The sequence below is a fragment of the Deinococcus aquaticus genome (genome assembly GCF_028622095.1).
GTDB classification, from domain to species: domain Bacteria; phylum Deinococcota; class Deinococci; order Deinococcales; family Deinococcaceae; genus Deinococcus; species Deinococcus aquaticus.
Genome location: NZ_CP115165.1, coordinates 558,431 through 614,142 on the forward strand (window position 1 = coordinate 558,431; position 55,712 = coordinate 614,142).

Here is a 55,712-nt window from a genome sequence, read left to right on the forward strand (position 1 = left end):
ACGAAGTCCTGGTTGTACGGCGGCCACTGCGGCGCCAGGGGCACGTCGTAACGGCCCGCGTATGCCTGCCGCAGCGGGGCGTACACGTACAGCGCCAGGGGCTGCCCGGCCTTGTTGATGGCGTACAGGCGGCCGCCGAAGACGGTCAGGGTCAGGAAGTCCAGGGGTTGCTGGGCGGGTTGGGTCATGGGGCCTCCGGGTGGGTCGTGATGCCAGGGCAGTCTGGCAGGTATGAGAATCAGATGAAGATAAGTTTTACACGCGTCACGGCCCGTGCCCCCGCACGCCGGAGGGCGGGAGGGCGGGCTGACCGACCAGCATCAGCTCGAACAGGTCCGTGACCTCGCCCCCAGCAGCCAAGCCCGGCTGGTCGTGCATGAACAGGTACAGCGGCCACCCGCCGTACGTGCATTGATCCCAGGGGCGCAGGCCGTGCGGGTCGCGGGGTTGCGTGCCCAGGTGCGCAGCGTGCGGGCCGGTCACGCGCGCCAGCGTGGGCAGTGGCTGGTAGCGGTACAGGAACAGTTTCATGTGCTCGGGCCACTCGGCGGCGTAGGGCACGCGCTCGCCGCACAGCACGGCCGCCTGCAGGGGCGTGAACCGGTACAGCGGCAGCGGCCCGCGCGGGGTAGTCACCTGTAGCTGCTCGCCCCGCACGGTCAGGTCCAGCAGGTCCGTGCGCACCGGAAAGCGGGACAGTCGGCGGCTGCGCGCGGCACTCAGGGGCCGGGAGGCGAGGTACGGGGCGGTCACAGCAGCGCCCGGTGGTACCCACGGACGGCGCGGATCTGGTCGCGCGGGTCGGCGGGCACGGCGCTCTCGTTCGAGGTCCTGCCGTCTGAGGCGCGGGAGCAGTCTGCTCTGTGGGCCGCGCCGGGGCGTGGGGCGCGGCCGGCCTGCATCAGCCGCTCGAACTGGGCGGCCAGTCCGCCGCGCCGGTCGCGTTTCTGGCGGCCCAGTTGCGTGTCGGCGTGGGCCAGCAGGTCGTCCAGGGTCTCGCCGTGCTGCGGGGCGTGTGCCAGTCCGTACGAGAACGACCCGCTGGGAATGCCCAGCGCGCGCAGCGCGTCCCGGTAGCGGACCTGAAGGCCGCCCAGGTGCGTGTCGGTCAGGGGGTGCGGGGCGCAGATCACGAACTCGTCGCCGCCCAGGCGGTAGGCGTGCGCTCCCCCGGCGCTGGCCGCGCGGCCCAGCAGGTCGCCCAGGAGGCGCAGCACGCGGTCCCCGGCGGCGTGGCCCAGCAGGTCGTTCACCTGCCCCAGGCGGTCCACGTCCAGCAGGGCCAGCGTGGCGGTCGGGCAGGGGGGGCGCTGCCCGGCGTCCAGCATCATCGCGCGGCGGTCCAGCAGGCCGGTCAGGGGGTCCAGGTGGTAGGCGTGCACGTCCTCGATGATGGCCACGCGGTCCTGGCAGGGCAGGGTGCTCAGGGTCACGCGGCACACCCGGTACTCGCCGCTGCTGGCCTGCAGGTGGGTCAGGTGCACGCCGTCCGTCCAGTGGGGCAGCGGGACGCTCAGGGTGCCGGGCGCGAAGGCCCGCCCGAAGGCCGGGTTCTGACGGGCGCGCCCGCCGCACGTCGCGGCCCACTGCACGGCCGGAACAGGAAGATGCTGGAACAGGTCGTTGTCGAGGTTCATCAGGGTCAACTCCGGCAGTGGGCAGTGGGCGGCAGGCGGGGCGGGGGGAGCAGCGGGCGCAGGTGGCTCTTGCAGGTGGCTCTTATGGCCGTAGCTTGCCGGACGGGGCGTTAACGGGGCGTTATGCCGGGCCGGGGCAGCTGTCAGGGCGCGGGGGGCGGCCGGTGGGGCAGACTGGGCGCATGAGTTCGTTACCGTTCCGCATAGGCTTTGGAGAGGACGCGCACCGGCTGGAGGCCGGGCTGCCGCTGGTGCTGGGGGGCGTGCCCATCCCGCACGCGGAACTGGGAGCCGTGGCGCACAGCGACGGTGACGCCGTGCTGCACGCCGTGGCCGACGCGCTGCTGTCAGGGCTGGCGCTGGGGGACATCGGGCAGTACTTCCCGGACACGGCCGCCGAGTGGCGCGGCATGGACTCCCGCGTGATCGTGCAGCGGGCGCTGGAACTCGTGCGGGCGCGTGGGTACGTGCCGGGGAACGTGGCGGTCGTGGTGACCCTGGACCGCCCGAAGCTGGGGCCGCTGCGCGCCGACATCGCCCGGTCGGTCGCGGGCCTGCTGAACCTGCCGGAAAGCGAGGTGGGCGTCAGTTTCAAGACCTCCGAGGGGCTGGCGCCCGCGCACGTGCAGACCCGCGTGACCGCGCTGCTGATCCGCCCGGGCAGCGTCGCACCGTGAGTGACCTCTCCCCCACCGGTCCAGTCGCCGCCAGTCCAGCCGCCACCCATCCAGACCCGGCCGGTCAGACCGCTGCGGCCCCGCTGCTGCACGTCGTGCTGTTCGAACCCGAGAAGGCCGGGAACGTCGGGAACGTCGCGCGGACCTGCTCGGTGCTGGGCGCGGACCTGCACCTGATCCGCCCGTTCGGCTTTCACCTGCACGACCGTGAATTCCGCCGCGCCGTCATGGATTACCTTCAGGGCGTCACGCTGCACGAGCACGCCAGCTGGACCGCCTTTCAGGACACGCTGGGCGCGCAGGCGCGGGTGTGGGCGTTCAGCACGCACGCCACCGAACTGCACACCCGCGCGGGCTTTGCGCGGGGTGATTACCTGCTATTCGGCCCGGAATCACGGGGCTTGCCCGCGTGGCTGCGCGACGCCCTGCCGAAACTGAAACTCCCGCAGCCCGGCGGGGGCCGCAGCCTGAACCTGAGCGTCGCGGCGGGCGTCGCGGCCTTCGAGGCCGGACGGCAGATCGAGGGCTGGTAAGTCGGCCGGAGGGTCCGCAACCGGCGCGTATCGCTCCACAGGCCGACCCCCGCCCCCCCCAGCCCCACCCGCCGCCTGAACGCAGTTCAGATACGTCTTCGCGCCGCGCCGCGCTGGCCCGCCCGCCTACACTGAACGGGTATGCCCCGGCCCCGCCCCGCCGCCCCGCCGCAGCAGATTCACCGGCTGCGGGAACAGCAGTACGCCGCGCACCTGTCGCTGTCGTTGCTGTCGGCCGCCGTGCACGCGGGGCTACTGTGGCTGTCGCTGGCCGGGGACCGGCAGGGCGTGGCGTCCCTGACCGGGGCGGTGCTGCTCAGTGTGTTCATGGTCGCCACCGTGCTGTCCCGGCGGGTGCCGCTGCGGGTCCTGACCGGCGGGGTCGCGTACGCGCTGCCGCTGTGGCTGACGGTGCAGGTGATCGCGGTCGGCATGGAGGGGCGCGGCATTCCGCCCGTGTTCTTCCTGTCGCTGGGCGTGGTGGGGCTGCTGTCGCTGGCGTGGCTGCCGCTGAATCAGGCGGCGGCGCTGCTGCTGCCCCTGACGGGGTTCATGCTGGCCGCCACGCTGCTGTTCAACCCGCAGGACCTGTCCCTGATGATCTACGCGGCGTTCCTGGTGGCGCTGATGGTCCTGATGGCCCAGCACGGGCAACTGGTCAGCACGGAACGCGCCCGGAATCTCAGCGTGCAGCACGCCGCGCAACTCGACCCGCTGACCGGCACCCTGAACCGGCAGGCCGCCTGGGACACCCTGGAAACCGCCACGCGCTCTCCCCTGAACGCCGCGCGGGTCGCGGTGATCCTGGCCGACATCGACCACTTCGGGCGGATCAACGACCTGCTGCGCCACCGCGCGGCCGATCAGGTGCTGCGCGAGGTCGCCACGCTGCTGGTCAGCATGACCGACCGGAACGTCAGCGTGACCCGCTGGAACGGCGATCAGTTCCTGCTGATCCTGCCGGACGTCAGCGTGGCCGCCGCGCACGACGTGGCCGACCGGATCGTGCGGACCGCCCGCAACCTGAACCTGCCGGACCTGAACGGCGTACCGGTCAGCGTGGGCCTGGCCTTCGCCGCCGAGACCGAGGACCTCGACGCGCTGATCGACCTCGCCGTGCAGCGCCTGCACCGCGCTCAGGAGGGCGGCGGGAACCGCTGGGCCTGACATGCCACCTCGCGCCGCCAGTCCGCCCAGCCGGACGCCCCGCCCGGCACGCCCGGTAGAGTGGCGGGCATGACTTCCCACAACCAGTCCAGCGCCAGTGACGCTCCAGCCAGCGAGTTCAGCGCGAATCTCGCGCGGTACGCCGAACTGCTCGTCCGCACGGGCGTGAACCTCCCGGCGGGCGGAAAGGTCCGGATCGCCGCGCCCGTCGAGGCAGCCGAGCTCGTGCGCCTGACTGCCCGCGCCGCTTACCGCGCCGGGGCCAGCGACGTGCGCGTGCAGTACCTCGACCCGCACCTGGACCTCGCGCTGTTCGAGGACGGCACCGACGACGCCGTGGCCTTCATGCCCGCGTGGCAGGCGCAGGAACGCGAGGCGATGATCGAGGATGGGTACGCGTCCATCGGGATCATCGGGGAGGACCCGTCGCTGCTCTCGGGCGTGAACCCCGCGCGGGTCGCGGCGCGCAGCAAACTCACGGCGCAGGTCCTGCGGCAGGTCAGCGAGGCGACCGGCAGTTTCCGCGTGAACTGGACGGTCGCGGCCATGGCCACCCCCGCGTGGGCGGCGCGGGTGTACCCGGACCTGCCGCAGCAGGAGGCCGTGGCGCGCCTGTGGGCCGACATCTTCGCCGTCACGCGCGCCGACCAGCCGGACCCGGTGGCCGCCTGGGACGCGCACCTGACCCGCCTGGAACGCCTGACCACCTACCTGACCGCCCGGCAGTACGCCGCCGTGCACCTGCGCAGCGACCTCGGCACGGACCTGACCGTGGGCCTCGCCGAGAACCACGTGTGGCAGGGCGGCGCGGAAACTGCCCGGAACGGCGTGCGCGGCGTCCCGAACCTGCCGACCGACGAGGTGTTCACCGCGCCGCACCGGGAGCGCGTGAACGGCTGGGCGGTCGCCAGCAAACCGCTCAGCGCGCGCGGGCAGCTGATCGAGGGCATCCGCGTGCGCTTCGAGAACGGCCGCGCCGCCGAAGTGAGCGCCACGCGCGGCGAGGACACCCTGCGCCAGCTGATCGGCACTGACGAGGGAGCCGCGCACCTGGGCGAGGTGGCCCTGGTTCCCGCCAGCGCGCCCGTCGCGCAGACCGGCACGCTGTTCCTGAACACCCTGTTCGACGAGAACGCCGCCTCGCACATCGCGCTGGGCCGCTGCTACCCCACCAACGTGCAGGGCGGCACCGACGAGGCCACCCTGAAGGCCGCCGGGGGGAACGACAGCCTCATCCACGTGGACTGGATGATCGGCACGCCCGCCACCGACGTGGACGGCATCACGAAGGACGGCACCCGCGAACCCCTGATGCGCGCCGGGGAATGGGTCGTGCAGGGGTGACAGTTGATGGCTGATGGTTGACGGCACACGCTCTCCATCACCCTTCGTCCATCAACCATGAAAAGCCCCCCGGGCCGGAGGTGCACCGGGGGGCTGTGGTCCTGACGCTTCAGGCAGAAGCGGAATTCAGGTGAACGTGAGGGTGGGGATTACAGCGCGAGAATCTTGCTGAAGTCGCCGCTGAGGCCGTCCGGGTAGAAGCCACCCTTGACGGCGTCCACGGCCAGGAACACGATGTTCCCCACCTGACGGGGCGTGCGGCTGTACGCGATGCCGTTCGAGTCGGCCAGCACGATGTTCGCCGCGCCGTTCTCCAGGATGCCCTGGTCCACGTCGGTCGCGCCGTCCACGCTGTCGCGCAGGTTGCTGATGGCCTGCACCACGTCACTGACCTTCAGGGCGGGCGTGACCTGCGTGTCGCGCTGCTGGTACAGGAGGGTGCGGATCATGCCCGCGTGGTACGCCTCGACAGCCAGGATGCCCGCCGCGTTCTCCAGGTTCCCGCCGGCGCTCGTGTCGCTCAGCAGGCGCGCGGCGCCCTTGTACGCACTGACGCCCACGTCCTCGAAGATGAACGCGCCGTGCAGGAAGAACAGGTCGTTCGCGAACGGGTTGAAGCCCGTGATCGCCCCGCCCGACGCGGCGCTGCCGGCGGCCAGGAAGGCCGGGCCCAGGTCCAGGGTCGGCTGCGCCACGGCGCCGAAGCCCAGCACCTTGCGGATGATGCGCACGTGGTTCAGCTCGTCGGTCGCCACCTCGTTCGCGTAGGCGCGCACGTCGGCCGACTGGAACTTCACGCCGTCGCCGTTCTTACCGGTGAAGCCGGCGGGCAGGATGACCTTGCTGCTGTTGCCGCCCACGCTATCCAGTTCTTCCAGGCGACCCACGGCCGCGAGGTAGAACGCCGCTTCCAGGTACTCGAGGTTCAGCGCGAAGTTGAAGATCGTGGCGTCCAGGTTGGGTTTGGCTTCGCCCATACCCATGGCGGGCGCGCAGCTGGCCAGGGCGGTCGTGACGCCGACAGCTCCGGCAGCTCCGAGGAATTTACGGCGGTTCAGGGGGTTGCTCATGGTAGACCTCCAGTGAAAGAAAGCGGGATGGGGCAGGCGGGGAAGGCACACAGGGCCGGCGGGGCGAACCCCACATCAACAATCACCTTCTGCGCTTCTGACCAGCCATATGCCGCCCACCCCGGATCGGATCACCCGCCCGCGCAACCGTGAAGCCCACATGAAGAACCACACCCAGAGGACCAGATCACAGGCAGCCCCAGAAGACGGAAAAAGGGTGGCAGGCCCCCCGAAGGTCACCTGCCACCCACTTCCTGTACTGAACCGGGTCTTACTTGACCAGACCCAGCTTACGGACCTCGTCGCGCTCCTCGCTCAGTTCCTGCGCGGTGGCGTCCATCTTGCCGCGGCTGAAGTCACTGACGGGGAGGCCCTGCACGATCTCGTACTTGCCGCCGCTGCACTTCACGGGGAAGCCGTAGATCAGGCCCTCGGGAATGCCGTAACTGCCGTCGCTGGGGATGCCCATGCTGACCCACTCGCCCTCGGGCGTGCCGAGCGCCCAGTCGCGCATGTGGTCGATCGCGGCGCTCGCGGCCGAGGCGGCGCTGCTCAGGCCGCGCGCCTCGATGATCGCCGCGCCCCGCTTGGCGACCGTCGAGATGTACGAGTTCTCGTACCAGTCGCGGTCCACCTGATCCAGCGCGGGCTGGCCGTCCACCGTCGTCTGGCTCAGATCCGGGTACTGGGTCGACGAGTGGTTGCCCCAGATGGTCAGGTTCTTGATGCTGCTCACGGGCTTCCCGGTCTTCTCAGCCAGCTGGCTGATCGCGCGGTTATGGTCCAGACGCACCATCGCCGTGAACTGCCCGGCATTCAGGTCCGGCGCGTTCTGCTGGGCGATCAGCGCGTTCGTGTTCGCGGGGTTCCCCACCACGAGCACCTTCACGTCACGGCTCGCCACGGCGTTCAGCGCCTCACCCTGCGGCTTGAAGATCCCGCCGTTCGCGCCCAGCAGGTCCCCGCGCTCCATCCCGGCCTTACGCGGCATGGCGCCCACCAGCAGCGCGTAATCCACGTCCTTGAACGCCACCATCGGATCATCACTCGTCACGATGTCCGCCAGCAGCGGGAACGCGCAGTCACGCAGTTCCATGACCACACCGTTCAGCGCCTTCAGCGCAGGCGTGATCTCCAGCAGTTGCAGAATGACCGGCTGATCCTTGCCGAGCATGTCGCCCGACGCGATGCGGAAAAGAAGGCTGTAGCCGATCTGGCCGGCGGCGCCGGTCACGGCCACACGGACGGGTTGTTTGGTCGTCATGGGTATCCCTCCTGAGGATGGTTTTACGGCTCACGATAACGCGCGGTGAGCTGAAAGGGGGCGAGTTCCCCGGGCGGGAACAGGGCTGGGTGGCTCGTGGTGGAAAGGTGGGCGCCTGCGGCGGGCTTCCCCACCCCCCAGCCCCCATCCCCAGGGGGGACGGGGGAGCCAGCGTTGGCACTGGGCAGGTATGTTGCGGGCGTTCTGGGTGGGTGTTGGGCGGGGACGGCCACGCCTCACACGCCAGCCTTCAACCGCGCGCCGTGCGCCCCGCGCGCTTCGCGCACGACGGGCTCGGTTGCCACGACGCTCGCCTTCAAGGCTCCCCTTGAGGGGAGCTGTCAGCGCAGCTGACTGAGGGGTCCTGCGCAGCAGAGGGGCTCTGCGAAGCAGCGGTGTTGCCCTCCCCCTTCCCTTTTACACTGGCGCGTCGTCTGCGAAGTTCGGTTCGCGTTTTTCGCGGAGGCTGCTGAGGCCCTCGCGCACGTCGGGGCCGGTGAAGCCGAGGAATTCGAGGGCGAGGGAGGCGTCGAAGGTGGGTCCGGCCTGCCTGAGCCAGTTGTTCAGGGCGTATTTGGTCCAGCGGATGGCGGTGGGGCTGCCGTGGGCGAGTTGGTTGGCGACTGTCCAGGCGCGGTCCAGGAGTTCGTCGTCGGGGACGGTGAGGCTGACGAGGCCGATGCGTTCGGCTTCGATGCCGCTCACCGGTTCGCCGGTCATGAGGTGGTATTTGGCCTTGTTCAGGCCGCACAGGAGGGGCCAGATGATGGCGGCGTGGTCCCCGGCGGCGACACCAAGTCGGACGTGGCCGTCAAGGAGGCGGGCGGTGTGGGCCGTGATGCTGACGTCGGCGAGCAGCGCGACGGCGAGTCCGGCGCCGACGCAAGGGCCGTGGATGGCGCTGACGATGGGTTTGGAGCAGTTGATGACGTTGTAGACGAGGTCACGGGCTTCCTTCCAGACGCGGGTGAGGGTGCTGAAGTCGCGGCTCATGTCCTCGATGAGGTCGTAGTCGCCGCCGCTGCTGAAGCCGCGTCCCTCGCCGTGAATGAGAACGCACCGGATGCCTGGGGTGTCGTCGATGTCGCGCCAGATGCGGGTCAGGGCGCGGTGGGCGTCCGCGCCGACGCTGTTGAGGGTCTTGTCATTGCGGATGGTGATCTGGAGGATGCCGCTGTCGTGAAGTTGCAGGTGCAGGCCGGGGTACGCGCCGGGCGCGGTCAGTTGGGTTGTGTTCATGGGGGCAGGGTAGCGGGCGGGGCGCTCTGGTGTGCGGGCCGGTGTCCGGGTGGGCCGGATGCCACGTCGGATGCGCGGCCGGGTTCATGAGCTGGGGGTGGCCCTCCCCCAGCGCGGGCATGTTGGGCAGCGCGGACGGCAGGCGCAGCTTACGGTGGGGGTATGACGATGCGTGGATGGGCAGCGGGTGCGGCGATGGCGGTGGCATTGGTGGCGTGTGGTCCGGGGCCGTCTGCTCCGTCGGACGGAAAGGGCGGAAATACCAGTGATGAGCTGGTGACGGTGACGGTCACGGACGCGTCGTACGGGGTGACGTTCACGTACAACACGCAGAAGTCCTTCGTGGTGAGCCGGTCGGCGCTGCCTGATTTTGGGCAGTCGCAGGCGGAGCGGGAGATGCTGGCGGCCATCAATGCCGAGCGGGCGCGGGGTGGGGTGTGTCCGTCCGGGGTGTTCCCGGCGGCGGCGCCGCTTCAGTTCGAGGGGAACCTGCATAAGGCGGCGACGCTGTACGGCCGGGAACTGGCAGCGTCCGGGAAGATGGAGTTACCGCACCGCAGCCGGGTGGATAACCGGGTGCCTTCGCAGCGGATGGTGGACGCCGGGTACCGTCCGGTGCCGCCGAATGGCATTCAGTGGGTGTTCGGGGAGAGTCTGGCAGCCGGGATGAACCTGACCAGTCCGGCCGAGGTGATCGCGGCGTGGAAGGGCAGCACGTCGCACTGCGCGGCGCTGTTCGAGAAGGTACTGGACGGCACGGCGGCGCAGGTGACCGGCTCGGCTGGAACGTACTGGGTGCTGAACATCGCGGGCTGGTAAAGACAACGGTGTTCAATCCTCTGCCCCCCGGCCTTCTACGTGGTCGGGGGGTTGCTGTTCGTGCGGGGGGCGCGCCAGCCGAGGGTGCCGGTCAGGGCGGCGAGCAGCATGCTGCCCAGCACGAGGGGGGTGACGGCGGTCCAGCCGCCGCGTTCGAAGGCGTGTCCGGCGGCCAGGGAGGCGGCGGCGGCCCCGCCGTAGTACGCGAGGTGGTACAGGCCCGAGGCGAGGCTGCGGGCGTCGGTGACGTGGCGCTGCACGGCGTTCAGGGCGGCGGCCTGCGCGAGGAACACGCCGCAGGCGGCGGCGGCGACGCCCGTGATGACCAGCGGGAGGGGTGCGGCGAGGGTCAGGAGGAGGCCGGCGCTGCTGGTGGCGGCGGCGGTCAGCAGGCCCGTGCGGGGGCCGCGCGCGGCGAGGAACGGGGCGGCGACGGGCGTGATGATCACGCCGAGCAGGTACACGGCGAAGACCGCGCCGGTCTGGGCGGTGTTCAGGTCGTAGGGGGGCGCGGCGAGGCGCAGGGTGAGGGTGTTGAAGGTGCCGACCAGCGTGAACAGGATCAGGAACCCGACGGCACAGGTAGCCAGGAGCGGCGGGTTGTGCAGGTGGGCGCGCAGGCCCTTCAGGACGGCGCGAGGGTCGCGGCGGGGCGTGAAGGCCTGTTCGGGGGGGAGGCGGCGGGCCAGCAGGGTGCCGGTCAGGGCGGCGGCGGCCAGGAACCAGAAGACGGCGGGCCAGTGCCACTGCGCGGCGATCAGTCCGGCCAGGAAGCGGCCGAGGAATCCGCCCAGTACGGTGCCGGTCACGTAGGCGGTCAGGGCGCGGGTGCGGGCGGGGCCGGTCAGTTCCTCGCCGATCAGGGCGGTCAGGGCGACCATCACGCCGGGGATCAGCAGGCCCTGCGCGAACCGGGCGGCGTTCAGGGCGTCCAGGGTGTGGGCCTGCGTGGCGAGCAGGGCGGGCAGGGTCAGCAGGGCGAAGGCGGCGGTGACGGTGCGGCGGCGGCCGGCGGCGTCGGCCAGGATGCCGGCCAGCGGTGAGGCGACGGCCATGGCGAGCATGGTCGCGCCGATCACGCCGCCCACGCGGGCGGGCCCGGCGTGGAATTCGCGGGCCAGGGTGGGCAGCAGGCTCTGCGGGGCGTACACGTTCAGGAACACCAGGGTGCCCAGCGCGGCGAACAGCAGTGGCGGCGGAGCGCTGGTGTGGGCCAGGGTGGGCACGCGGTTCAGGGCAGTCCGGTCAGGCCGAGATCGCTGACCAGGGCGGTCGCTTCACCCAGGTCGGCGGCGTGGTCGGGGTCGCTGCGGCCGGGCGGGCCGGGCAGCAGCAGGGTGGGCCGGGCGTCCAGGCCGACACTGCCGGCGCTGTCCAGGCGCTCCAGAACGGCATCGAAACTCCAGTCGTGCGCCCACAGTCGTTTGACGGCGTGCAGGGCGGCGGTGCCGCTGGCGTGCGTGCCTGGCGGCTGGTGCGGGGCGCTCTCGGCGTGCAGGGTGCCGGGGCGGCGGGCGTGCAGGGGCGCGTGGTCCAGCCCGGCGGCGCGCAGCGCGCGGTGAAAGTGCTGCACGGCGTCGTCCAGCAGGTAACTGGTGCGGATCAGCGCCTGGGCCTGCGCGGTCAGGGGTTCCAGGGCGTCCTCGTCGATGCGCGCGGGCCGGATGGGTGCGAACAGGCGTCCCAGCCGCTCCGGGAGGTTGTTCTGCCGGTAGAACGCTTCCTCGAAGGTCGCGGGGACCAGCAGGCCGCTCACGCCGTGCCGGGCCAGCCGGGCAGGTTCTTCCCCGTGCAGGGTGGGGTTCCGGGCGGCCTCCGCGAAGCTCAGCATGCCCCCAGGGTAGCGCGGGCCGGGGCCTGCGCGGCGGGAGCGGGGTCAGTTCAGGCTGTGGCCCAGGCGGGCGCGCATCCAGGATTTCACGCTGCTGGCTCCGGGCGTATCCCGCACCACGATGGCCACGTACCCGGCGGGAATGGGGCACACGACCAGCACGCGGTCCTGGAATTCCAGTTGGACGGCCTTGACGGGCGCGGCGGCGTTCAGGTGGTGCGCCACGCTGTGCGCGGCAGTCGCCAGGAAGCGGATGTACGCGCCGACTTCCGGGTCCAGGGCGGCGGGGGTCAGGGGCACGCCGCCGCTGTCGTACGCGCAGGCGGCCGTCACGCCGGGCAGCACGCTCAGGCCGGCCGTGAACATCAGGGCCTGCTGCGCCTGCTGCGCGCGCCGCGCCGCCACGGCGGCCGGGTCGGACTCCGCCTGCACTTCCCTGGCCGGCACTTCCCTGGCGGGCGCTTCCCTGGTAGGCGCTTCCCTGGTAGGCGCTTCCCGGACAGACGCGACGGGTTCGGAATGCTGCGGGGCTCCGGAGCTGCGCGGCGCGCTGGCCGGGTCGGGGGCCGGCAGGCGCGGCGCGGACGGATCCGGAACGGGCAGGTCCGGCACGTGGGTCACGTGGGCGGCGTCGGTCAGCCACTCCTGAAGCGCGGGGAACAGCACGCCGGGCCGCAGGGGTTTGCGCAGCACGTCCAGCACGCCCAGGGCGCGGGCCTCGGCGCGCAGGTCGTCCTCGACGATGCCGGTCATGAACACCACGGGCAGGTGCGGGTGCGTGCGGCGCAGCGTGCGGGCCAGTTCCACGCCGTTCATGCCGGGCATGCGCACGTCCGTCAGGACCAGCGAGGTGTCGGGCGTCAGGGCGGCCAGCGCGGCGGCGCCGCTGTCGGCCACCTGCACGGACAGGTGCGGCGAGAGCAGGAACTCCATGTTCTGCAGCACCCCGGGGCTGTCGTCCACGATCAGAATCGAGGGGCGCCGGGGCAGGTGGGCCGTCATGCCTCTCAGCGTACTGGACGGCGCGTCACCTGCACCTGACGGTTGCCGCCGGGTGCGTAAGATTTCGCACATCCGGCCCCGAGTGTGCCCCCCACGCCGGGCATACTGCGAGCATGACGCGCGACCCCGCTCCCTCCGCCGCCACCGCCAGCGGCCGACCAGACGCGCACCTGGACGCCCTGCTGGCTCTCGATCCACGCCTGAGCGCCGTGTGGACCTGGGTGCAGGGGCAGATGCGCCCGGACGCCGCGCACGACAGCGCGCATCTGGCGCGCGTGGCCCGCTGGACGCTGCGCTGCGCGCCGGACGGGCCGCCCGCCCTGGCCGTCGCGGCGGCCCTCACGCACGACGTGGTGAACCTCCCCAAGAACCACCCGCAGCGGGCGCAGGCCAGCGAACTGAGTGCGCAGGCGGTGCGGGCGACCCTGCCGACCCTGGGCTTCACGCCCGCCGACGCGCACGAGGTCGCACTCGCCGTGCGCGACCACAGCTACTCGCGCGGCGCCCGGCCGGAAACGCCGCTGGGCGCGGCCCTGCAGGACGCCGACCGGCTGGACGCCCTGGGGGCGCTGGGCGTGCTGCGCGTGGCCGGCGTGGGCGGGCAGCTGGGCCGCGCGATGCTGCACCCCGCCGACCCCTGGGCACAGGACCGGGAGGCGGACGACCTGGCATTCACGGTCGATCATTTCTTCACCAAACTGCTGCGGCTGGACGGCACCTTCCACACGCCCGCCGGTCAGGCCGAAGCGAGCCGCCGCACCCGCACCATGCGCGCTTTCCTGACCGAACTGGCCAGCGAACTGGACGTCGACCCGCCTGGCGAGTGACGGTCGGCTCTCCCCGGTCAGCTCTCCTCGAGGTGGGCGTGGTCGTTGTAGGTCAGCAGGGTCCAGCGGCCCTGCGTGCGGGTCAGGGTGGTGAGGCTGGTGTGGGCCAGCTGGTAGTTGAAGGGCAGCACGTAGCCGGGGACGGACCGAGCGGGCCAGTCGAACAGGTCGCACAGCAGGGCGCGGATGGCGGCGCCGTGCGTGAAGGCGATCACGCGGCCCGGCAAGAGTTCGTCGGCCCAGTCGCGCAGCCGCTCGCCGACCTGCGCGAGGCTCTCGCCGCCGCCGGGGGCGGGCAGGGTCCAGGGGTCGCGTTGCCAGTCGTGGTAGGCGGGGTCGCGCTGCGCGTCGTCGGTGGTGACGCCCTCGAACTGCCCGAAGTTCAGTTCGCGCAGGCGGGCGTCGAGGGTCAGGGGCTGGCCGGGCCGGGTCAGTTCGGCGGTGCGGGCGGCGCGGCTCAGGTCGCTGCTGTGCGTCTGGTCGAAGGTGCGCCCCCGCAGGCGGGCGTGCAGCCGCGCGGCCTGCGTTTCGCCCAGGGTGCCCAGGGGGGTGTCGGTCCAGCCCTGCCAGCGGCCCGCGCCGTTCCAGTCGGTCGCGCCGTGGCGGACCAGGGTCAGGTGCAGTGCGTCCGGGGTAGGGGTGGCCGGTGCAGGGGTGGTCACGGGCGGGCCTCGGGGTCCGGGTGGGCGCTGCTGGTGTCCTGCCCGTCGGCCAGGGCGGGGACGGGGCGGGGGCGGCTGTGCTCGTCGAGCGCCACGAACACGAAGTACCCGGTGGTCGCGAGTTCCTGCTCGCCAGTGGGCATGTCCTCGCGGTACACGTCCACGCGGATGGTCATGCTGGTGCGCCCGACCTTCACGACCTGCGCGTCGAGGGCCACGGCGTCGCCCACGCGGATGGGCACGTGAAAGTCCACGCCGTCCATGCGGGCGGTCACGACGTTCCCCCCGGCGTGCCGGACGGCGGCGATGCTGGCGGCCTTGTCCATCAGGGACAGCACCCAGCCGCCGAAGGCGGTGCCGTGGTAGTTGGTGTCCTTGGGGAACACCAGTTCCAGCATGCGGGCGCGGCTTCGGGGGGCCGGGTTGCGGCTGGGGGCGGCGCCGGGGGCAGAGGCAGGAGCGGGGTCGGGGGCGGAGTCGGTCACAGCTCATCAGTGTAGGGGCCGCCGCGTCCAGTCGCGCGCGGCGGAGCAGGCAGGCACAGACAGGGCTGCCGGTGCGGGTAGGGGAACCAGGGCTGGTGGGGGGGCCGGGCTGGTGGCCTGCTGGTCGAGTGGCCCCGCCGGGGGGGATGGCCTGAGGTGTAGACCGACCGTGTCATGGGTGATTGACACCCTCTCAGTGCCGTGCAAGCATGATCTGCACTCACAACTTGTACTGTGTTCAGCGTTTCAGGTAGGACAGCTGGTGTCCTTACCGCGCTGGCAGCGGGAGGTCCCTATGAAGAAACGTCTCCTCTTCCCCACCCTGTTCGCCGCGATGGCCGGGTCCGCCCTGGCCGATCAGGTCGTAAACATCGGCTTCTCCGGCCCCCTGTCGGGTGGCGCGGCCTTCTACGGCAAGGATGTCCAGAGCGGCATCGACATGGCCATCGGTGAGCTGAACAAGGCCGGCGTGACCGTCAAGGGCGAGAAGGTCACCTTCAAGCTCGTGGCCCTCGACGACCGCTACCTGCCCAACGAGACGGCCACCAACGTCAAGCGCCTGACCAGTCAGGGCATCGACATCATCTTCGTGCCGCACTCCGGCGGGATCCTGACCGTGCAGCCCCTGACCACCCGCGACCCGGAATTCCTGCTGGTGGCGTACTCCAGCGAACCGAAGATCCTCGAGGCGAACAACCCGATGACCTTCATGCTGCCCCCCCGCTACGACAACTACCTGCAGCCCTTCGTGAGCACGCAGATGAAAGCCTTCGGTAAGAAACTGGCCCTGGTCGGCACCACCAGCGCGTACGGCAAGCAGTGGACCGAGGCGATCAGCGGCGAGTGGAAGAAACAGGGCGGCACGGTCGGCGGGAACAACGGCGTGGATTACAACACCACCGTGGATTACAGCAGCGCCGTCACCAAGGCCCTGGCCGAAAAACCCGACGTGATGTTCATCGGCGGGCCCAGCCAGCCGACCGCGCTGGTCGTGAAGGCCGCGCGCGAGCAGGGCTTCAAGGGCGGGTTCATCGTGATGGACCAGGCGAAGTTCGAGCAGATGGACACCATCGTGCCGCGCGCGTACCTGGACGGCAGCGTGGGCGTGCTGCCCACCAAGGAATTCGCGGGCACGCAGGTGTTCGTCGCGCAGTACCAGCGCCTGTACAAGAAGATCCCCACCAGTGAAGCCGCGCTGAACTACATGGGTATGAACGTGCTGGCCAAGGCCATGGAACTGGCCGGCACGACCACCGACGCCACCGCCATCCGCGCCAAGCTGAACGACGCCTCCAAGGCGATCCCTCAGAACAAGAGCGTGTACAAACTGTACGGCGTGACCGCCAACGGCCACGTGGACGCCGAGTTCATCGTGGCGAGCGTCAAGAACGGCAAGTACACACGCCTGCGCCTGACCAAGACCTTCAAGTAAGTCGCTCGGGCCGCGCCCCGACAGGGAGCCGGCAACCGCCGTTCCCGGACTCTTCTGGACTGCACGAGCGCGCCCCGCAATCTGCCGGGCGCGCCCGTTTCTTACCTCTTCCGCTCTCTGCTGCCCGTTTCCTGCACTGGCACTGTCTGCCCTGCCCGCACTGCCGTACCGGCGAATTTCACCCCTGAAGGAGTCCTGTTTTGACCACCGTGCTGCAACAACTTTTCAATGCCCTGGCGCTGGGCGGCGTGTACGCCCTGGTCGCGTTGGGGCTCACGCTGGTGTACGGCGTGATGCGCGTTCCGAACTTCGCGCACGGCGGCCTGTACATGCTCGGCGCGTACCTGACCTACGCCTCGCTGGACCGCCTGGGCGTGGGCTACGTCCCGGCCCTGATCATCGCGGCGCTGGGCGTGGCGCTGCTGGCCGCGCTGCTGGAGCGCCTGATCTTCTACCCGCTGCGTAACGCGCCGCACGTGCATCCCATGATCGCGGCCATCGGGGTGCTGTTCTTCCTGGAGGCGCTGATCTCGCATCCCAGCGTGTTCGGGCCGGACTTCAAACAGATTGCCGAGCCGGTGCCGGGCATCCTGAACCTGGGCGGCGTGACCCTGACGTGGCAGCGGCTGCTGATCATCGCGGCCAGCCTGGTGGTCATGTGGGGCCTGAACTTCTTCCTGAAACGCACCCTGACCGGCGCGACCATCGAGGCCATGAGTCAGAACCGCGAGGGCGCGCGGCTGGTGGGCATCAACACCAACCGGGTGGGCATGCTGACCTTCGCGATCAGCGGGGCGCTGGCGGCGGTGGCGGCGGCGCTGGTCGCGCCGATCAACGCGGTCACGCCCAGCATGGGTGAGGTCATGAACCTCAAGGTGTTCGCGATCATCATTCTGGGCGGCATGGGCAGCGTGCCCGGCGCGATCGTGGGCGCGTTCCTGCTGGCGTTCACCGAGGTGTTCGGCGGCTTCTACATCAACCTGGACTTCGCGGACGTGATCGGCTTCGCCATGCTGGTGATCGTGCTGGCCATCCGCCCGCAGGGTCTGTTCCGGAGGGGCACGTGAACGCGAACGGAGCGAGGAGAGGGGGGGGCCTGAGTCTGGGCCGGGTCATCTGGCCGGCACTGTTCATCCTGGCGGCGCTGGTGCCGCTGCTGCGCCCCAGCGGGTACGCGCTGGATATCGGCGTGAACATCATGATCTGGGCCATGCTGGCGTACGGTCTGAACGTGATGCTGGGCTTCACGGGGCTGCTGCCGCTGGCGCACGCCGGGTTCTTCGGGATCGGGGCGTACACGGTCGGCATCCTGACCCTGAAGGCCGGGTGGAGTTTCTGGCTGGCGTGGCCGGCCGCCGTGGCGCTGTGCGCCCTGGTGGGGCTGTTGCTGGGCCTCGTGGCGTTCCGCACGAAAGGGGACGCCTTCTCGATCTTCACGCTGGGTGTGGGCGTGATCATCATGCTGGTCATCAACAAGTGGGACGCCCTGACCGGCGGGAACGACGGCCTGAACGGCGTGATGCCTCCGGCCGGGCTGGAGGCGTTCTCGAAGGCGCTGGGCCTGAAGCTCTCCAGCGGGTTCTACCTGCTGGCGCTGGTCAGTCTGGCCGTGACGGTGCTGGTGGTCGCGCGCGCCCGCTACAGCACCTTCGGCCTGTCGCTGATCGCCATCCGGGGCGGCGAGGACCTTGCCCGCAGCGCCGGGATCAACGTGTTCACGCACAAGCTGCGCGCCATGATGCTCTCCACCGCCATCGCGGGCTTCGCGGGCGGCCTGTACGCTGTGTTCGTGGGCTTCCTGGGGTCCGCCGTGACCGGCCCGACCACGACCTTCACGGTGCTGCTGTACCTGCTGGTGGGCGGCCTGGGCACCCTGGCGGGACCGCTGCTCGGCACGGCCATCATCTACGGCCTGACCCAGACCCTCAAGGGACTGGAGGACTACCAGTACATCGTGTTCGGGCCGCTGCTGGTGCTGCTGGTCATGTTCGCCCCGCACGGACTGGCGGGCCTGTGGGCGCGCCTGAGTGCCCGCCGCGCCGCGCCACCCGCGCAGACCCCCGACCAGACCCCCGATCAGACCAAGGAGGTCAACCGTGCTTGACGTTCAGGACCTCGGCATCCGTTTCGGCGGGCTGCACGCCGTGAAAGACGTGACAGCCAGCATTCCCGCCGGGCAGATCACGGCCATCATCGGGCCGAACGGCGCGGGCAAAAGCACCTTCTTCAACCTGATCAGCGGCTTCTACCAGCCGACCACGGGCAGCATCCGCTTTGCCGGTGAGGACATCACGCGCCTGAAAACGCATGAGGTCGTCTCGCGCGGCATTGCCCGCACGTTCCAGACGACCACCATCTACCGGGAACTGTCGGTGCTGGAAAACGCCATGATCGGCCACCGGGTCCGCACGCGTGCCGGCCTGCTGGACGCACTGCTGCGCACCGGACGGGAACGCCGCGACGAGCAGGGCAGCCGCGACGGGGCCATGCAGGCCCTGACCCGCGTGGGACTGGCCCGGCAGGCGCACCTGCCCGCCGGCGCGCTGACGCAGGAAGGGCAGAAGCGCGTGGGGATCGCCATGGCGCTCGCCAGCGACCCGAAACTGCTGCTGCTGGACGAACCGGCCGCCGGCATGAACCCCGAGGAGACCGTGAACCTGATGAGCCTGATCCGTGAACTGGTCGCGGGCGGCCTGACGGTCGCACTGGTGGAGCACAAGATGAGCCTCGTGATGGGACTGGCGGACCAGATCGTGGTGCTGCACCACGGGCAGAAGATCGCCGGGGGCACGCCCGCGCAGGTCAGCCGCGACCCGGCCGTGATCGAGGCGTACCTGGGCGGGCACGCGCACGGAGGTCAGATGGGCCAGAGCGCCCAGCCGGACGCCGCGCCCACCACGCTGGACAAGGGAGCCGCGCATGCTTGAAGTCCGTGACCTGAACGTGAACTACGGGCATTTCATGGCGCTCCGCGGCGTGAGCCTGACCGTGCAGCCCGGCGAGATCGTGGTGCTGCTCGGCGCGAACGGCGCAGGCAAGAGCACGCTGTTCCGCACCCTGAGCGGCCTGCAACGCCCCAGCGGCGGCAGCGCCACCTGGAACGGCACGAGCCTCACGACCGGCCGCCCGGAGTTCAACGTGGCGCACGGCGTGGCGCAGTGCCCTGAAGGCCGCCTGCTGTTCCCGGACCTGAGCGTCGAGAAGAACCTGCGCCTGGGGGCCTTCGTGCACCGCCGGGACGCCAGCGGCACCGCGCGGGAACTGGAACGCATCTACGAACTGTTCCCCGCGCTGGTCGAGAAACGCGGCGCGCCCGCCGGGAGCCTGTCGGGCGGGCAGCAGCAGATGGTCGCCATTGCCCGCGCGCTGATGGCCCGCCCGCAACTGCTGCTGCTGGACGAACCCAGCCTGGGCCTCGCGCCACTGGTGGTCGAGCAGGTCTTCCAGGCGGTGCAGCGCGTGAATACCGAGGGCGTCTCGGTGCTGCTGGCCGAGCAGAACGCCTTCGCGGCGCTGGGCATCGCGCACCGGGGGTACGTGCTCGAGGGCGGGCAGATCACGCTGGACGGCCCGCAGCAGGCGCTGATGACCGACGACCGCGTGCGCAGCGCGTACCTGGGCGTCTGATGACCACCCCTGAACACCCAGCTGTCCGGCAGGGCGTGTCGCTGGACCGCCTCGCCCGCTGGGAGACGCACCTGAGCACCCGGTACCTGCAGACCGGCATCCTCCCGAACGCCCTGACGCTGGTGTACCGCCGGGGCGAGATCGTGCACCAGCACGCGCAGGGCTTCGCGGACGTGGAGGCCGGTACGCCGCTGCGGGACGATCACATCTTCCGCATCTACTCCATGACCAAACCCATCACCAGCCTCGCGTTCATGATGCTGGTCGAGGACGGCCTGACCGCCCTGAGCGACCCGGTCAGCAGCGTCCTGCCGGAGTGGGCGAACCTGGGTGTGTGGACCGGTGGCACGCTGGGCAGCTTCACGGGCGAACCGCCGCGCCGCCCCATGCAGATGGTGGACCTGCTGCGCCACACGTCCGGCCTGAGTTACCACATTCAGCAGGGCGGGCACCTGGACGCCGCGTACCGCGACCTGAGCCTGGGCGTGAAAACCACCCTGCCGGAATTCGTCGCGGCCCTGGCGGACCTGCCGCTGGAGCATGAACCCGGCGAGCACTGGCATTACTCGGCCGCCACCGACGTACTCGGGTACGTGATCGAACGCCTGAGCGGACAGCCGTTCGAGGACTTCGTGCGGGACCGCATCCTGACGCCGCTGGGCATGACCGACACGGCCTTCGAGGTCCCGGCCGACAAGCTGGGCCGCTTCATGCCCTGCTACGCCCTGACCCCGCAGGGCCGCGTGCTGTTCGACCCGGCCGCCGGACGCTTCGCCCGGCCACCTCACTTCGTGTCCGGCGGGGGCGGCCTCGTCTCGACCGCCGCCGACTACCTGCGCCTGTGCCGCCTGTTCCTGCGCGGCGGCGAACTGGAAGGCACACGCCTCATCAGCCCCAAGACCATGGAACTCATGACCCGCAACCACCTGCCCGGCGGGGCCGACATCGCCGGAATGGCCCTCACGCCCATCGCCGTCTCAGAGACCAGCGCCGCCGGCGTGGGCTTCGGGCTGGGCTTCGCCGTCACGCTGGACCCCGTGCGCACCATGCGCGCCGGAAACGCCGGGGATTACTCATGGGGAGGCGCGGCCGGCACGTACTTCTGGGTTGACCCGGTCGAGGACCTCACTGTGATCTTCATGACCCAGCTGCTGCTCTCGCCCGACCGGGTCCGCGACGACCTGCGCACCTTCGTGTACGCCGCCCTGACCGACACGCCCACCACGCCCCGCAGCCTCGCCTGAGACAGAATCTCCTCACCCCCTGCTACGCAGGGCCCTCTCCCCACGGAGAGGGTTTTTTGTTTGTGTAGGGACACATTTACATTTCTGTACCCGTCTGCTTACACGGGTGGCTTACTCTGGATTCAGTCACCCCCAGAGGGGCTGCACTCCGGACGAGAGCACCGCCGTACCCGGTCAAGACAAGACGGCGCGACACTCTGGAGGTGTCACATGGCATGGACGCTGCTGTTTATCGCCGGTCTGCTGGAAGTCGGCTGGGCCATCGGTCTGAAGTACACAGAGGGCTTTACCCGCCCGCTCCCCACGGTTCTCACGGTGGCCAGCATGATCGCCAGCATGGCGCTGCTGGGGCTGGCGACCAAGACGCTGCCTATCGGCACGGCGTACGGCGTGTGGGTTGGCATCGGCGCGGTCGGGGCCGGGATTCTGGGCATCGTGCTGCTGGGCGAGTCGGCCAGTCCGGCGCGGCTGGCGTTCATGGCGCTGATGGTCGTGGCGATCATCGGCCTGAAAGTCACGAGCTGACGGGCTGTCTCGGCTAGGCCGATTGCTCCGCCGGGTTCAGGCGTCCACGCCGACCGCTTCGCTGACGCTGCGCAGGCCGTCGCGTTCCAGCAGGGCGGTCAGCCCGGTGTGGAGGCGGCGCACAAGGCCGGGGCCCTCGTAGACCAGGGCGGAGTACACCTCGGTCAGAGAGGCCCCGGCGCGGATCTTGTCGTAGGCGTCCTGTGCGGTGAAGATGCCGCCCACGCCGACGATGGGGGTGCGCCCGGCGGTCTGGCGGTACGCGGCGCGGATCAGCTCGGTGCTGCGGGTGGTCAGGGGGCGTCCGCTGAGGCCGCCGGCCTGCGTCTGGTGCGGGTGGGTGAGGCCGCTGCGGTCCAGGGTGGTGTTGCTGATGATCAGGCCGGACGCTCCGGCGTTCACGACGGCGTCCACGCTGGCCTCGAAGTCGGCGGGGTGCAGGTCCGGCGCGAGTTTCACCAGGACGGGCGGGGTGCTGAGGGTCCGCACGCGCCCGGCTTCCACGCCGTCCACGACAGCCCGGACGAGCGCGGCCAGTTCGTCGGCGGCCTGCAGGGCGCGCAGGCCCGGCGTGTTGGGGCTGCTGACGTTGACGACGAAGGCGTCGGCCACGTCCTGCAGGGCCGTGACGCACTTCAGGTAGTCGTCGGTGGCGGCCTCATTGGGCGTGAGTTTGTTCTTGCCGATGTTCACCCACACAGGCGCGGTGCGTTCCCGCAGAGCGTGCAGGTGGGCGTGCAGGTCGGCCGTGCCGGCGTTGTTGAAGCCCATGCGGTTGATCAGCGCGCCGTCGGGCGGCAGGCGGAACAGGCGGGGGCGGTCGTTCCCGGCCTGCGGGAGCGGCGTGACCGTCCCGACTTCCAGGAAGCCGAAGCCCAGGGCGCTGAAGGCGGGGACGGCCACGCCGTTCTTGTCGAGTCCGGCGGCCAGTCCGACCGGACTGCTGAAGGTGCGGCCCCACAGCGTCTGCGCTAGCGCGGGCGTGGCGGGCGCGGTCACGCGGCGGGCCAGGGCGGGCCACGCGGGCACGCGCGACGCGAGTTCCAGTCCGGCGATGGTGAGGTGGTGGGCGTCCTCGGCGTCCAGGCGGAACAGCAGCGGCTTGATCAGCGAACGGTACACGGACCCCAGGATAGGGGATGAAGGAGGGGTGATGGACACCTGCGCGGCCTCCATCACCCCTCCCCCACTGCCCGTCACCCCAGCGGCGGGTAACTGGGTTCGAGCTGCACGAGGCGGGCGTGCTGCTGGCGGTCGCTTTCCTCGATCAGGTCAGCCAGGGTGGTGCCGCCCAGCACGTCGCGCAGGGCGCTGTCCACGCGGTACCAGAGGTCCTGGGTGCCGCAGACGTTCTGGCTGTTACAGACGTGGTCGTCCTCGACGCACTGCACGGGCGCGATGCTGCCTTCCATGGCGGTGACGACGTCATAGGCGTTGATTTCATGGGCGGGGCGGGCCAGTCGGTAGCCGCCGTGCGCGCCGCGAATGCTCTTGATGAACCCGGCGCGGCGCAGGTTGCTGGCGATCTGCTCCAGGTAGTGCTGGCTGATGCCCTGGCGTTCGGACACGTCCTTGAGGGGTACGGCCTCGCCGCCGCGCCGCGCGATCTCGATCAGGGCGCGCAGGCCGTACTGTGCTTTGGTCGACACCCACATGCCGGTCATTCTACCCCCTAATTCCGGGCGTAGTGTAAGGAATTCAGGAGTTAACAGGAATGATTCTCATCTGTGCCGGGGGCGTGCCAGCCCGGCCCTGACAGACACGGGTAGCATGGGCGCATGCCGGTCGTGTTCATTCATGGGGTCGCGGTGCGCGAGCAGGGCGAGAGCGGCTGGGAGGACGTACGGCACGCCACGCAGGGCATCGAGTGGCCTGCCGTGCAGGCGGCGCTGCGCCTTCACCTCGCGCCGGTCCTGAATCCGGACGCGCCGGAGCGGGTGCGGGTGGACCGCGTGTACTGGGGGGACCTGGGCGCGCAGTACTCGCGGGGCGGGTTGTTCCGCGCTGCCCGTGCGGAGGCCGCGCCGGACCCTGCGCCTGCCGACCTGAGCGACGAGGATCTGGGCGAGGCGCTGGAACGCCGCCTGCGGGCCGCGCACCCGCTGGGTGACTGGCCGGACGTGATCGCGGCGGCGTGGGAGGCCGCCCGCGACCGTTCATTGCAGGCCATGGTGGCGGACCTGCCGGCCGCCGAGCAGTGGGGCGTGCTGGAGGCGGCGGTCGAGGGACGGTTGGGCCGTAGTCCCGCGCCGCCCCGTTCGCGCCGCCGGTCCCGGCACGGGGCGTTCCGGCGGCTGGAACTGCCACCGGCGCCACACCTTCCGGCGGGGCTGCAACTGTCGCAGCGGCGGAACGTGCAGCGGGCCATGCTGGAACTGCGCCGCCCTCTGGAGGCGTTCGTGCCGCTGTTCGTGGGAGACGTGCTGGCGTACCTGAACACGCGCGGCACGCCGGACACGCCGGGACCGATTCCGCAGCGGGTGCTGGGGGCGCTGCGCGCGGCGCACGCGGCCCGCACGCACCCGCACGAGCCGCTGGTGGTCCTGACGCACTCGATGGGCGGGCAACTCATGCATGACGCGCTGAGTGCGTTCCTGCCAGCCGATCCGGAGTTCCGGGACCTACGGGTGGACTTCTGGTGCGCGGCGGGCAGTCAGGTGGGGTTGTTCCATGAGCTGGGCGTCACGCTGGGCGGCCTGCCGGGCACGCCGGACGCCGTTCCGTCCGCGCGGCTGGGGTACTTCTGGAACGTGTGGGCGTACTCGGACCTGCTGAGTTTCCGGGCGCAGGGAGTCGTGCCGGGCGCGCACGACACGGCCTTTCCGCTGCCGGGGCTGGTGCGGTCCGATCACGTGGCGTACCTGACCGACGCGGACTTCTACCGCACGCTGGCCGCGAAGGTGCAGGTGCACGCGGGGCCGGGACCGTCCGGGGCACCGCGCCCGTTAGAATCCGGCCCGTGAACGGCCCCGCTGCCCTGCCTGACCGCCTCTTCCCTGCCCGGCCCTCCCCGGCGGATGTGCTGCGCCGCCTGCGCACAGCGGGCGCGCCGGGCGTGGTGCTGCTGGAGTCGCTGGGGCCGGTCGTGCCGTACGGGTCGCGGTCGTTCCTGAGCGCATGGCCGGTGCAGGTGTCGCACGAGTTACCGCCCCGCCCGCCGGGAGACGCGTTCTTTCCGGCGTGGCTGGGTGGCCTGAAGTACGAGGCGGCCCGCACGTTCGGGCTGGCCGCGCACGCCCCGCACGGCGAGGCGATGTGGTGGGGCGAGTACCCGTCCGGGCTGGTGTGGGACCGCGCGGCCGGCACGCTGGAAGTCGTGGGCGAGCCGCACGTGGACTGGGCGGCGCTGCTGGCGCTTGACCCCGCAGCGGAGCCGACGCTGAGCGTGGGGCCGTTCGGCGCGGACGACGTGGATTACCCGGCGGGCGTGCGGGCCGTGCAGGACCTGATCCGCGCCGGTGAGGTGTATCAGGTGAACCTGTCGCGCGGCGTGCGGGCCGGGGCGACCGGTGATCCGCTGGCGGCGTACCTGCGGCTGCGCGAGGTGAATCCCAGTCCGTTCATGGCCTTCGCGGACCTGGGCACCGAGGTGGTCGTGTCGTGCAGCCCGGAGCGGCTGGTGCGGTGGCAGCGTGACCCGAGCGGGCAGGGGGATGAACTGAGTGCGCGGCCCATCGCAGGCACCCGGCGGCGCGGCGAGACGCCCGCCGAGGACGCCGCCCTGGAAGCCGAGCTGCGCGCCAGTAGCAAGGAGGTCGCCGAGCACACCATGCTGGTGGACCTCGTGCGGCACGACCTGGGCCGCGTGGCCGCGCCGGGCACAGTAAGCGTGCCGGACCTGATGCTGGTCGAACGCTACAGCCACGTGATGCACCTGGTGTCGGAGGTCACGGCGCAGGCCCGCGCGGACGTGACGCTACGCGAGGTGCTGGCCGCCACCTTCCCCGGCGGGACGATCACGGGCGCGCCCAAGGAGCGGGTCATGGAGGCCATCGCGGCGCTGGAGCCGGGGCCGCGCGGCTGGTACACCGGGGCGCTGGGCATCGTGAGCGGCGCGGCCGTGGACCTGAACATCCTGATCCGCACGGCGGCCTTCACGCGGAACGAGACGGGGGACTGGACGGTGGAGGTCCGCGCGGGCGGCGGGACCGTCATCGACGCCGACCCGGCGCGCGAGGCGCAGGAGACCGTCCACAAGGCCCAGGCCCTCCTGAGCGTGCTGGCGGGCGTGCCGGGCCGCGCCGCGCAGCCGCCGGCACCGCCCACGCCGGGCGTGCCGTGGTCGCCTCCGCCCGCTGCCACGCGCACGGGGCTGCGGGTGCTGCTGCTGGACAACCGCGACTCGTTCACCTGGAATCTGGTGCATGACCTGCGGGCGCTGGGCGCGCAGGTGGACGTGCGCGGCCAGGACGAACCGCTGGCGGACCTGCTGGCCCTGACCCCGGACGCCGTGCTGGTCGGCCCCGGCCCGGGCACGCCGGAGTCCAGTGGGGTCACGCTGCCCCTGACCCGCGCGTGCCTGGAGGGGGGCCTCCCGCTGCTGGGCGTGTGCCTGGGGCATCAGGCGCTGGGGCAGGTACTGGGCGGCCGGGTGGAACGGGCGCAGCCGGTGCACGGGCGGCCCGAGTTCGCACGGCACGCCGGGACCGGCCTGTTCGCGGGCGTGCCGCAGGACGCGCCGTTCGGGCGGTACCACTCGCTGGTGGTGCGCGGCCTGAACCCGGCGTTCGTAACGGCCATCAGCACGGACGGCGAGGTCATGGCGCTGGAGGTACCGGGGCGGCCCGCATGGGGCGTGCAGTTCCACCCGGAAAGCGTCCTGAGTCCCGCCGGGCGCACCCTGCTGGGCAACTGGCTGACCCTGAGCGCCGCGTGGCGGGGCCAGTGAAGGCCCTGCCGGACGGCGTGAACGACCCGGCGTGGCTGCACGGTGCGTCGGCCTTCACGACCGTCCGCACGCGGCTGGGCGCGGCGCTGCTGTGGCCAGAGCACCTCGCACGACTACGGCATACCTGCGCGTTCCTGGGCCTCCCTGACCCGGACCCCGACCTGCCCCCGCCCAACCCGCACGCCTGGGGCCTGCTGCGCGTGACCGTCATGGAAGGCGGCACCTTCGCCTCGCACCGCCCCCTGACGCCCGGCCCCCGCCCGGAAGGCGGCGTGACCATCCGCCTGACCGGCGTGCAGGTCCACCCGCAGCTGGGCGCGCACAAGACCGGCAATTACCTCCCGTACCGCCTCGCCACGCGGGAGGCCGCGCCCGCCTTCGAGGGCCTGCTGCTGGACGCATACGGGCAGGTGGTCGACGGCAGCCGCACCTCGCCCCTGCTGGAACTGGGCGGGGAACTGGTCGTCCCGGCGGGCGGCCTGCCCTCCGTGACCCGCGCCGCTTTCCTGCGCAGCACACCGCACGTGACCCGCCCCGTCCACGCGGGCGAACTGGCCCGAGTCACCCGCGCGTGGGTGTGCGGCAGCGGCGTGGGCACCGTGCCCGTGGCCCGCATCGAGGGCCTGAGCGGCGAGTGCCCAGCGCGTGACCTGGGTGTGCAGTGGCCAGATACGACCGACCCGGCGCTCGTCTGGCCCGGCGGTTGAAGATCACCGCTTGACGTGGCCCCGCCTGGCTGAAAGCATGACCTCCTGACACAACACATCAGCCGGGGGGCGGGTCGGCGCGGCCTGCCGCCTGGGGCTTCACAGCCTCTGGAGGTCCGCATGAGTGCACAGACCGTTACCGGCCCCGTTCCTGCCAGCGAACTGGGATTCACCCTGCCGCACGAGCACGTCCTGTTCGGGTACCCCGGGTATCAGGGCGACCTGACGCTCGGCCCGTTCGACCGGGAGGCGGCCCTGAGTGTCTGCGTGGACGTGGCCCGCAGTCTCCTGTCGCGTGGTGTGCGGACGCTGGTGGACGCCACCCCGAACGAGTGCGGGCGTGACCCGGCGTTCCTGCGGGACCTGAGCGAACGCAGCGGCCTGCGGATCCTGTGCAGCAGCGGTTACTACTACGAGGGTGAGGGGGCCACCACGTACTTCAAGTTCCGGGCGTCCCTGGGTGGCGGCGAGGCCGAGATCGAGGAACTGATGCGCCACGAGGTCACGGCAGGCATCGGCACGAGCGGCGTGCGGGCCGGGGTGATCAAACTGGCCAGCAGCCGCGACGCGATCACGCCGTACGAGCAGATGTTCTTCCGGGCGGCCGCGCGCGTGCAGCGCGACACGGGCGTGCCGATCATCACGCACACGCAGGAGGGGCGGCAGGGGCCGCAGCAGGCGCAGTTGCTGCTGTCGCACGGCGCGGACCCGGCCCGGATCATGATCGGGCACATGGACGGCAACACGGACCCCGCGTACCACCGCGAGACGCTGTCGCACGGCGTGAGTATCGCCTTCGACCGCCTCGGCCTTCAGGGGCTGGTGGGCACGCCCACCGACGCGCAGCGCCTGGACGTGCTGACCACCCTGCTGGGCGAGGGCTTCGCGGACCGGATCCTGCTGTCGCACGATTCGATCTGGCAGTGGCTGGGCCGCCCCATTCCCATGCCGGACGCCATCCTGGGCGCCGTGAAGGAGTGGCACCCCCGGCACCTGACGGATGACATCCTGCCGGAACTGGAGCGGCGGGGGGTGGGGGCCGAGCAGCTGCGGCAGATGACGGTCGGGAACCCCGCGCGGCTGTTCGGCTGAGGAACGGGCGGCGGTGATGGAGTGAAGCTCATTGTCTCCATCACCCATTAGCTATCCCCCATCAACAGACGGGCGGCCCGGTCGCTGTGACCGGGCCGCCCTGTTAGTGCGTGCGGGGTTAGTGGCGTTCGCTCTGAAGCTGGCCGCCGCCGACGGCGTCGTCGAGTTTGATGGCGCCGTGCTTGCGCATGAGGCTCAGGGCTTCGTCGGTGCGGGCGCCGCTGGGGTCGCGGGCGATGACCATGACGTGGCCGCCCTTGAGGCCGGCGTAGAACTTCTCGGCCTGCGCGGCCGGGACGCCCATGCGGCGCAGGAGGCTCACGTAGTCGCCGTGGTCGCTGCCGGCCAGGGCGCCGAACAGCGCGCCGAGGGCGCCGCCGCCGATCACGCCGAACAGCATGCCCAGCAGGCCGCCTTCCTGGTAGATGCGGGTGACGGGCACGATCAGCAGCAGCAGCCAGATGGGGGTGGTGATGGCGAGACCGCCGATGATACCCAGGAAAGCGCCGCGCAGGACGCTGGCGGTCCCAGCGGGCTCGCCGGCTTCGGGGCTGACCCCGGTGTTCTGGGCGATGCCTTCCTCGGCGACCACGTCGGTCAGGGCGAAGCCGAGGTGTTCGCGTTCGAAGCCACGCTGTTGCAGGGCCTGCAAGACACCCTGCGCCTGTTGGGGTTCGCGGAAGAGAGCAACGACACTTTCCATACCAGCGTTTTAGCATGAGGAGCATGTGACTGGCGAGGGACAAGCGGGCAGGGCCGCCCCGGCGTTTGCTTCATGTTCGGGTGGCGGGGCATGCTGCGCGGGTATGTCACTGCCGACTTCCGCTTTGCTGCTGCTGGGTTTCGCCATCGTCTCGGAGGTCGTCGCGACGGCGGCGCTGCGGGCCAGTGAGGGGTTCTCCCGTCCGGGGCCGTCGGTGCTGACGGTGGTGGGGTACGGCGTGGCGTTCTGGTTGATGGGTCAGGCGCTCAGGACGCTGCCCGTGGGGTACACGTACGCCGTGTGGAGTGGGGTGGGGACGGCGCTGGTGGCGGTGATCGGGTGGGTGTACTTCCGGGATGCGTTCAGCTGGCCGGCGCTGGCGGGCGTCGTGCTGATCATCGGTGGGGTGGCGCTGCTGAACGTGGGGGGCGGGCACGGCAGTCAGTAGGGCCAACTGAAGGGGAGGGGGACGGCCGCTGGGGGCACTGGGGGGGCCTCTTGGAGGGGAGCGGTACGTTTTGCCCCGCCTGCGTTTCCTATACTGGGTTCATGACTGGTGTGGCCGCCCTGTGCGTTCCGGATGCGACGTTCGACGCGCGTCTGCGTGAGGTGCTGCGCTCTGACGTGGAGTTCATCGAGTTGATCGGTGACGATCTGGTCGCGGCGGGCGGTAAGCGCGTGCGGCCCACGCTGGTGCTGCTGGCCGCGCAGGCGCTGGGGGCGCGTCCGGGCGGGGCGGCGGGCGGCCCGGGCGGGTGGGGTGACGTGCTGGATCTGGGCGTGGGCGTGGAGCTGCTGCACTCGGCGTCGCTGCTGCACGACGACCTGATCGACGATGCCGATACGCGGAGGGGTCAGCAGGCGGCGTTCCGGCGGTTCGGGAACGTGGTGAGCGTCATGAGTGGTGATTTCATGCTGTCGCGGCTGCTGGTGCTGCTGTCGGGCCTGCCGGGCGGTCCGGTCCTGACGCGCATGTTCGGGCAGACGGCCAGCGTGATCTGCGAGGGCGAGGTGCTGCAGTTTCAGCTGGCGGCGTACCAGGAGTACGAGGTCCGCCATTACCTGCAGGTGATTCACGGCAAGACGGCCGCCCTGACCCAGCTGGCGGCGTCGGCTCCGGCAGTGCTGCTGGGCGCGCCCACGCACGTGCAGGAGGCCCTGGCGACGTTCGGGCGCGAGTACGGCATGGCCTTCCAGATGCAGGACGACCTGCTGGACCTGTCGGGCGAGGAAGCCGTGATCGGTAAGCCGGTGGGCGGCGACCTGCGCGAGGGCAAGGCGACGCTGCCGGTGCTGGCGCTGCTGGACGGCCCGCACGCCGACGAGGTGCGCGCCATTGTGGAACGCCGGGCCGCGCAGCCGGGGGACGTGGAGCGAGTGCGGACGCTGGCGGTGCAGTCGGGCGCGCTGGAGCGTACGCGCGATGAGATTCGCCGCCGGGCGCGGCTGGCGATCGAGGCTCTGGGGGCACTGCCGTCCTCGGAGGCGCGCTCGGCGCTGGAAGGACTAGCGCAGCGCGAGATCGAACGCCTGACCTGACGGCACCTGGCAGCAGAATCCAGGGAGAGATGGGCGGCGACTCCACACCGGGAGTCGCCGCCGCCCTGTTTGCGGGGTCCAGTTGTGCGGGTTCAGGTCAGGTGATGTCCTGCCGGTCAGGACGCCGGGTGGTGGGTCGAAGATGGAGTGGGCAGGGCGGTTCTGACCGCCGCAACCTGCCGTTTGTCAGGTCAGCGGGAAGCCCGGCGCAAGAATGATGCGCTGGAAACGGTTCATGTTTTTCGCGTGAGGAGCGCAGTAAACCGGGGTTGACGCCAGATTGAATACTGGATACAACTTGGGGCGTAAGATCCGTTCAGCCCACCCTGGCAGCGGGCCGACCGTGGCCTCGCACCTGTCTATGCGACTGCGGCGGGCCGTGTATGCTCTGGGGGCCAAACCCTCAGTTCACCACCCAGACTTCCCGGACCAGACTTCCCCGGAAGCACCCACCCCCCTTCCCCATCCGGAAGGACAAGGAGACCGTTCATGCGGGCATCAGGACTCAACTGGCAGGGGCTCATGGAGCAACTCCAGCAGGCACTTCCCCACTGCGAGGTCACCGACCAGTCCCTCGCGTACTTCAAATACCCCAAACGCACCGTCAGCGTGAACCTCCCGGTCCGCATGGACGACGGCAGCATCCGCGTGTTCCGGGGCTACCGCACCGTCCACAGCACCTCACGCGGCCCCAGCATGGGCGGCGTGCGCCTGCACGCGGGCCTGAGCGCCCACGAGTGCGAGGTGCTCGCCGCGATCATGACCCTCAAGGCCGCCGTGGCCGACCTGCCGCTCGGCGGGGCCAAGGGCGGCGTGGACGTCGATCCGGCCGAACTCAGCGCCCACGAGATGGAAGGCCTGCTGCGCCGCTACACCAGCGAACTGGTCGAACTGATCGGCCACAGCGAGGACATCCTGGCGCCCGATGTCGGCACCGACGCGCAGGCCATGGCCTGGATGCTCGACACCTACAACGAGAACACCGGCCAGACCAGCAGCGGCGTGGTGGTCGGCAAACCCCTGGCGCTGGGCGGCAGTTACGGCAGCAAGGACTCGCGTGGCCGCAGCGCCGCCCTGGTCGCCGCGCGCGTCCTGCGCGAGAACGGCGAGAGTATCGAGCGCGCCCGCGTGGCCGTGTACGGTTTCGGGGACGGGGGCCGCAAGGCCGCGCAGACCCTCGCGGCGGCCGGCGCGCTGATCGTGGCCGTCAGCGACCAGGACGGCGCGGCGTACGCCAGCAGCGGCCTGGACCTCGACGCCCTCAGCGCGCACCGCGAGGCGAACGGCACGGTGCGTGGGTTCGCCACCGACATCACGGCCGACGAGGTCATCGAACTGGACGTGGACCTGCTGATGCTCGCCTACGACTACGGCAGCGTGAACGCCGGGAACGCCCACGCCGTGCGCGCCCGTTACGTCGTGGAAACCACCAACCGCGCCGTGCTGCCCGACGCGGAACGCTTCCTGCACGCCCAGGGTGTCACGGTCGTCCCGGACCTGATCGCCAGCATCGGCGGGGTCGTCGTGAACTACCTCGAATGGGTGCAGGACGCCAGCAACTTCTTCTGGAGCGAGGAGGAGATCGAGTCGGCCATCGACGTGCGCGTGGACGCCGCCGTGGACGCCGTGCTGGAATTCATGCGCACCCGCCAGACCGACATGCGCACCGCCGCGTACGCCCTGGCACTGAACCGCCTGCACAACGCGACCGTCATGCGCGGCCTGTACCCCTGATCCCCCACCCCTGACCCGCACGCGGCCCCACCGGCCCGTCGCCCTGCGCCCCCCTGCTTTCTCCCCTCCGAAGGAGGCCCCACCATGACCGCCACCCAGGACCCCGCCCATCAGGACCCCGGCCACCAGCCCCAGAAGAAGTACGGCGCGCACGACATTCCCAGTTACCTCGACCCGAACAACCTCGGGCCGTACGAGATCTACCTCGAGCAGGTCGAGCGCGTCACGCCGTACCTGGGCAAACTCGCGTACTGGGTCGAGACCCTCAAGCGGCCCAAACGGATTCTGGTCGTGGACGTCCCCATTCACCTCGACGACGGCACCGTCGCGCACTTCGAGGGCTACCGCGTGCAGCACAACACCTCGCGCGGCCCCGCCAAGGGCGGCGTGCGCTTTCACCAGGACGTGACGCTCAGCGAGGTCATGGCGCTCTCGGCGTGGATGACCGTCAAGAACGCCGCCGTGAACCTCCCGTACGGCGGCGGCAAGGGCGGTATCCGCATCGACCCGCGCAAGTACTCCACCGGGGAACTCGAGCGCCTGACCCGCCGCTACACCACCGAGATCGGCCTGATCATCGGGCCGGAAAAGGACATTCCCGCGCCGGACGTGAACACCAACCCGCAGACCATGGCCTGGATGATGGACACGTACTCCATGAACGTGGGCCGCACCGCCACCGGCGTCGTGACCGGCAAACCCGTGTCCCTGGGCGGCAGCCTGGGCCGCGCGGACGCCACCGGACGCGGCGTGTTCGTCTCGGGTGCCGAGGCCATGAAGAAACTCGGCATGCCGCTGGAAGGCGCGCGGGTGGCCGTGCAGGGCTTCGGGAACGTCGGCGAGGCCGCGTCCCGCATCTTCCACGAGCACGGCGCGCGGATCGTGGCCATTCAGGACGTGACCGGCACCATCCACAGCAGCGCCGGCATCGACCCGGCCGCCGCGCTGGAGCACCTGCGCCGCACCGGCTCGATCCTGGGCCTGCCCGGCACCGAGGAACTGAAACGCGACGAGTTCTGGGACGTGGACTGCGACGTGCTGATCCCCGCCGCGCTGGAAAAACAGATCACGCTGGAGAACGCCGGGCGTATCAGGGCCCGCCTGATCGTCGAGGGTGCCAACGGCCCCACCATTCCCGCCGCCGACGACCTGCTCGCCGAGCGCGGCGTGACCGTCGTCCCGGACGTGCTGGCCAACGCAGGCGGCGTGACCGTGTCGTACTTCGAGTGGGTGCAGGACTTCAGCTCGTTCTTCTGGACTGAGGACGAGATCAACAAACGCCTCGACCGCATCATGAGCGAAGCCTTCGTGAGCCTCTGGGCCGTCAAGGAACAGCACGGCGTGACCCTGCGCACCGCCGTGTACATCGTCGCCTGCACCCGCGTCCTGGAAGCACGTGCCCTGCGCGGCCTGTACCCCTGAGAGTTGAAGGTCGATAGGTGATGGATGGTGGGTGATGGACAGCGGGAACGCCTCCATCACCCACCCACTTTTAACCATCAACTTTCAACCGTCAACCATTCACTGCTCCCCCTTCCCGGGGCTGCACGCGCATGGGCAGGCCGCCCAGCGGGCGCAGGCTGATGGCGGGTTCCAGGCGCAGGGGGCGCACGGTCTGGTAGGTGAAGGCCTGCACCAGTCCGGCCAGGACGGTCGCGGCTTCCAGGCGCGCGAACTCCCGGCCGATGCAGATGCGGCCACCGCCGCCGAACGGGAAGTACGCGTACTTCGGCAGGCGCGCTTCCAGGCCGTCCAGCCAGCGTTCCGGCTGGAACTCCTCGGGCGCGTCGAAGAAGCGCGGGTCGCGCTGCGTGACCCAATGGTTGATCACGAACAGCGTGCCGGGCGGGGCGACGTACCCGCCGACCGTCACTTCCTGCCGCGCCTCGCGCTGCGTGCTCCACGCGGCCGGGTACAGGCGCAGCGTTTCCTTGATGACGGCGTCCAGGAACGGCAGGCTGCGCAGGTCGCCCAGTTCCGGCAGGCGGCCGCCGAGTACGCCACCCAGTTCCTGCGCGAGCCGCTGCTCGGTGTCGGGGTGCGTGGCGAGCAGGTACAGCGCGAAACTCAGGGTGCTGGCGGTCGTGTCGTGCCCGGCCAGCAGGATGTTCTTCACCTCGTCCAGCAGTTGCGGGTCCGTCATGGGCTGCCCGCTGTCGTCCCGCGCCGAGAGCAGCATGTCCAGCAGGTCGTCGTGCGTGCCGCCCGCCGCGCGGCGCCCGGCGATCAGTTGCTTCATGACGGCGTCCATGTCATCACTGCCCCGCTGGAACTGACGGCGGGCGGGCGTGGGCACCCCCGCCGGGAGCGGCACGCCGTAGTTGCGCCGGAAGCCGGTCAGGGCGTCGTCCAGCGCCCGCGAGATGCGCTCGACCTGTTCGCTGTTCTCGGGGAGGCCCATCACGCTGCGCATCACGATCCGCATGGTCAGGGCCGACAGGTCCGCGCTGACGTCCCGCACGCCTCCCTCTGCCCACTCGCGCTGCAACGCCTGCGTCTGCGTCTGCATGACGCTCAGGTACCCCTGGATGCGGGCGCTGTGAAAGGCAGGCTGCGCCAGTCGCCGCTGCCGCAGCCAGAAATCCCCTTCCGAGAGCAGCAGGCCGCCGCCCAGCAGCCGCGCCAGCAGCGGGTCACGCCGCAGGCCCTTATCGAACAGGCGGCCCGTCTGGATGTGCAGCGTCTCGATGTCGGCCGGGTGACTCACCACCCACACCTCCCGCACGCCCAGCCCCACGCGCACCACGTCCCCGTACTCGCGGCTGGTGCGGGTCATGAAGCCCAGCACGTCCCGCATCAGGGCGGGCGCGTGGCCCACCAGAGGCAGGCCCGGCGGGCGCGGCGGCAGGGCGGTCGCAGAGGCAGTCATACCCGGAGTCTACTCAGACAGCCGATGGCGGATGGCAGATGGCGGGTCGAAGCCTGCACAGTCTCGTCCCTCCGGCCCCGCCTTCAGTACAGCTTGCCCAGCACGTCGTCTTTCATGACGAAGGAGTTCTCGCGGGTGGGGAAGGCGCGGGCGCGGACCTCGGCGGCGTAGGTCTCGATGGCCTCGCGGGACAGGCGGCCCACCTCGGCGTAGCGTTTGGCGATCTTCTTGTCCTCACCCTCGTACACACCCAGCAGGTCGTGCGTGACGAGCACCTGCCCGTCGCACCCCACGCCCGCCCCGATGCCGATGGTGGGCACGCTCAGGCGTTCGCTGATCAGGTTCGCCAGTCTTGCCGGAATGGCCTCCAGCACCACGCTGAACGCCCCGGCGGCTTCCAGCGCCACGGCGCCCTCCAGGGTCGCGCGGGCCGTCTCGTCGTCCTTGCCCTGCACGCGCAGACCACCCTGGGCGGTCGCGGTCTGCGGCATCAGACCCACGTGGCCCATCACGGGAATGCCGTTGCGGGTCAGGGTCTGCACGACCTGAAGGATTTCGGGCGTGGCGCCTTCCATCTTGATGGCGTCGGCGCCGGTCTCCTGAATGACCCGCACGGCGCTGCGCATGGCGTCCTGCACGCCCGTGTGGTACGTGCCGAACGGCAGGTCCACGACCATGAACGTGCCGGGCGCGCCGCGCCGCACTGCGCGGGCGTGGTGGATCATGTCGCCCAGCGTGACGGGCGCGGTGCTGTCGTAGCCCAGCACCACGTTCCCCAGGCTGTCGCCCACCAGGATCAGGTCCACGCTGGCCGCCTCGGCGTGCCGCCCGCCGGGGTAATCGTAGGCGGTGACCATCACCAGCGGCGCGGCGGAGTGCTGTAACTCCGGAATGCTGCGTTTCATGCGGGCAGGGTAGCAGGTCACGCCGCGCGCTTCTGGACTGCGCCCGGCTGGCGGCGAGGGCGGGTCATACGGATTCCGTCTGTTTCGTTGACAACCCGGAAGAGCGCCGGGCTGCCAACTCCACGCCCGGAACCCGCTTTGCTCCCACTCACTCTGCGGAGCAGCGCTACGAGTCCGCTCGGGTTGAAGGGTTTGTGCAAATCATTCAACCGGAGTCCGTATCAGTCCTCAATGTCGGTCAGGTTCATGGCGCGCAGTTCGGGGGCCAGGGCGGCCGTGACGGCCACGACGATCAGCGTGACCACGCCGCCCGCCCAGACGCTGCGGCCCGTGCCGAGCAGCCGGGCGGCGACGCCACTCTCGAACGCGCCGAGTTCGTTGCTGGCCCCGATGAACATGCCGCTGACGGCGTTCACGCGGCCGCGCATGTGGTCCGGGGTTTTGAGTTGCAGGGTGGCGCTGCGGATGACCATGCTGATGCCGTCGAACAGGCCGGCGGCGATCAGGGCGGCCACGCTGAGCAGGAAGTTCTGGGACAGGCCGAACACCAGCATGCACACGCCGAAGCCCGCCACGGCCAGCAGCAGGGTGCGCCCGGCCCCCACGCCGGGCGGGCGGCGCGTGGCGTACAGCATGACGGCCAGGGCGCCCACGCTGGGCGCGGCGACCAGCACGCCCAGCCCGGTCGGTCCGACGTTCAGGATGTCGCTGGCGAACACCGGCAGCAGGGCGACCGCGCCGCCGAACAGCACGCTGAACAGGTCCAGGGCCATGCTGCCCACCAGCACCTGCCGCGCCATCACGAAGGCCAGTCCGGCCTTGATGCTGTCCACGAACGGTTCGCCGGGCGTGAAGGCCGGGAGGGGCTTGGGTTTTACGTACGCCACGCACGCCAGCGAGACGGCCAGCAGCGCGGCCGCGAAGGCGTACGCCCCGGCCGGCCCGACCGATGCGTACAGCACGCCGCCCAGCGCGGGGCCGCTGATGGCGGCGGCCTGCCCGGCACTGGACCGCCACGCGCTGGCCCGCAGCAGCAGCTCACGCGGCACGACCTGCGCCTGGAAGGCCGGGAGGGCCGGGTCGGAAAAGCCGCGCGCGACTCCCAGCGTGAAGATCAGCGCCAGCAGCGGCCAGATGCCGTGCTGCGGCGCGTGCGGGGCGTACAGAGTGAACAGCACGGCGCACAGGACTTCTACGCTGATGGTGGCCAGCAGGATGCGGCGGCGGTCGTTGCGGTCGGCGACCACGCCGCCCAGCAGCGCGAGGCTCAGGGCCGGGATCGCCTCGACCAGTCCCAGGACCCCCAGCGTCAGGGGGTCTTTCGTCAGCTGGTACAGCTGGTACGCGACGGTCAGGGCGACGGCGCGGCTGGCCAGGGTGCTGGTCACGGCGGCGACCAGCATGGCGCGGAATTCCGGCAGGTGCAGCACGTTGGCGGGCAGGGTGGAGGCGGGCGCGGACTTCACGGCCCGCAGTGTAGGCCCGCCCCGGAACGCGGCCGGCCGGAGTTCCGGGGGTGTCCGGCCCAGCGGAACAACAGCAGTCCCCACCACAGCAGAGCGGCACCCGGCGCCCGCAGGTTCCAGGTGCCGGAATGCGCCGGGGCCTACCCGCCCTTGATGACCTCACCGTAACTGTGCAGCACCACATAGATAATCCAGCCGGTCACGGCCACGTACAGCCACACCGGGACCGTCCAGCGCACCCAGGCGCGGTGCCGGTTGAAGTACCCGCGCGCCGCCGGGGCGTCGATGTTCCCCAGGTTCCCGGCGGCCTTCAGACCCTTCACGGCGTTCCACAGGGCCCCCAGGGCCAGCGGCAGGTTCAGGGTCGCCAGGATGATGTGACTGATCAGCAACACGAAGTACGCCGTGCGCCACTCCTCGGGTCCCGCGTATTTCTTCTCGTAGCCCAGGCCCAGCCGGGTCAGGTACAGCACCAGGAAGATGGTCGCCAGAGATGTGGCGACGATCATGGCGCGCATGTGCGCTTCACGCATGCCGCGCCGGATGAGGTACACGCCCACGCACAGGGCCAGGCCGCTCAGGACGATCGTGATGACCGCCCACTGGTTGATCGTTTCCGCCATATCGGCCCCAGTGTACGGGCGGGGGTGCAGGGCAGGTGTCCGCCGGTACGGGGCGGCGGGGGACAATCGGCTGCCAGGGGGGGCGGGTAGAATGCGAGGCGCTGACCGCCGCCCCGCCAGGGTGCCCTGGCGGCGAGGAAGGTGAAACATGAGTGGAACGCTGACAGTTCCCCGCACGGCTGCGGGCGCTTGGCTCCCCCGGCTGGCCTGGGCGGCTCTGATCTACAACGTGCTGGTGATCCTGTGGGGCGCGGTCGTGCGCATCAGCGGGGCCGGGGCCGGCTGCGGGGACCACTGGCCCCTGTGTAACGGCGTGGTCGTCCCGCAGAGCCCCACGCTGCACACGGTCATCGAATTCAGTCACCGCCTGACCAGCGGGGCCAGCGGCCTGCTCGCCATCGCGCTGGTCATCCTGGCGTTCCGTTCCACGGGGCGCGGGCACCCGGCGCGCTTCGGGGCAATCCTGAGCCTGGGCCTGATCATCCTGGAAGGGCTGGTGGGCGGCGTGCAGGTGCTGCTGGGCCTGACCGCCGACAGCACCGATCCGGCGCGCGGGTTCGTGCAGGGCATTCACCTGGCGAACACCTTCCTGCTGCTGGGGGCGCTGCTGCTCACGGCGCTGTGGGCGTCGGGCGCGCCGGGCCTGCGGCTGCGGCGTCAGGGGCTGGTGGGCGCCTGGAGTTACGTGGGCCTGGGCCTGCTGCTGGTACTGGGCATGGCGGGCGCGGTCACGGCGCTGGGCGATCTGCTGTTCCTCCCGGCCGATGGCAGCACGCCCATCGAGACGGTCAAGCGTGACTTCGCGGTGACGGCCGGCGTGATCGAGAACCTGCGGGTCGTGCACCCCATGCTGGCTGTGCTGACCAGCGCGTTCCTGGTGTGGCTGGGCGTGTTCCTGCGCCGCGAACGGCCGGGCGCCGAGACGAACCGCTGGAGCGCGGCCGTGTGGGCGCTGCTGGGCGCGCAGATGGTGGCGGGCTTCGCGAACGTGGCCCTGAAAGCCCCGGCGTGGATGCAACTGACGCACCTGCTGCTGGCATGCGCGCTGTGGCTGGTGACGGTTATGCTGGTGTACCGCGCCCTGAGTGCGCTGCGGGTGCAGCCCCGCGCAGCGGGCCGCAGCACCCCGCACGCCGGGCAGGACCGATCAAGGGAAGTGAACGTATGACGACCGAATCCATTCCGGCGAACGCCGGAGCCCCACGGGCGCGCGCCACCTGGCGTGACTACCTGTCGCTGACCAAACCGAAAGTCATCAGCCTGCTGCTCTGGACGACCGTGACGGCCATGTTCATGGCCGAGCGCGGCTGGCCGGGCGGGTGGCTGCTGCTGGTGGTCAGCGTGGCCGGGTACGCCTCGGCAGGCTCGGCGGGCGTGTTCAACATGATCATCGACCGCGACATCGACATCAAGATGGCGCGCACGGCGCAGCGGCCCACGACCAGCGGCCTGATCAGCACGCGCAGCGCCGCGATCTTCGGCGGGACCCTGCAGGTGCTGTCGTTCGTGATGCTGTGGGTGTGGGGCACGCCGCTGGCCGCCTGGATGAGCCTGGCGGGCTTCCTGACGTACGTGGTGGTGTACACGCAGCTGCTCAAGCGCAACACCTGGCACAACATCGTGCTGGGCGGCGCGGCCGGGTGCTTCCCGCCGCTGGTGGGCTGGGCGGCCGTGACGGGCGACCTGAACCTGTTCGCGTGGTTCCTGTTCGCCATCATCTTCTTCTGGACGCCCGTGCACTTCTGGGCGCTGGCCCTGATGATCAAGGACGAGTACCGCGAGGTCGGGATTCCCATGCTGCCCGTGGTACACGGCGACAAGCTGACGGTCGCGCAGATCGGTCTGTACGCCATCTACACGGTGGTGCTGTCGGTGATGCCGGTGTTCTTCCGCGAGGTGGGCGCGATCTACTTCGTGGCGGCGGCCGGGCTGGGCGCGTGGCTGCTGGTGCTGTCGTGGCGGCTGTACCGGCACGTGATGGCCGGGAACAAGGTCGAGCGGCGCGTGGCCGTGCCGCTGTACCTGTACTCGATGCTGTACCTGGCGCTGCTGTTCGTGGCGGGCGCGGCGGACCGCATGGTGTTCGCTTACCTGCTGTAATCCTCCGCACGTGTGCCCTGCAGGTCCCATCCGTTTCCCGGTGGGACCTGCCTCATCTGTGCTTCATGGGGGGCGCGCCGGGGCGGGTAGCTACACGGCCCTCATGCACGGCGCGCAGCGGGTGGGCATGATGACAGGGTTCAGAAGCGCCCCCGCCGCGCCGACTGGAAGGTGATCAGGACACTTGCCCGTCCCTCATGGTGTCTCATGGGGGGTATGCCTGACCGGTCGGTAGAATTCGGGGCGCGCGTGCCGCTCTGGCAGAACGCACGTGGGCGTTCCGTGTGACGCGCACAACCCCGCATGACGCTTTAGACTGCAAGCAGAGGAAAGGAGTGAAGTTGAACACCACCAAACACCGCCACAGCGGCACACGGAGGCGACCCATCACGCGGCCCATCGCGGCGGCGTTGCTGGGCGCCACACTGCTCACCGGCTGTCAGCAGGCCAACCAGTCCCTGTTCATCGGGGACATGTCGTCTGCGTACAACCGCGAAATCTGGTGGATGAGCGTCTGGGCGATTGTCCTGTCGATCATCATCTTCGTCGGCGTGTCGTACGCGCTGTTCTACACGATCAACAAGTTCCGTGAGGACAAGCACGACGCGCCCCCCGCGCAGTTCCACGGGAACAACCGCCTGGAGGTCATCCTGGTGGCCGTGCCCGTGGTGATCGTGTTCGGCCTGAGCATCCTGACGGTACGCTCCATGGCGATCCTGAACCCCACGCCCGCCCAGGCGACCAAGATCGACGTGCTGGGCAAGCAGTTCTGGTGGAACTTCGCGTACCCCGAAACGACCAGTGACGCAGGCGGCGTGGTCACCAACGGCAACGAGATCATCATGCCGACCAAGCAGCCGGTCGCGCTGACCATCACCAGCGGCGACGTCATCCACGGCTTCTGGGCGCCGAACATCGGTGGCCAGCGCGCCGCCATGCCCGCCGTGAAGAAAACCTGGCAGGTCGACACCGACCGCGCCGGCGTGTACCAGGGCAACTGCTCGCAGCTGTGCGGCGGCTCGCACGCCAACATGCGTTACAAGGTCGTGGCCCTCGACCAGGACCGGTACAACACCACCCTGGCCGCCATGAAGGCCTACCGCGCCCCCGAGCCCGCCCCCGGCAGCGCCGAGGCGCGCGGCTACGCGCTGTTCATGCAGGGCAAGGCCAGCACCCAGGCCGTGGCCTGCGCCGCCTGCCACCGCGTGCAGGGCACTCCCGCAGCGGGCGCGGCCGGCCCGGACCTGAGCTTCTTCGGCACGCGCCGCACCCTGGGTGCCGGCATGTGGGAAGCCATGACCGCAGCGCAGTGGACCGAGCCCAAGGCCAAAGAGCAGCTGCACGAGTGGATCAAGCACAGCCCCGCCGTGAAACCCGGCAGCCTGATGCCCTCCTACGACGGCAGCGAGTACCTCAGCAAGGGCCAGAAACTCAAGGGCGGCGTCCTGACCGACGCCGAGATTGACGACATTTCCGCGTACCTGCGCAGCCTGAAACTGCCCGAGGAAGCGGACTACTGGAGCGGCACGCCCATCAACGGCGCGAACGCCAGCGGAGGCACCCAGTGACCGTTCAGCACGCACCACTTCAGGAGTCCAGCGCCCGCCCCGGTGCGTGGGCCGTCCTGAAGGACTACATGATGACCACCGATCACAAGAAGATCGGAACGCTCTACATCCTGACCAGCATCATCGGGTTCGCCATCGCGGGCCTGCTGGCCGTGGGCATCCGCCTGCAGCTGGCCGTGCCGGACAACACCTTCCTGGTGGGGAACACCTACAACCAGGTGCTGACCCTGCACGCCGCGCTGATGATCTTCTTCTTCCTGATTCCGATCGGTCTGTTCGGCTTCGGAAACTGGTTCCTGCCGCTGCAACTCGGCATCCGTGACGTGGCCCTGCCGCGCATCAACACGTTCGCGGTGTGGCTGTTCATTTTCAGCCTGATCCTGGTCATCACGGGCCTTGCCAACGGCGGCGCCCCCGGCGTCGGCTGGACCTTCTACTACCCCCTGAGCGTGGACGCCAACCAGACCGGCGTGGCCGTCCTGATGGTGGCACTCACCCTGAACGGCATCGCGTCGCTGCTGGGCAGCGCGAACTTCGCGGCGACCATCGTGAACATGCGCGCCCCCGGCATGAGCCTGTGGAAGATGCCCATCTTCGTGTGGAGCATCTTCGCGACCAGCATCCTGCAGCTGATCTCGCTGGGCGGCCTGACCGCCGCCGCGCTGGTCACGTACCTGGAACTGAAGCTGGGCCTGAGCATGTTCAACCCCGGCATCGGCGGCGTGCCCGTCATGTTCCAGCAGTTCTTCTGGTTCTACTCTCACCCGGCCGTGTACGTCATGCTGCTCCCGTACCTGGGAATCGGCGCGGAAATCGCCAGCACCATGGCCCGCAAGCCGCTGTTCGGTTACCGCGTGATGGTGTACTCGATCCTGGCCATCGTGCTGGTCAGCCTGCTGGTGTGGGTCCACCACATGTTCGCCGTGGGCCTGCCCGACTCCTGGCAGATCGCGTTCATGATCGCCACGCTGATCGTGGCCGTCCCGACCGGCGTGAAGATCTTCAACCTGATCGGCACCCTGTGGGGCGGACGGATCATCATGAAGAGCCCCACGTACTGGCTGGTGGGCTTCATCTTCAACTTCCTGATCGGCGGGATCACCGGCGTCAGCCTGGGCATGATTCCCTTCGATTACCAGGTCACCATGTCGTACTACGTCGTGGCGCACTTCCATAACGTGATGATGTTCGGCACGGCGTTCCTGGCGATGGGCGGCCTGTACTACTGGTGGCCCAAGATGACCGGCCGCTTCATGAGCGAAAAGCTGGGCCTGTGGCACTTCTGGCTGTTCATGATCGGCTCGTGGATGACCTTCCTGCCGCAGTACATCCTGGGCCTGCTGGGCATGCCGCGCCGTTACTACACCTACCCCGAAGGTAACTTCGCCTGGAGCGAACTGAACCTGATCAGCACGCTGGGCGCGGTCACGCTGCTGGCCGGCGGGATCGTCTGGGTGTGGAACATGCTGCAGAGCTTCCGCGCGCCCGCCACGGCCAGCGCCAACCCCTGGGGCGGTTTCACGCTCGAGTGGACGGCCGCCAGCCCGCCCGCCGCGTACAACTTCGCGCACGAGTTCCCCACCAACTTCCCCACCGAACGCCCCCTGTACGACTGGGAGCAGAGCGGTGAGACCCTGACCCCCGTGGACCCCAAGAGCATTCACCTGCCCGTGGACAGCTGGGGCCCCTTCCTGACCGCCGCCGCGCTGCTGCTGATGGGCTACGGCCTCTCTTTCGGCTGGTTCACCAACTACACCCCGACCGGCGGCCTGAAGCCCTTCTTCGACGCCGCGCCCGGCCACGTGTTCGCCTCGGTCGTGCTGTACATCAGCATCCCGCTGTTCCTGATGGCCCTGTTCAAGTGGGCCGGTACGCGCGAGTACGACGTGCCCGTCGCGCACCACCACCTGACCAAGTACGACAACGGCTTCATGGGCATGAGCTGGTTCATCATCAGCGAAATCGGCCTGTTCGGCGTGCTGATCGCCGGGTACGTGTACCTGCGCGTCATCGGGGCCGCCGAGCCGCCCGCGCTGCGTCCGAACATCTGGCTGGCCGCGCTGAACACCCTGGTGCTCGTCACGAGTTCCTTCGTGATTCACCGCGCCGAGCAGGACAACCACCACGGCAAGTACACCCGCTTCCGCCTGGGCCTGTTCATCACCCTGATCCTGGGCGCCGTGTTCATGATCTTCCAGGTGTACGAGTTCACGCTGTTCGGCGTGGAAAGCGACTGGAAACAGAACCTGTGGCAGGCGTGCTTCTTCACCATCGTCGGCCTGCACGGTCTGCACATCCTGATCGGCGGAACGGGCGTCGCCCTGCCCTTCTACCAGGCCATGACCGGCAAGATGGACAAGTACAACCACGGTTCCATCACGCCCGCCAGCCTGTACTGGCACCTGGTGGACGTCGTGTGGCTGCTGATCGTCGCCATCTTCTACGCCTGGTAACCTCAGACCGTAGAAGCGAAAGGGGACGCCTGAGAGGGCGTCCCTTTCGCGTTGTGTGGGAGGCATTGTGTGGGCGGCAGGTCGGCGCTGCCTGCGTCCTGCTCCCCTGCCGTGGGACACGTCACCCCGCTCCTCTCCCCTACCCTGGCGGGTATGACGGTGTTCTCGAGGGTGCTGACGGCAGTTCTTCTGGTGGTGGCGGCGGCGCTGGCGGGACTGCTGGTGTACCGGCAGGTGTCGCCGGGCGTGCTGGGTGGGGACGCGCTGGACGTACCGCTGGCCCTGCCGGCGCTGCCGCTGGTCAGTGACCGGGGGGCCGCGACGACGCTGGCCGCCTCGGACGGGCGGGTGCGGCTGGTGTTCTACGGGTTCGTGCGCTGCCCGGACGTGTGCCCGGTGACGCTGGCCAGCCTGAAGAACAGTGTGGCGGCGCTGTCACCGGAGCAGCGCGCGCGGGTGCAGGTGCAGTTCGTCACGGTGGACCCGGGGAACGACACGCCGGCCGTGGTGCGCGCGTACCTGGACCGCTTCGATCCGGCGTTCACGGGCCTGACCGGGAAGGCGGCCACCATCGACGAGGCGGCGCGGGTGATGTTCGTGGCGAACGTGGCCCCCATGCCGGCCGGGGATCACAGCGCGCACCTGAGCGGCGCGGCCCAGGGTGCGGGGGGCGCGCAGAACGCGGCGGCGGTCGGTGCGGGTGCGTCGGCGGCGGCGCGGCTGCACGGGGATCAGTTGAGTGTGGTGGACGGGCGGGGGCGGTTCGTGCGGGTGTACGGGAACGGGGCGGTGGTGGACGGTACGCTGGACCGCGACCTGCCGGGGCTGATCCGGGCGTACGCGGCCCGGTGACGCCCGGCCGGGGCGCGGCCGCCCGGCTGAAAAGACCATATTCCGCTGACAGCGAAGTTGCGGTACACTCTCTGTTATGACCGAACCGCTCGACGCCGCCCTGCGTCCCAAGACCCTGACCGAGTACGTGGGTCAGGAGAAACTCAAGGACAAACTCGGCGTGTACCTGCAGGCCGCGCGGGGCCGCAAGGAAGCGCTGGACCATACTCTGCTGTTCGGGCCGCCCGGACTGGGAAAGACCACCCTGGCGCACATCATCGCCGCCGAACTGGGCGTGAACATCCGCGTGACCTCGGGGCCCGCCATCGAGAAACCCGGCGATCTGGCGGCCATCCTCACCAACAGCCTGGAAGAAGGCGACGTGCTGTTCATCGACGAGATCCACCGCCTGGGCCGCGTGGCCGAGGAGCACCTGTACCCCGCCATGGAGGACTTCAAGCTGGACATCGTGCTGGGCCAGGGACCCGCAGCCCGCACCATCGAGTTGCCGCTGCCGCGCTTCACGCTGGTCGGCGCGACCACCCGCCCCGGCCTGATCAGCGCGCCCATGCGCAGCCGTTTCGGGATCATCGAGCACCTGGAGTACTACACGCCCGAGGAAATCGCCCTGAACCTCACCCGCGACGCGCGCCTGCTGGGCTTCGGCCTGAGCGACGACGCCGCCCTGGAAGTCGGGGCGCGCTCACGCGGCACCATGCGCATCGCCAAGCGCCTGCTGCGGCGCGTGCGCGACTACGCCGACGTGGCGGGCGAGACCACCATCGCCCTACCCCGCGCGCAGGACGCCCTGGACCGCCTGGGCCTGGACAGCGCCGGACTGGACGACCGCGACAAGAAGTACCTGGAAACCCTGATTCACCGCTTCGCGGGCGGCCCAGTCGGCGTGGACACCCTGGCCACCGCCATCAGCGAGGACGCCCTGACCCTGGAAGACGTGTACGAACCGTACCTGATCCAGCTGGGCTTCATCAAACGCACGCCGCGCGGCCGGGTTGCCACCGCGCACGCCTACGACCACCTGGGCCTGCCCATCAGTGGCGCGGACGGCGACCTGGGCTTCTACACGAACTGAACGGAGAGGGAGGCGGGGCGCAGGTTGCGGTGACATCGCCGGGCCCTGCGTCCCGCCGCCCCCTACACTTGGGGAATGAGTGAGTTGCAGGTACAGGTGTTCGGCACCCGCAAAAGCAAGGAGACGCGCGCCGCCGAGCGGTTCTTCAAGGAACGCAAGATCAAGATTCACTTCGTGGACCTGAAGGAGCGGCCCATCGCGAAGGGTGAACTGGCGCGGTTCGTGCAGAAGTTCGGCCTGAACGCCCTGCTGGACCTGAGCGGCAAGGCGTACGAACGCAGCAACCTCGCGTACCTGCGCACCACCGAGGACGGCGTGATCGCCAGGGTGATCGAGGATCCGGACCTGCTGCGCCTGCCGCTGGTGCGCGCCGGGAAGCACCTGACGGTCGGCGAGGACCTGGACGGCTGGAAGGCCATGCTGGCCGGATCGTGACCCACCCCGACCCGGTGACCGAGCGGCTGGCAGCCCTGACCGACTGGCGCGGCGACACCCTGCGCCGCGTCCGCGCCCTGATCCACGGGGCGCTGCCGGACGTGCAGGAGACCGTGAAGTGGGCCAAACCCACCTCGCCCGGCGTGCCGGTCTGGGAGCACGGGGGCGGCCTGTGTACCGGCGAAACCTACGCGCGGACCGTGAAACTGACCTTCCACCGGGGAGCCAGCCTGCCGGACCCGGCCGGGCTGTTCAACGCCAGCCTGGACGGGAAGGTACGCCGCGCCATCGACCTGCACGAGGGCGACACGCTGGACGGGGCCGCTTTCGGCGACCTGATCCGCGCCGCCGCCGCCGCGAACGCCGGGGTGAACGCCGCGAGAAAGCGCCGCTAGTCGTTCGGCACGGCCGCCGGGCCGTACGTGAGCAGCAGGACGCCCGTGCCCAGTTCCCGCGTGGCGAGCAGCGTCAGTGGCAGATTTTCCAGGGTGCCGAACAGGCGCTTGCCGCGCCCCAGCACGACCGGGAAGATCATCAGGCGCAGTTCGTTCACCAGCCCGCAGCGCAGCAGGGTCTGCACGAGGGTGCCGCTGCCGTACACCAGCAGCGGGCCGCCCGGCTGCGCCTTGAGTGCCCGCACGTCGGCCACCACGTCCGGCCCGAGGGGCGTGGCGTTCCAGCCGAGCGGGCCGGGCCGGGTGGTCGCCACGTACTTGGGCAGGGCGTTCATGCGGTCCGCGAACGCGCCCGTCGCGGTCGGCCAGTACGCCGCAAAATCCTCGTAGGTGGTGCGGCCCAGCAGCAGCGCGCCGCTGGCGAACAGTTCGTCGCGTTTGAACGGGCCGTCGTCCGGGTCGTAGGGCGCACGCCAGGGCGAGTGCTCCTCGTACACGCCGTCCAGGGACAGGAATTCCGTGACGATCAGGGGGCGCACGTCAGCCCCGCGCGGGTTCCCGGGCCGGCTCGATGCGGATGCGGGTGTTGTGGAAGGTGCTCCCGCCGCCCAGGTCGGTGAGGGTCTGCGCGGTCAGTTCATTGATGCTGCGGCCGTCCGGGGCGCTGAGGCCCCACCACGTGCCTTCCAGGATGGCCGCGCCGGGCTGCGCGGCGTCCGTGACCTTCACGCGGCGCTGCACGCTCCCGACCTCGCTGGTCAGGGTGGCGAGCTGCCCGTCGCCCACGCCGGACGCCTGCGCATCGTGCGGGTGCAGCAGCAGGTGCGGCTCGCCCCCCTCGGCACGGTTGAGGTTCGCCAGATTGCCGTAGGTACTGTTCAGGAAGTGATGCGCGGGCGGCGTGAGCAGCCGCACCGGGTACTCGGCACTCAGCTGCGCCAGCGGCTCGCGGTGCTGCGGCGCGGGGCTGAGCTGCACCTTCCCACTGGGCGTCTCCGCGCCATGCGCGTAAGGCAGGAACCCATTGGGGACGTTCAGGCGGACGCTGCCCTCGGCCTTCAGTCGCTCGGAGGTGACGCCCGAGAGCAGGGGGTGGTCGGTGGTCAGCACCTCCTCCAGCAGGTCGTCCACCGTCCAGTACACGCTGGGTTCCGTGATGCCCAGCCTCCGCGCGAGTTGCTGGAAGACCCAGGAGTTCGGCCGCGCCTCACCGGGGGCGTCCAGCGTGGCCGGGTTGTAGCCGAGGTAGTGGTGGCCGTAGCTGGTGTACACGTCGGCGTGCTCGGCGAAGGTGGTGGCGGGCAGCAGGTAGTCGGCCAGCCGCGCCGTCTCGGTCATGGCCTGTTCCAGCACGACGACCAGCAGGTCGGGGCGCTGCAATCCCGCGCGGACCCGCCCGGCATCCGGCGCGACGACCGCCGGGTTGCAGTTGTAGATGAACGTGGCCCCCAGACCCTGTTCGGGCCGCAGGGCGCCCGCATACTCGTTCATGTTCACGTGCGGTACGTCCGGGAGGATCAGGTGCGCGGCCCCCAGCCGGGCGCGGTTCAGTTTGAACGCCCCGCTGGTGCTCAGGGTGCAGCCCCCGCCCCGGTGCCGCCAGTCGCCAGTCAGGGCGGGAATCAGGGTCACAGCCCGCAGGTTCGTGCCGCCGTGCTCGTGGCGGGTCATGCCGTACCCCACCCGGAAGTACGTGGGCCGCGTCGTGCCGACCGCGTGGGCGAAGGCGCGGATCACGTCGGCGTCCAGCCCGGTGACCCCGGCCGTACGTTCGGGCGTCCACTCGCGGGCCGCGTCGCGCAGTTCCTCGATCCCGGTGGTGGCCTCCGCAATGTAGGCGTCGTCGGTCCAGCCGTGCGCGAACAGTTCATGCATGACCCCCAGTGCCAGCGCGGCGTCCGTGCCGGGCCGGATCTTCAGGTGCTCGTCCGCGAAGGCCGCCGTGCGGTTGCGGTACGGGTCCACGCACACGATCCGCGCGCCCGCCTTGCGCGCCGCTGTCAGGTGCGGCGTCAGGTGACTGTTCGTACTCAGGGAATTGATGCCCCACAGCACGATCAGGCGGGCGTGCGCCACGTCGGCGGGGTCCACCCCGAAGCGGGTGCCGTAGCCCAGACTCCAGGCCTCGGTGCCGGCCGTGGCGCAGATCGTCTCGTCGAGTTCCGGGGCGCCCAGCGCGCGGAACAGGGCGTGCACATGCGTGCCCTCCATCAGGCCCATCGTGCCGGCGTAGTTGTAGCGCAGGATGCTGCCCGCCCCGCGCGTGTCCAGCAGGGTGCGCAGCCGCGCGGCGATGTCGTCCAGCGCCGAATCCCAGGTCACGCGCTCCCAGACCGGCTCGGCCTCGGTCTTCGCGTTCACGCGCCGCAGCGGGTACAGCGGACGCTCCGGGTGGTTCGCGCGGGCCGGGTAATGCACGGTCTTGGCGCACGCGAAGCCCCTGGTGACCGGGTGCGCAGCGTCACCCGTGACCTTCAGCATCCGCTCCGGCCCGCCTTCCGTCTCGCGGCCCACCGTCACCTTCAGGCGGCAGGCGTCCGGGCAGTCCAGCGGGCAGGTAAGCAGCACATCACGCGAAGGGAACACGGGCAGAGCGGTCATGCCCGGAGGATACCCGCCCCGGCCCCGCACGGGGAGAGCCACTTCACCCGGAAACGGCCCGCGAGGTGGCGGCGGATGAACTGACAGCGTGACGCGCCTCCCAGCGCCCGATCGACGCCAGTCCGGAACGGAAGAACCGGCGGCCCGCCAGCTGACTTCCCCAGGTGCCCGTCAGGTCGGCGTACAGCCCCATGAACCACAGGGCGCGCGCCACGCCGAACGGACCCAGCGCCGCCCCGTCCGCTGCCGTCAGGGGCCGCGCGGCGCGGTAGGCCTCCAGAAAGGCGGCCCATACCGTCCAGGGCGTGTCGTCATCCGGGGCGCTGTTCAGCGCGTGATCCCAGCCGTACACCGCGAGGTCGTACGCGGCGAATCCGGGGCCGCCGCAGTCGAAATCGAACAGGTGCAGCTCGCCGCCACCGTCCACCAGGGCGTTCCCGCCGTGCAGGTCGCCGTGACAGGAGACGCGTGTCAGCTGTCCCTCTAGGGCCTCCAGCGCGGCGCGGGTTCGCCCGGCTGCCGCCTGAATCTCGCGGGCCAGTTCCGGTTCACCGGCCAGCAGGGGCAACACCCGCGCGACAGGCCCGTCGATCAGGTGCGCCAGATCCAGCGCGAACCGGCCGGCCGCTGGCAACCCCTCGCCCGCCGCGTGCAGCGCCGCCGCCGCGCGGCCGAAGCGGGCGGCATCCTCTTGCGTGGGCTGCGGTTCGCGGCCCTCCACCCGACCGAACAGTGCGGCCAGACGCGGCCCTTCCGGCGCGTTCAGCGTCAGCACGCGCGCGCCGTCCGGGTGCGGAATGACCCGCGCGGCCCCCACGCCCGCACTGGCGGCCCGCAGGGTCAACGCGTCCTCCCAGGCCGCGTCCGCCGGGGTACGCCACCCGCAGCGGTACACCCGCAGGATCGCCCCGCCTGCCGGGAGGCCGTCCACGCGGTATGTGTCGTTCAGGCCGCGCCTGAGGAACGTCACCTCTGGCGGCGCGCACCCGAACGACCCGGCCAGCCAGGCCGAGAGTGCTGCCGGGTCAAGCACGGAATGCAGAGCGGGAAAGGCAGGCGCAGGCATGCGTTCAGCCTGACACCCGCCCGGCAGGCCGGACATCCGCCAGATGGATGAGGCCCGTTCAGAACGGAGCGGGGATCGTCAGGGACCGGTCGAGGGCAGGGGCGGCCTGCCCCTGGAATATCAGGAGCGGTGTGACGTTGCGCGGGGGGCGCGCGTCAGCCGGGGTGGGGGATGACGTTCATCATCCAGTGATGGCCGTAGCGGTCGGTCAGTTGTCCGAAGGTGCCTTCCCAGAAGGACGGGCTCAGGGGGTGCGTGACCGCGCCGCCCTGCGCCAGCGAGTCGAAGACCTGCCGGGCGTGGTCGGGGTCGTGGCTGGTGAGGGCCAGGGTGACGCTGTGGGTGCGGCCCACGTCGTCGGTCATGTCCGAGGCGTTCAGGATCAGGGGGCCGGACGTGAGGCTGCCGTGCAGGATGAAGCCCTGCATGTGCGCGGGAATCTGCGCGGCGACCGGGGAGTCCGCGACGGTCATGAGTTCCAGGGTGCCGCCCAGGCAGGACTGGTAGAACGTGAGGGCCTCGCGGGCCTGTCCGTTGAAGCCGAGGTAGGGGTGCAGGTGCATGGGTGACCTCCCGGCGGGAGACGGTCCCGCCTGAATGTGGCAAAGCTGACGATACACGGTTAGCTTAAAACAGAATCAATCTTGCCGCAAGTCCCCACAGCGAACAGGGCGGGAGCCCCACCGCCTCCCGCCCGTCCCTCCTGCGGTCTTTACTTCAGGATGCCGCGCGCCACGAACGCCGCACGCACGGTGCCCGCCGCCTGCGCGCCGTACATGGCCTGGGCCGCCGCCACCGTGTGCCCGGCCGCCGCCGCGAAACTGGTGTCCGGCGCAAAGCGGAACTGCGCGTTGATGATCACGCGGTCCGCGACCCGCGCTCCCAGGCCCTGCCGGATGTCCCACAGCGCCCGCGACCAGATCTCGCCGTCGGCGTGCACCTCGCCCACCACGTCGCCGGGGTACGTCTTGTTCGTGTCGGCGCGGCGGATGCAGTGCGGGGTCGTGGCCGTGTACGAGGTGCTGTCCCAGTCCATCAGGCACGGCAGGGGCGTGCGCAGAGGCGCGCCGTTCGCGCGGGTCACGGCCTCGCCGACCGTCAGGGCCAGGTAATCCCCGAACGCCTCGCCGATACTCCCGGCTTCCAGGCTGGTGCCGAAGCCCGGCACCTGCGCGGCGTGCACGGCGTGCCCGTACTCGTGCACGATCACCTCGCCGTCCTCGGCGTCGTCCACGCCGCCCTTCCCGAAGCGGATGAGATCCGGTTGGTCCTTCTGGTATGAGTTGTCCACGCCGTACTGACTGACCTTGATCTGCTGCTGGTCACTGTTCACGGCGGGCAGTTCGCTGCCGAACCCCAGCGACTGGAGGTACTTCTGCGCCTCGGTCACCCAGTAGTACGCCATGACCTGCTCGAAGCCATCCTGATCGCGCGTGAAGTTGAACGGCCCCGCACCGTACACGGGCGTGCCCGTCTCGCTGACCACGCGGGCGTAACGGCCACTCAGGTACCCGCTGCCGTCCAGGTCGGTCAGCGTGACATTGAAGTACGCGCTGGCAGGCACGGCCTGGGCGCTGTCCCTGGCGTCCGTCAGGGCCTGATCCCCGGTGGTCTGCACGGGGTTCGGCAGGAACGCGCGGGCCGCCACCGAACCCAGACCCGTGGGGGGCTTGCCGTTCCCGCCCTGCGCGCTCAGGGTACCGCCCGGAGCCTGACCGCACGCGGCCAGCAGTGAGAGGCTCAGCAGTCCCGTCAGGGCCATCCGGTTCTTGAATTGCATGATGCGGGCAGTCTACCCCGCCCGCACTGGCCGTATGGTAAAGGCGGCCTCCGGGTCAGACGGTGAAGGTCACGCCGGTCAGCCGTTCAGACAGCGCCCAGAGGTTTGCGGCGTCCTGTTCGTCGTGCGAGCGTTCGTTCGACGTGACGCGCTCGGGGTTCCCGCCGAGTTCCAGCAGGCCGCTGGGGCCATAGTACGCGCCGCCGGTCACGTCCGGGGCGGTCGCGGCGTACAGGCTGGGCAGCGCGCCTGCGGCCTGCGGCTGCGCGAACAGGCGGTTGGCGAGGTTCGAGCCGTGACTGTCGCCCTGCAATCCCGTGGAGGCCCAGCCGGGGTGCGCGGCGACGGCCAGCACGTCGCTGCCGGCGGCGTTCAGGCGGCGTTGCAGTTCGTACGTGAACAGCAGGTTCGAGAGTTTGCTCTGACCGTAGGCGGGCATGGGCGCGTAGGGGCGGGCGTGCCAGTTGGCGTCCGCGAGGTTCAGTTTCCCGAAGCGGTGCGCCATGGAGCTGACCGTCACGATCCGCGCGCCCGCCGTGCGCTCCAGTAGCGGCATCAGCGCGGCGGTCAGGGCGAAGTGACCCAGGTGGTTCACGCCGAACTGCGTCTCGAAGCCCTGCGCGGTGCGGCCCAGCGGGGGCACCATGATCCCGGCGTTGTTCACTAGGATGTCCAGCCGGTCGTACCGCGCCCGGAAGGCGTCCGCGAAGGCCTTCACGGAGTCCAGGTCGCCCAGGTCGAGGGTCATCAGGACAACCTCGCCCTTCGGGTTGAGCGCGCGGATGCCCCCGGCGGCCTTCTCTGCTTTCTGGGCGCTCCGGCAGGCCATGATCACGGTCGCGCCGCGCTGCGCGAGCACCCGTGAGGTCTCCAGGCCCAGGCCGCTGTTCGCGCCGGTCACGACCACGACCTTCCCGGTCTGATCCGGTACGTCGGCCTCCGTCCACGTGCTGCCTTTCCGGCCCCGCGCGAGGTATGCGAGCGGCCCGGCGAAGTTCACGAACAGGCCCGCGCGCCACGCGTTCTTGCTGCCGTTCACGGCCTCCGGGCGGCGCAGGCCCAGGTCGGCCCACGCGGCGGCGAACAGCCCCACCTGTGCGATCCCGGCGGTGAACAGGGCGGTCTTCTGGGGGGTGGAAAGGTCGGTAAATTTCTTGATCTGCATGGGGTTCTCCTCGAGGGTCGGGGTCAGCCGAAGGTGACGGGCAGGGCCTTCACGCCGTACACGATCTGACTGGGAATGGCGTCCAGGGAGGCGTCCAGCGCGACCCGCAGGTCGGGCAGGCGGTCGAGTACGGCGTTCAGGGCCACGCTGGCCTCCAGCCGCGCCAGGGGCGCACCCAGGCAGAAGTGCACGCCGTTCCCAAATGCAAGGTGCCGGTTGGGCGTGCGCGCCGGGTCGAAGGTGCCGGGCTCCGGGAACTGGGCGGGATCGCGGTTGGCCGAGCCGATCCACGCGAGCACCGGACTGCCCTCCGGGATGGTCTGGCCGCCCAGTTCCACGTCCTGCGCGGCCACGCGGTACATGGACTGCACGGGCGAACGGTACCGCAGGGACTCCTCGATGGTGCCGGGCAGCAGCGTCCGGTCGGCCCGCACCCGATCGTACGCTTCCGGGGCGTCCTGCCAGCACAGCAGCGTGTTCGCCAGCAGGTTGGTGGTCGTCTCGTTCCCCGCGACGAGCAGCAGGATGCAGAAACCCAGCAGTTCCTGCGTGTCCAGGTGCTCGCCGTCCAGTTGCGCGGCGATCAGGCCGGAGATCAGGTCGTCGCCGGGGTCCGCGCGGCGCTGCTCGATCAGGCGGGCGAAGTACGCGCCCATCTCGCGGCTGCCGCTGGGATCGCCGGTCACGACCGCGTCGGACCAGCGTTTGAAGGCGTCCCGGTCCGTGGCAGGAATCCCGAGGATCTCCGCGATCACGATGACCGGCAGCGGATAGGCGAAGTCCCGGATGAAGTCCATGCGGCCTGCGCCCTGCACCGGCGACAGCAGTTCATCGACGAGCTGCGCAATGCGGGGTTCCAGGGCGCGCACCTGCCTGGGCGTGAAGGCCTGCTCGACCAGCGAACGCAGCTGCCGGTGCCGGGGCGGGTCGGTGGAGATGATGCTGGACGACAGCGCCGTCTGCGCGTTCTCCCCGCGGGGGCGGCCCCGCTCGGACGAGAAGGCCTTCCAGTCGGACAGGGTGCGCTGCACGTCGTCGTAGCCGAACACCATCCACAGGCCGGACTTCGGGTCGCGCATCACGGGTGACTGCTCGCGCAGGGCGTCGTACCACGGGAACGGATCGCGCAGAGAGTAGGGGGGCAGCGTGTGGGTCATGGGGTCATCCTTTCAGGGCGAGGTGGGCGGGCGGTGGCGTTCACCTGAAGACGTGCTGGGAGTGGGGAGAACCCACCGCCCGGAGCGGGAGCGCGCGGCCCCCGCTCTGGGCGGGTCAGTGGGCCGGGGTGGCGGGCGTCTCGCCTTTCGGCTGCTCGCGCATGGGCACCTCGGGCACGAAGGCAGTGATGATCAGGCCCAGCGCGATGATCCAGAAGCTCACCCAGAACAGGTGGCGCACACTCGCGGAGAAGCCGAGTCTGGTGCCCTGCTCGATCTTCGCGGTGAGTTCCTTCGCGGCGGTGGCGGTCGTGGCCTTCACCTGGGTCATGGTGGTGGTCACGGCCTGCTCGGTCAGCGCGGGAATCTGCGCTTCCAGGCCAGCGCGGATCTGCGTGGCGAGTGCGGCGGCGGCGGGCGTGCCGATCACGCTGGCGGGAAGGCCCGCCAGCTGGGTCTTCAGGGGTTCGGGGAGGCTCTGCGCCACGGTGTTCAGCGTCTGCGCGTTGCCGGTGGTGAGGGCAGCGATGATCTGCGCGGCCTGCGCCTCCACGGCGGTGCGCGTCTGGGTGGGGAGGCCGCCCCTGGCGATCACGCCCTTGAGCTGGGCGGGCAGGGTGGTGTTCTGCAGGGCCTGCGTGGCGGCTGCCGTGTTCCCGCGCAGCGCGGCCTCGATGATGGTGTTCTGTTTCTCCAGCGCGGCCGTGATCTGGTCGGCGATGCCGGTGCTGCCGCCCAGACCCGCGCCCTGGAGCGAGCCCAGGTCCACTTTCTGCGCGGCCATGCCAGGGATCTGCGGCAGGTACTTCGGCAGTTCGGTGGACAGGGTCGTCGTCAGGACCGTGCCGAAGATAGCCAGGCCGATGGTGCTGCCCATCTGCCGGAAGAACTGACTGGCGCTGGTGGCCACGCCGGTCTGTTCGCGCGGCACGGCGTTCTGGATGGCGAGGGTAAAGAGGCTCTGCGCGGGGCCCAGGCCAAGGCCCAGGATGACCATGCGCCACACGATGCCGAACTGCGTGGTGTCCACGCCCACGCTGGTCAGCGAGAACGCGCCAATCAGCAGGATCACGCCGCCGCCGATCATGACGGGCCTGTACTTCCCGAGCCGCGCCACGAGCTGCCCGGACACGATGGAACTGACGATCAGGCCGGCC

55 protein-coding genes and 1 riboswitch (2 of these 56 running past the window's edge) are annotated in these 55,712 nt (G+C 70.2%); of the genes, 29 read left to right on the forward strand and 26 right to left on the reverse strand.

Annotation, left to right across the window (positions count from 1 at the left end; all coding sequences use genetic code 11):
• From M8445_RS02750 to M8445_RS02760, 3 genes are all read right to left on the reverse strand, one after another.
• Window positions 1-188, reverse strand: the 5' portion of a protein-coding gene (locus tag M8445_RS02750; protein ID WP_273989492.1) for a hypothetical protein. The gene continues 277 nt to the left of window position 1, outside the view; the window shows 188 of its 465 coding nt (coding positions 1-188); its start codon is at window positions 186-188; its stop codon lies off the left edge, out of view.
• 76 nt (window positions 189-264) lie between these two features.
• Window positions 265-753 (reverse strand): COG4315 family predicted lipoprotein, encoded by a 489-nt coding sequence (locus tag M8445_RS02755; protein WP_273989494.1) that lies wholly within the window; start codon window positions 751-753, stop codon window positions 265-267.
• Window positions 750-1,637, reverse strand: coding sequence for a GGDEF domain-containing protein (locus M8445_RS02760; protein WP_273989496.1), 888 nt, complete (start codon window positions 1,635-1,637; stop codon window positions 750-752). Before M8445_RS02760 ends, M8445_RS02755 begins: the two co-directional genes overlap by 4 nt.
• Before the next feature lie 182 nt (window positions 1,638-1,819).
• Between M8445_RS02760 and ispF the strand changes: the two genes are divergently transcribed.
• The 4 genes from ispF (at window position 1,820) to M8445_RS02780 (ending at window position 5,358) form a co-directional block, all read left to right on the forward strand.
• Window positions 1,820-2,314: a 2-C-methyl-D-erythritol 2,4-cyclodiphosphate synthase gene (gene ispF / locus M8445_RS02765; protein ID WP_273989497.1), complete on the forward strand. Its 495-nt coding sequence runs from the start codon at window positions 1,820-1,822 to the stop codon at window positions 2,312-2,314.
• A gap of 86 nt (window positions 2,315-2,400) precedes the next feature.
• Window positions 2,401-2,847 (forward strand): tRNA (cytidine(34)-2'-O)-methyltransferase, encoded by a 447-nt coding sequence (locus M8445_RS02770; RefSeq protein ID WP_273990815.1) that lies wholly within the window; start codon window positions 2,401-2,403, stop codon window positions 2,845-2,847.
• Between the two features lie 141 nt (window positions 2,848-2,988).
• Complete coding sequence (locus M8445_RS02775; protein ID WP_273989499.1) at window positions 2,989-4,014, forward strand: GGDEF domain-containing protein; 1,026 nt, start codon at window positions 2,989-2,991, stop codon at window positions 4,012-4,014.
• Between the two features lie 69 nt (window positions 4,015-4,083).
• Window positions 4,084-5,358, forward strand: coding sequence for an aminopeptidase (locus M8445_RS02780; RefSeq protein WP_273989500.1), 1,275 nt, complete (start codon window positions 4,084-4,086; stop codon window positions 5,356-5,358).
• A 149-nt stretch (window positions 5,359-5,507) separates the two neighbouring features.
• Here M8445_RS02780 and M8445_RS02785 read toward each other — a convergent pair whose 3' ends face one another.
• From M8445_RS02785 to M8445_RS02795, 3 genes are all read right to left on the reverse strand, one after another.
• Window positions 5,508-6,428 carry a ferritin-like domain-containing protein gene (locus tag M8445_RS02785; RefSeq protein WP_273989501.1) on the reverse strand — a complete coding sequence of 307 codons (921 nt, stop codon included), beginning with the start codon at window positions 6,426-6,428 and terminating at the stop codon, window positions 5,508-5,510.
• A 271-nt stretch (window positions 6,429-6,699) separates the two neighbouring features.
• Window positions 6,700-7,692: a malate dehydrogenase gene (locus M8445_RS02790; protein WP_273989503.1), complete on the reverse strand. Its 993-nt coding sequence runs from the start codon at window positions 7,690-7,692 to the stop codon at window positions 6,700-6,702.
• A gap of 417 nt (window positions 7,693-8,109) precedes the next feature.
• On the reverse strand, window positions 8,110-8,931 hold the full coding sequence (locus tag M8445_RS02795) for an enoyl-CoA hydratase/isomerase family protein (protein WP_273989504.1): 822 nt from the start codon (window positions 8,929-8,931) through the stop codon (window positions 8,110-8,112).
• A gap of 282 nt (window positions 8,932-9,213) precedes the next feature.
• Here M8445_RS02795 and M8445_RS02800 point away from each other — a divergent pair, with 282 nt between their 5' ends.
• Window positions 9,214-9,750 (forward strand): CAP domain-containing protein, encoded by a 537-nt coding sequence (locus M8445_RS02800; RefSeq protein WP_273989506.1) that lies wholly within the window; start codon window positions 9,214-9,216, stop codon window positions 9,748-9,750.
• A gap of 35 nt (window positions 9,751-9,785) precedes the next feature.
• Here the strand turns inward: M8445_RS02800 and M8445_RS02805 are convergent, their stop codons facing one another.
• The 3 genes from M8445_RS02805 to M8445_RS02815 are packed head-to-tail and all read right to left on the reverse strand — an operon-like array spanning window position 9,786 to window position 12,583.
• Window positions 9,786-10,976 carry an MFS transporter gene (locus M8445_RS02805; protein WP_273989508.1) on the reverse strand — a complete coding sequence of 397 codons (1,191 nt, stop codon included), beginning with the start codon at window positions 10,974-10,976 and terminating at the stop codon, window positions 9,786-9,788.
• A gap of 5 nt (window positions 10,977-10,981) precedes the next feature.
• Entirely contained in the window at window positions 10,982-11,581 is a 600-nt protein-coding gene (locus M8445_RS02810; protein WP_273989509.1) for a hypothetical protein, read from the reverse strand.
• A 45-nt stretch (window positions 11,582-11,626) separates the two neighbouring features.
• On the reverse strand, window positions 11,627-12,583 hold the full coding sequence (locus M8445_RS02815; protein WP_273989510.1) for a response regulator: 957 nt from the start codon (window positions 12,581-12,583) through the stop codon (window positions 11,627-11,629).
• 113 nt (window positions 12,584-12,696) lie between these two features.
• Here M8445_RS02815 and M8445_RS02820 point away from each other — a divergent pair, with 113 nt between their 5' ends.
• Entirely contained in the window at window positions 12,697-13,410 is a 714-nt protein-coding gene (locus M8445_RS02820; protein ID WP_273989511.1) for an HD domain-containing protein, read from the forward strand.
• A 17-nt stretch (window positions 13,411-13,427) separates the two neighbouring features.
• Here M8445_RS02820 and M8445_RS02825 read toward each other — a convergent pair whose 3' ends face one another.
• Together M8445_RS02825 and M8445_RS02830 are read right to left on the reverse strand one after the other, a co-directional pair.
• Window positions 13,428-14,072, reverse strand: a complete 645-nt coding sequence (locus tag M8445_RS02825; RefSeq protein ID WP_273989513.1) for a histidine phosphatase family protein — start codon at window positions 14,070-14,072, stop codon at window positions 13,428-13,430.
• Window positions 14,069-14,470, reverse strand: coding sequence for an acyl-CoA thioesterase (locus tag M8445_RS02830; protein WP_273990816.1), 402 nt, complete (start codon window positions 14,468-14,470; stop codon window positions 14,069-14,071). Before M8445_RS02830 ends, M8445_RS02825 begins: the two co-directional genes overlap by 4 nt.
• A gap of 382 nt (window positions 14,471-14,852) precedes the next feature.
• Between M8445_RS02830 and M8445_RS02835 the strand changes: the two genes are divergently transcribed.
• The 7 genes from M8445_RS02835 (at window position 14,853) to sugE (ending at window position 21,385) form a co-directional block, all read left to right on the forward strand.
• A complete protein-coding gene (locus M8445_RS02835; RefSeq protein ID WP_273989514.1) occupies window positions 14,853-15,989 on the forward strand; it encodes an ABC transporter substrate-binding protein in 1,137 nt (378 codons plus the stop codon).
• A 200-nt stretch (window positions 15,990-16,189) separates the two neighbouring features.
• A complete protein-coding gene (locus M8445_RS02840; RefSeq protein ID WP_273989516.1) occupies window positions 16,190-17,056 on the forward strand; it encodes a branched-chain amino acid ABC transporter permease in 867 nt (288 codons plus the stop codon).
• Window positions 17,053-18,093 (forward strand): branched-chain amino acid ABC transporter permease, encoded by a 1,041-nt coding sequence (locus M8445_RS02845; protein ID WP_273989518.1) that lies wholly within the window; start codon window positions 17,053-17,055, stop codon window positions 18,091-18,093. The genes M8445_RS02840 and M8445_RS02845 overlap by 4 nt, the downstream gene beginning before the upstream one ends.
• Complete coding sequence (locus M8445_RS02850; protein ID WP_273989519.1) at window positions 18,086-18,916, forward strand: ABC transporter ATP-binding protein; 831 nt, start codon at window positions 18,086-18,088, stop codon at window positions 18,914-18,916. Before M8445_RS02845 ends, M8445_RS02850 begins: the two co-directional genes overlap by 8 nt.
• The gene (locus M8445_RS02855; RefSeq protein ID WP_273989521.1) at window positions 18,909-19,616 is read left to right on the forward strand and encodes an ABC transporter ATP-binding protein; all 708 of its coding nucleotides are present in this window, start codon (window positions 18,909-18,911) and stop codon (window positions 19,614-19,616) included. Before M8445_RS02850 ends, M8445_RS02855 begins: the two co-directional genes overlap by 8 nt.
• Window positions 19,616-20,860: a serine hydrolase domain-containing protein gene (locus M8445_RS02860; RefSeq protein WP_273989522.1), complete on the forward strand. Its 1,245-nt coding sequence runs from the start codon at window positions 19,616-19,618 to the stop codon at window positions 20,858-20,860. The genes M8445_RS02855 and M8445_RS02860 overlap by 1 nt, the downstream gene beginning before the upstream one ends.
• A 123-nt stretch (window positions 20,861-20,983) precedes the next feature.
• Window positions 20,984-21,054: riboswitch (guanidine-III (ykkC-III) riboswitch) on the forward strand.
• 16 nt (window positions 21,055-21,070) lie between these two features.
• A complete protein-coding gene (gene sugE / locus M8445_RS02865) occupies window positions 21,071-21,385 on the forward strand; it encodes a quaternary ammonium compound efflux SMR transporter SugE (protein WP_189064396.1) in 315 nt (104 codons plus the stop codon).
• 36 nt (window positions 21,386-21,421) lie between these two features.
• On the opposite strand, the gene M8445_RS02870 is transcribed toward sugE, so the two are convergent.
• Window positions 21,422-22,507: a quinone-dependent dihydroorotate dehydrogenase gene (locus tag M8445_RS02870; protein WP_273989523.1), complete on the reverse strand. Its 1,086-nt coding sequence runs from the start codon at window positions 22,505-22,507 to the stop codon at window positions 21,422-21,424.
• Window positions 22,508-22,581: 74 nt separating this feature from the next.
• Window positions 22,582-23,040 carry an RrF2 family transcriptional regulator gene (locus M8445_RS02875; RefSeq protein WP_189064394.1) on the reverse strand — a complete coding sequence of 153 codons (459 nt, stop codon included), beginning with the start codon at window positions 23,038-23,040 and terminating at the stop codon, window positions 22,582-22,584.
• A 123-nt stretch (window positions 23,041-23,163) separates the two neighbouring features.
• Here M8445_RS02875 and M8445_RS02880 point away from each other — a divergent pair, with 123 nt between their 5' ends.
• The 4 genes from M8445_RS02880 (at window position 23,164) to M8445_RS02895 (ending at window position 28,072) form a co-directional block, all read left to right on the forward strand.
• Window positions 23,164-24,348, forward strand: a complete 1,185-nt coding sequence (locus M8445_RS02880) for a hypothetical protein (protein ID WP_273989526.1) — start codon at window positions 23,164-23,166, stop codon at window positions 24,346-24,348.
• Entirely contained in the window at window positions 24,345-26,273 is a 1,929-nt protein-coding gene (locus tag M8445_RS02885) for a chorismate-binding protein (RefSeq protein ID WP_273989528.1), read from the forward strand. The genes M8445_RS02880 and M8445_RS02885 overlap by 4 nt, the downstream gene beginning before the upstream one ends.
• Complete coding sequence (locus tag M8445_RS02890; RefSeq protein WP_273989529.1) at window positions 26,258-26,980, forward strand: aminotransferase class IV; 723 nt, start codon at window positions 26,258-26,260, stop codon at window positions 26,978-26,980. The genes M8445_RS02885 and M8445_RS02890 overlap by 16 nt, the downstream gene beginning before the upstream one ends.
• A 120-nt stretch (window positions 26,981-27,100) precedes the next feature.
• A complete protein-coding gene (locus M8445_RS02895) occupies window positions 27,101-28,072 on the forward strand; it encodes a phosphotriesterase family protein (protein WP_273989530.1) in 972 nt (323 codons plus the stop codon).
• 118 nt (window positions 28,073-28,190) lie between these two features.
• Here the strand turns inward: M8445_RS02895 and M8445_RS02900 are convergent, their stop codons facing one another.
• Window positions 28,191-28,775 carry a hypothetical protein gene (locus M8445_RS02900; RefSeq protein WP_273989532.1) on the reverse strand — a complete coding sequence of 195 codons (585 nt, stop codon included), beginning with the start codon at window positions 28,773-28,775 and terminating at the stop codon, window positions 28,191-28,193.
• A gap of 103 nt (window positions 28,776-28,878) precedes the next feature.
• Here M8445_RS02900 and M8445_RS02905 point away from each other — a divergent pair, with 103 nt between their 5' ends.
• The 4 genes from M8445_RS02905 to M8445_RS02920 all read left to right on the forward strand — a co-directional run bounded on the left by M8445_RS02905 (window position 28,879) and on the right by M8445_RS02920 (window position 33,470).
• A complete protein-coding gene (locus M8445_RS02905) occupies window positions 28,879-29,223 on the forward strand; it encodes a DMT family transporter (protein ID WP_273989534.1) in 345 nt (114 codons plus the stop codon).
• Window positions 29,224-29,324: 101 nt separating this feature from the next.
• On the forward strand, window positions 29,325-30,314 hold the full coding sequence (locus M8445_RS02910) for a polyprenyl synthetase family protein (protein ID WP_273989535.1): 990 nt from the start codon (window positions 29,325-29,327) through the stop codon (window positions 30,312-30,314).
• Window positions 30,315-30,803: 489 nt separating this feature from the next.
• Window positions 30,804-32,048 carry a Glu/Leu/Phe/Val family dehydrogenase gene (locus M8445_RS02915; protein ID WP_273989536.1) on the forward strand — a complete coding sequence of 415 codons (1,245 nt, stop codon included), beginning with the start codon at window positions 30,804-30,806 and terminating at the stop codon, window positions 32,046-32,048.
• Between the two features lie 84 nt (window positions 32,049-32,132).
• Window positions 32,133-33,470, forward strand: a complete 1,338-nt coding sequence (locus M8445_RS02920; RefSeq protein WP_273989537.1) for a Glu/Leu/Phe/Val family dehydrogenase — start codon at window positions 32,133-32,135, stop codon at window positions 33,468-33,470.
• 91 nt (window positions 33,471-33,561) lie between these two features.
• Here the strand turns inward: M8445_RS02920 and M8445_RS02925 are convergent, their stop codons facing one another.
• The 4 genes from M8445_RS02925 to M8445_RS02940 all read right to left on the reverse strand — a co-directional run bounded on the left by M8445_RS02925 (window position 33,562) and on the right by M8445_RS02940 (window position 37,911).
• Window positions 33,562-34,917 (reverse strand): cytochrome P450, encoded by a 1,356-nt coding sequence (locus M8445_RS02925; protein WP_273989539.1) that lies wholly within the window; start codon window positions 34,915-34,917, stop codon window positions 33,562-33,564.
• 83 nt (window positions 34,918-35,000) lie between these two features.
• Window positions 35,001-35,822, reverse strand: a complete 822-nt coding sequence (gene panB, locus M8445_RS02930; protein ID WP_273989541.1) for a 3-methyl-2-oxobutanoate hydroxymethyltransferase — start codon at window positions 35,820-35,822, stop codon at window positions 35,001-35,003.
• A gap of 221 nt (window positions 35,823-36,043) precedes the next feature.
• Entirely contained in the window at window positions 36,044-37,288 is a 1,245-nt protein-coding gene (locus M8445_RS02935; protein WP_273989544.1) for an MFS transporter, read from the reverse strand.
• A 140-nt stretch (window positions 37,289-37,428) separates the two neighbouring features.
• On the reverse strand, window positions 37,429-37,911 hold the full coding sequence (locus tag M8445_RS02940; protein WP_273989545.1) for a DUF420 domain-containing protein: 483 nt from the start codon (window positions 37,909-37,911) through the stop codon (window positions 37,429-37,431).
• 148 nt (window positions 37,912-38,059) lie between these two features.
• Here M8445_RS02940 and M8445_RS02945 point away from each other — a divergent pair, with 148 nt between their 5' ends.
• The 8 genes from M8445_RS02945 (at window position 38,060) to M8445_RS02980 (ending at window position 46,786) form a co-directional block, all read left to right on the forward strand.
• The gene (locus M8445_RS02945) at window positions 38,060-39,079 is read left to right on the forward strand and encodes a COX15/CtaA family protein (protein WP_273989547.1); all 1,020 of its coding nucleotides are present in this window, start codon (window positions 38,060-38,062) and stop codon (window positions 39,077-39,079) included.
• Complete coding sequence (locus tag M8445_RS02950; RefSeq protein WP_273989548.1) at window positions 39,076-40,011, forward strand: heme o synthase; 936 nt, start codon at window positions 39,076-39,078, stop codon at window positions 40,009-40,011. Before M8445_RS02945 ends, M8445_RS02950 begins: the two co-directional genes overlap by 4 nt.
• Window positions 40,012-40,352: 341 nt before the next feature.
• Window positions 40,353-41,579 (forward strand): cytochrome c oxidase subunit II, encoded by a 1,227-nt coding sequence (gene coxB, locus M8445_RS02955; protein WP_420704099.1) that lies wholly within the window; start codon window positions 40,353-40,355, stop codon window positions 41,577-41,579.
• Entirely contained in the window at window positions 41,576-44,032 is a 2,457-nt protein-coding gene (locus M8445_RS02960) for a cbb3-type cytochrome c oxidase subunit I (protein WP_273989551.1), read from the forward strand. Before coxB ends, M8445_RS02960 begins: the two co-directional genes overlap by 4 nt.
• Before the next feature lie 153 nt (window positions 44,033-44,185).
• Window positions 44,186-44,884: an SCO family protein gene (locus tag M8445_RS02965; RefSeq protein WP_273989552.1), complete on the forward strand. Its 699-nt coding sequence runs from the start codon at window positions 44,186-44,188 to the stop codon at window positions 44,882-44,884.
• A gap of 76 nt (window positions 44,885-44,960) precedes the next feature.
• A complete protein-coding gene (ruvB, locus tag M8445_RS02970; RefSeq protein WP_273989553.1) occupies window positions 44,961-45,956 on the forward strand; it encodes a Holliday junction branch migration DNA helicase RuvB in 996 nt (331 codons plus the stop codon).
• 75 nt (window positions 45,957-46,031) lie between these two features.
• Window positions 46,032-46,391, forward strand: coding sequence for an ArsC/Spx/MgsR family protein (locus M8445_RS02975; protein WP_273989555.1), 360 nt, complete (start codon window positions 46,032-46,034; stop codon window positions 46,389-46,391).
• A complete protein-coding gene (locus M8445_RS02980) occupies window positions 46,388-46,786 on the forward strand; it encodes a DUF1801 domain-containing protein (protein WP_273989557.1) in 399 nt (132 codons plus the stop codon). The genes M8445_RS02975 and M8445_RS02980 overlap by 4 nt, the downstream gene beginning before the upstream one ends.
• On the opposite strand, the gene M8445_RS02985 is transcribed toward M8445_RS02980, so the two are convergent.
• From M8445_RS02985 to M8445_RS03020, 8 genes are all read right to left on the reverse strand, one after another.
• A complete protein-coding gene (locus tag M8445_RS02985) occupies window positions 46,783-47,325 on the reverse strand; it encodes a dihydrofolate reductase family protein (RefSeq protein ID WP_273989558.1) in 543 nt (180 codons plus the stop codon). The two genes, M8445_RS02980 and M8445_RS02985, sit on opposite strands and share 4 nt — an antisense overlap.
• Before the next feature lies 1 nt (window position 47,326).
• Window positions 47,327-49,387: a molybdopterin oxidoreductase family protein gene (locus M8445_RS02990; protein ID WP_273989559.1), complete on the reverse strand. Its 2,061-nt coding sequence runs from the start codon at window positions 49,385-49,387 to the stop codon at window positions 47,327-47,329.
• A 43-nt stretch (window positions 49,388-49,430) separates the two neighbouring features.
• Complete coding sequence (locus M8445_RS02995) at window positions 49,431-50,453, reverse strand: phosphotransferase enzyme family protein (RefSeq protein WP_273989560.1); 1,023 nt, start codon at window positions 50,451-50,453, stop codon at window positions 49,431-49,433.
• Window positions 50,454-50,608: 155 nt separating this feature from the next.
• On the reverse strand, window positions 50,609-51,016 hold the full coding sequence (locus M8445_RS03000; protein WP_273989562.1) for a VOC family protein: 408 nt from the start codon (window positions 51,014-51,016) through the stop codon (window positions 50,609-50,611).
• A 149-nt stretch (window positions 51,017-51,165) separates the two neighbouring features.
• Window positions 51,166-52,233 (reverse strand): M36 family metallopeptidase, encoded by a 1,068-nt coding sequence (locus M8445_RS03005; RefSeq protein ID WP_273989563.1) that lies wholly within the window; start codon window positions 52,231-52,233, stop codon window positions 51,166-51,168.
• A gap of 55 nt (window positions 52,234-52,288) precedes the next feature.
• Window positions 52,289-53,398 (reverse strand): oxidoreductase, encoded by a 1,110-nt coding sequence (locus M8445_RS03010; RefSeq protein ID WP_273989566.1) that lies wholly within the window; start codon window positions 53,396-53,398, stop codon window positions 52,289-52,291.
• 23 nt (window positions 53,399-53,421) lie between these two features.
• Window positions 53,422-54,555 (reverse strand): cytochrome P450, encoded by a 1,134-nt coding sequence (locus tag M8445_RS03015; protein WP_273989568.1) that lies wholly within the window; start codon window positions 54,553-54,555, stop codon window positions 53,422-53,424.
• A gap of 115 nt (window positions 54,556-54,670) precedes the next feature.
• Window positions 54,671-55,712: the 3' portion of an MDR family MFS transporter gene (locus M8445_RS03020; RefSeq protein ID WP_273989570.1), read on the reverse strand. The gene runs 1,049 nt beyond the window's last position; 1,042 of the gene's 2,091 nt are visible here — the last part of the coding sequence; its start codon lies beyond the right edge, outside the window — the gene reads right to left on this strand; it ends in the stop codon at window positions 54,671-54,673.

Bases quoted from the DNA above. Each gene is read 5' to 3' on its own strand.
- M8445_RS02760 (WP_273989496.1), bottom strand. From the start codon at position 1,637: ATGAACCTCGACAACGACCTGTTCCAGCATCTTCCTGTTCCGGCCGTG.
- ispF (WP_273989497.1), top strand. From the start codon at position 1,820: ATGAGTTCGTTACCGTTCCGCATAGGCTTTGGAGAGGACGCGCACCGG.
- M8445_RS02775 (WP_273989499.1), top strand. From the start codon at position 2,989: ATGCCCCGGCCCCGCCCCGCCGCCCCGCCGCAGCAGATTCACCGGCTG.
- M8445_RS02780 (WP_273989500.1), top strand. From the start codon at position 4,084: ATGACTTCCCACAACCAGTCCAGCGCCAGTGACGCTCCAGCCAGCGAG.
- M8445_RS02785 (WP_273989501.1), bottom strand. From the start codon at position 6,428: ATGAGCAACCCCCTGAACCGCCGTAAATTCCTCGGAGCTGCCGGAGCT.
- M8445_RS02790 (WP_273989503.1), bottom strand. From the start codon at position 7,692: ATGACGACCAAACAACCCGTCCGTGTGGCCGTGACCGGCGCCGCCGGC.
- M8445_RS02795 (WP_273989504.1), bottom strand. From the start codon at position 8,931: ATGAACACAACCCAACTGACCGCGCCCGGCGCGTACCCCGGCCTGCAC.
- M8445_RS02810 (WP_273989509.1), bottom strand. From the start codon at position 11,581: ATGCTGAGCTTCGCGGAGGCCGCCCGGAACCCCACCCTGCACGGGGAA.
- M8445_RS02815 (WP_273989510.1), bottom strand. From the start codon at position 12,583: ATGACGGCCCACCTGCCCCGGCGCCCCTCGATTCTGATCGTGGACGAC.
- M8445_RS02820 (WP_273989511.1), top strand. From the start codon at position 12,697: ATGACGCGCGACCCCGCTCCCTCCGCCGCCACCGCCAGCGGCCGACCA.
- M8445_RS02830 (WP_273990816.1), bottom strand. From the start codon at position 14,470: ATGCTGGAACTGGTGTTCCCCAAGGACACCAACTACCACGGCACCGCC.
- M8445_RS02835 (WP_273989514.1), top strand. From the start codon at position 14,853: ATGAAGAAACGTCTCCTCTTCCCCACCCTGTTCGCCGCGATGGCCGGG.
- M8445_RS02855 (WP_273989521.1), top strand. From the start codon at position 18,909: ATGCTTGAAGTCCGTGACCTGAACGTGAACTACGGGCATTTCATGGCG.
- M8445_RS02860 (WP_273989522.1), top strand. From the start codon at position 19,616: ATGACCACCCCTGAACACCCAGCTGTCCGGCAGGGCGTGTCGCTGGAC.
- sugE (WP_189064396.1), top strand. From the start codon at position 21,071: ATGGCATGGACGCTGCTGTTTATCGCCGGTCTGCTGGAAGTCGGCTGG.
- M8445_RS02875 (WP_189064394.1), bottom strand. From the start codon at position 23,040: ATGTGGGTGTCGACCAAAGCACAGTACGGCCTGCGCGCCCTGATCGAG.
- M8445_RS02880 (WP_273989526.1), top strand. From the start codon at position 23,164: ATGCCGGTCGTGTTCATTCATGGGGTCGCGGTGCGCGAGCAGGGCGAG.
- M8445_RS02895 (WP_273989530.1), top strand. From the start codon at position 27,101: ATGAGTGCACAGACCGTTACCGGCCCCGTTCCTGCCAGCGAACTGGGA.
- M8445_RS02900 (WP_273989532.1), bottom strand. From the start codon at position 28,775: ATGGAAAGTGTCGTTGCTCTCTTCCGCGAACCCCAACAGGCGCAGGGT.
- M8445_RS02905 (WP_273989534.1), top strand. From the start codon at position 28,879: ATGTCACTGCCGACTTCCGCTTTGCTGCTGCTGGGTTTCGCCATCGTC.
- M8445_RS02910 (WP_273989535.1), top strand. From the start codon at position 29,325: ATGACTGGTGTGGCCGCCCTGTGCGTTCCGGATGCGACGTTCGACGCG.
- M8445_RS02915 (WP_273989536.1), top strand. From the start codon at position 30,804: ATGCGGGCATCAGGACTCAACTGGCAGGGGCTCATGGAGCAACTCCAG.
- M8445_RS02920 (WP_273989537.1), top strand. From the start codon at position 32,133: ATGACCGCCACCCAGGACCCCGCCCATCAGGACCCCGGCCACCAGCCC.
- M8445_RS02925 (WP_273989539.1), bottom strand. From the start codon at position 34,917: ATGACTGCCTCTGCGACCGCCCTGCCGCCGCGCCCGCCGGGCCTGCCT.
- panB (WP_273989541.1), bottom strand. From the start codon at position 35,822: ATGAAACGCAGCATTCCGGAGTTACAGCACTCCGCCGCGCCGCTGGTG.
- M8445_RS02940 (WP_273989545.1), bottom strand. From the start codon at position 37,911: ATGGCGGAAACGATCAACCAGTGGGCGGTCATCACGATCGTCCTGAGC.
- M8445_RS02945 (WP_273989547.1), top strand. From the start codon at position 38,060: ATGAGTGGAACGCTGACAGTTCCCCGCACGGCTGCGGGCGCTTGGCTC.
- M8445_RS02950 (WP_273989548.1), top strand. From the start codon at position 39,076: ATGACGACCGAATCCATTCCGGCGAACGCCGGAGCCCCACGGGCGCGC.
- M8445_RS02965 (WP_273989552.1), top strand. From the start codon at position 44,186: ATGACGGTGTTCTCGAGGGTGCTGACGGCAGTTCTTCTGGTGGTGGCG.
- ruvB (WP_273989553.1), top strand. From the start codon at position 44,961: ATGACCGAACCGCTCGACGCCGCCCTGCGTCCCAAGACCCTGACCGAG.
- M8445_RS02975 (WP_273989555.1), top strand. From the start codon at position 46,032: ATGAGTGAGTTGCAGGTACAGGTGTTCGGCACCCGCAAAAGCAAGGAG.
- M8445_RS02990 (WP_273989559.1), bottom strand. From the start codon at position 49,387: ATGACCGCTCTGCCCGTGTTCCCTTCGCGTGATGTGCTGCTTACCTGC.
- M8445_RS02995 (WP_273989560.1), bottom strand. From the start codon at position 50,453: ATGCCTGCGCCTGCCTTTCCCGCTCTGCATTCCGTGCTTGACCCGGCA.
- M8445_RS03000 (WP_273989562.1), bottom strand. From the start codon at position 51,016: ATGCACCTGCACCCCTACCTCGGCTTCAACGGACAGGCCCGCGAGGCC.
- M8445_RS03005 (WP_273989563.1), bottom strand. From the start codon at position 52,233: ATGCAATTCAAGAACCGGATGGCCCTGACGGGACTGCTGAGCCTCTCA.
- M8445_RS03010 (WP_273989566.1), bottom strand. From the start codon at position 53,398: ATGCAGATCAAGAAATTTACCGACCTTTCCACCCCCCAGAAGACCGCC.
- M8445_RS03015 (WP_273989568.1), bottom strand. From the start codon at position 54,555: ATGACCCACACGCTGCCCCCCTACTCTCTGCGCGATCCGTTCCCGTGG.